We start from the raw sequence: 57,138 nt of genomic DNA, 5'->3' as shown, positions 1-57,138 counted from the left end.
GCGCGCAGAAGTTGCGCTGACCCGTTGCTCTAACACCCGCCGAACATTTATCAGCGCAACCGAGCGCGGATCGACCGCACATTACGTTGGTCAATTTCGCGGGAACTTACCTTTGGCCAAAGGCTTTGCAGGCTGTCGTTCCGCAGCTGCCGGTGCATTTGCCGTAGCTTTTGGACGTTGCGCCGTTTTTGCGGCAGGCGCCTGCATATCGACGATAATGGCCGAGAGACACCACTGCTTGTTGACCTGCTCGAAACCGATATCGAACAATACGCGTTCGGGACGGGTATCGATGTATCCGGTCATCCGCAGCATACCATTTGGCTGCACCGCTGCTGGGCGCACAAGCTTCGGATCAAAAAAAAGGATCGGCGAAAAATCGATGTTGCGATTACGCAGGTTCGCGAAAATCTCACTCAGGCGAGCGTCTGTGTTCGATGCCTGGAACTGCGGCGTGCCCAAATCACGCAACACCGAATAGTTTCCCGTGCGGTTCGCTTGGCTTAGCGCGATCAACGTCGTGCGGATCAGCATGTTAAGCTTATAGGCGTCGGGATTTGTTGTCGCGCTTTCTGCGTTAGCACTGGGCGCTATCGGCCCCAGCGCCAGAAACATGTGCAACGGATACGCAGACAACAGCATGGATAGTGTCAACGCAGCTTGATTTTTGCGCACTTCACATCCCCTGGCATTGAGAACGATCCGATACTTTTGACATGCGCGAGCTTCAGCAATCGACAAGTCTTCCAACATGAGCATCGCAGCGCCTTAGCCAAAATTCAAGGTCATCCCATCCACTCAGGCCCCTGCGTTCCGCATCGAACCGCAGACGCAGCCCGCCTGTCAGACCACTAACTTCGACAACAGCCGGATGCGGTTGACGGGCTGAGCCAACTTGAAATCCCTGCCGGCATTCGCCCACAAAGACATTAATCTGCAAACAGAATATATTCAGAGAATGTTGCCGCAATTTCCGCAGTCACCGCCTAGATCGGAGCAACTTTGAGATTACCTGGCGCGTAGGCGGGATCGAATACATCCCCGCCGAAGAACAAAACCTTCGGCAACGTCATGCAACCGCCGCACCATATCTGGTTGATAAATCCGTTCAGAGAGCTCCACGGAAAATTTACGTCATCGCGATGGAGCACCACAGCGTCAGCATCGACGATAGGTCGTTCTGCCAACCCGCTGTTCGGCGAGCATCGCTACTCAACCAGGAAACTGTGTACGATGATGCGCCTTCGCCACGGAACAATTCGTTTACGGCTTTAGCTTCCGAAGACCGAGCGCGTCATAGCAAAACCGATGACTGCCCAAATTAAATTTGAGCGCGGCACCACCGTCAGGCATGATTTGCGGCACCAAATCGGCGCTCAGATCGACACCAGGCAGCCAGCGACTGGGTATGGTCAGGACGCGAATTTCGTGGCCAAACGGCCCTATCGTGCCCTCAGGCATAGGGACCAGAACGTCGTCAGCGCCGAGGCGTGTCCCAGTTCGTTCATCCATTGGAAACGCGAGATCGATCTGGCCAGAGAAGCCCCGCTTCCAAGGCAGCAATACGTGTTGGGCGAGATAGGTATCGGCCACCTTCTGCCCGTCGCTCCGTTCACCCGCGCCGCGCCACGCAGGGTTCACCTTCTCAAGCTCGCAGGTCAGGGCTTCGAGCGCGTGAGGATGGGTTGCCTGCTCCACAAGCGTTCGGTTCATCTGCGCAATTGTCCAGGTGGGGTTGTCGCGAACCAGACGCCGGGTCGCCTCCAGCATGACCAGATCGCGATAGGGTCCATGGCCGCCCCCCATTCCGAACTGCGCCTGCGAAAGCAGCGGGGCAAGATCATCGGGGCTGAGCACCACGAGCCGTGGCGCCTCGAAACCTGCAGGCCGAGCGTTCTTGGCATGGCGGTGCAGGCGACCGATACGCTGCAGCAATACGTCGGCGGGGCACAGATCGGTGATCATGAAATCGGCACAGATGTCGAGGCTTTGCTCCAGGGTCTGTGTTCCGATCAGCACCAACCCCTTCGTGCCTCGTGCCTCCTGCATTTGTACGCCGATGATTGCATCAAGTAGCTCGCGATCCTCGCGCGCGAAGCGACCGTGGTGCAGCGTCGGCACGCCCTCACACCGAAAGAGCGCCGGATGGTTTGGCGCGAGTGCGAACAACGCTTCGGCGGTCGCGACGGCGGCGTGCTGAAGGTTGCGAATAACGAGTACCTTGGCGCCTTTCTCAGCCGCTTCTAGCGCGAGGCGCGCAATCGCCACCGGGTCGCCAATACGCGGATCGAGGTTAAGTGTAATCTGCTTTGTCCGGCCAGAGCCGTCGAAGTGTTTTGGCTCTGGATCCTGTGAAGTCGAGATCGCCGGGTAGTGAGCACTCGAGAGCTCGGCCAACGACTGGTCGTCGTTTGATGTAAGCCCGAGAAGTCTATGGCGCGCGGTGGAGCCAAGCGTTGCCGATAGCAACAGTGCGTGACCACCCGCGCTGGTGTGCTGGTCTAATAGCGATACAAGCAGCCGCTCCATGTAGACGTCTGAGGCATGTACTTCGTCCACAACGAGCAGATGCCGAAGCAGGCTGGACGAGCGCATGTGAGCGTGCCGTGCCTGGATTGCGCCGAGCAGCGCTTGATCTATAGTTCCGACCGAGATGGTGCCGGCAAGAAACCTTTTTGGGTGTTCAGCCGCCCAACGTTCCCGCCGCAAATTTGCATCAGGGCCGTCGTCCCACTGCACATCAAAATCAGGCAGCGTCTTATAGCCAACGCCATCCGATTTGGCGTAGCCCGGCACGGCCAGAATAACGCTGGGACGAGCACCGCTCGGAAAGATGCGCTGTACTGCTTCTCGGATGCGTTCTTCTATACTTTTTGCGGCCACGCGCGTCGGCAAGGCGAAGTAGAGCCCATCGACCTCGCCGCGCTCGAACAGGCGCGCGAAGCGGTAAAGCGCGGCCTCAGTCTTGCCGGAGCCGGTCTCTGCTTCAAGAATGACAACCTGCCCTTCAACATCGCCAACCGCTTTCTGAATGGGACGCGGCTCGTGCTCCGATACACTTGCGAACGACACGGCAGGTAGTGCTTTGCGCTTAGCGGCGGGATCGAAACCGTATGCGGCGAGAAGCTGCGGCGCTATCGCGCGCGCGTTTGCAATGCGCGCCATGCCGTCCGTCGCAGGTGCGATATAGAGCGGAAATGCATTGGCATCGGAGCCGATCCAATCCGCCAGCATCACAAACCCCGACACCGCATGCCAGAAGCGCGGCGCATCCGGCAGCGGCTGATCGTCGGATTTGAACGCTTCGGAAAACCAGTCATTGCGGATGGCCTGTGCCAGCGGCGCGAGCGCGGCGATCGGATCGTAGTTGGCAAGCGGGGCCCAGAGCGAGGCGACCTGGTTCTGGCCGTCACCGTCGATTAGTTGCTGCGAAATGGGGCGGCCATGATGCGCCGCCACGGCGCGGATAGCAGCTTCCCCCGCACCCCACGCTGCCAACTCCTCGAACATCAGTGTTGCGGCGAGGCGCGAGGCCAGATCCGGCTGGTAAGCTGAATAGAGCAGCCCAAGCCCCGGAAGAACATGCCCCACCGCCGGCGCCTTTGGATCGCGCCGGGCCTGGAAACCGTGATTGGCCTTGCCAAAGTCGTGCAGTGCCACGTGGGCGCAGAGCCTCGATCGCCAGATCGGGGGGAAGTTGCCTCGGTCCGCGAGCGCTGCGAGGCGACGTGTAACTAGCGGAATCTGCAACACCGCTTCGAACACCGCCGCAACATCAGCAGAGTGATCGACCAGCGACAACCACTTTCGCCCAGGAAAATCCGTCTCTGCTCTTTCGAGCTTTGCCCACAGTTTGTTTATCATTTGTTCTTGATCCCGCGCAAGTTGTACTATCCAATCTCCTCTAGTGAGCACAAGAAGATTACGTCCTGGGGGCCGCATGGATGAGAAAAGCGGAATTTTCGGCAACCTGCTTAGAAACAACGTTATCCGGGCCTGCGGTCGGGATCGCGAGATCCAGTCGGTTACTCTGCCCCAGTTACTCGCCCTTCTGATTGCCGATGAAATCGAAAGCCTGCCGGCCCTCCGGCCCCACCAGCGCTACCCGCTGCATTGCTTTCTTGCCCAGGTCGGCGCCATGGCATTGTTGGCCGCAGGCGAGAGCACACTGCCGCGTGATGCAGCCAATTGGCGCGATTTGTTGCGCGGCCTGACGCCAGATTTTCCGAATGAGGAGCCGTGGGCTCTTGTTGTGGATGACCTTTCCAAGCCGGCTTTGCTGCAACCACCCGTTCCAGAAGTCACTTGGGAAGCACTGAAGGAAACCGAGGTTACGCCCGACAGCCTCGACATGCTCGTAACCTCGAAGAACCACGACCTGAAGGCGGCTCGGCTGGAGCGCGCAGCCGCTGAGCAATGGTTGTATGCGCTGATCACACTTCAGACTTTCGAGGGGTTTCTTGGGCGCGGCAACTACGGCATTTCGCGCATGAACGGAGGGTTTGCGTCACGTGCCTTCATCGGCCTAGCCCCCGCCACGGGCGGCTGGGGCGCGCACATTGCGCGCGACATTCACAGGCTTGTTGATCACCGTGCCGAGATCATTGCGGATGACACGCTCCACAAACCAGCAGGCGGATGCCGGCTGCTGTGGCTTGAGCCTTGGGATGGCCAAACCTCTTTCGATCCTCGACAGCTCGACCCCTATTACGTCGAGATATGCCGTCGGGTGCGGTTGCGAAATGAAAACAACCGCATCGTGGCGCGGCTCGAGCGACGCGGCGCGCATCAACCAACCCAAAGCCAAACACCAGGGCAAAGACTTCACGCTGCCCACCGGCGATCCATGGACTCCGATCGAGAAGGATAGCGGCAAGCCCCTGACGCTGGACGGCTCGGGTTTTCACTATCGCCGCATCGTGAACCTGCTCGATAGCCAGAAGTTCATTCCAGCACCGCTGCAAACAGTTTTCGACGCCGACACGAAAGGCCCCATGCAGATGGTCTTTGCGGCGGTCGTACGGGGGCAAGGCGAGACACAAGGCTATCACGAGCGACGCATCGCCATCCCCGAGCGGCTGCGGCCGGCTTTCATGCGGAACGCTTCAACAGGCGACAGCGATATGGCGCGCGTTGCCAGAGACCGCGTTGATGCCGTTTCCAAAATAGCTTCAACAGCTCTGCGGCCTGCTCTCTTCGCGCTCTATCAGGCAGCTGCTGAGAACATCGACTTCAAGGATCCGAAGGCCAAAGCGAAAGCGGAAACGTTTCTCAATCAGTTCGAGAGTGCCGTTGATGAAGACTTTTTCGACCACCTGTTTGATGAGGTTTCCGAACCGACAGGTTCGGCTGCGGCCAACGAATACCGCAGGCGCTGGATTGAAGAGTGCCTCTGGCCACGCGCGCGCAACGAACTCGCCGCGGCCGAGGTCGGGTCGCCATTCAGCGGCGTGCGCTGCTATCGGGCCCGTGGTGCCGCGAAGGCTAAACTTGATGGCGCAATCGTCAAAGCATTTCCCGATCTCCTGAAACGGAAACCAGCAGCATGACAGACGAAATCATTGACGATGAAACGCAGACGTCATCGACAAGCGAAGCTGGCAAGCAGCCGCCCCTGCTCGAACGCATCGCGACCGAATTTCGCCGGCTCAACGCTGCCGCAGCCACGGGCGATCTGGCCGCCCTGCGCAGAATGAACGGCTATGCCGTTCCACCGGCAGCGTTCTACCGCATCATGTCCCGCGCCAACGCGCCTGAGATGGGGCCTGAAACCGTCCGCCGCTGGGCGCGCGTCGTCGCAATCATGGCGCAGCGGCCAGATGCATTGCGCGCGTCCGGCTTAGGGAGAACGCTCAAGGACATTGGCCTCAGTGAGCAAAGGCTCGACATGCTGCTGCATGCGCGCGGACCTGCCCTCTACGAACTTGCCCAGCGCACAGCCGTGCGCATAGCACGAAGCCACGAATATCTGCCATACCGCGATCTTTGCCTGATGGTACTGTACGAGACAGATCGCCAAACAGACGACGTTCGCATCGGCATAGCGCAATCTTATCTGCGCGCGAACAGCAATTCGTCGGCCAACGGACCAACGATCTGAACTCCTGCCTGCCCCGTATTTTTCCAACCGTTATTGGCCATGAAGGATTGACCACTCAATGAGCCCCGCGCCGCGTTTCCTGCAGATCCATTTCCTAACCTCCTATCCCGCAACGCTGCTTAATCGCGACGACAGCGGGCTGGCAAAACGCTTGCCCTTCGGAGCAAACACCAGCCGCACACGCATCTCGTCGCAATGCCTGAAACGCCATTGGCGCATGACAGACGACAACTGGTCGCTACAAAGCATCGGTGCGCCGATGGCCGTTCGGTCTCGCGAGATTCCGGAACGGAAAATCAAGCCGGCACTGGCAGACATCGGCACGGAGGAAACCCGTGAAGCCGCTATCGCGGCCATCACGCGACTGCTTTACACACCTGGCAAAAGGAGGCGCCGGCGATCAAGGACCGTCAGGCACTATTAATCGGCGATGTTGAAATTGCATACTTGATAGAGCGCCTGCGCACCATCCTCGCGGATCCGGCAGCCGACACGGCCGGAAAAGTCGATGCGGCCATCGAGGCTTGGTTCAAGAAGGGCGAACAGAACAACCTCAAGGCAATGCTCAAAGACCGTCGCGGGGTCATAGAGGCCGGTCTCGAATCCGCCCTGTTCGGACGCATGGTGACATCGGATCCTGATGCCAACACAGACGCAGCGATCCATGTTGCGCACGCTTTCACGGTGCATGCGGAGGCCGCTGAACCGGATTATTTCACCGTGGTGGACGACCTCAAAAGCGCCGAGGGTGAATCCGGCGCCGGCGGCCTGTTCGATACGGAACTGACCGCAGGTTTGTTTTACGGCTATGTCGTCGTCGATATTCCGTTGCTGGTCTCCAACCTCGGCGATGATGCTGCGCTCGCAGGCAAAGTTGTCGAGCATCTGGTCCACCTCATCGCCACCGTGTCCCCCGGCGCAAAAAAAGGCTCGACTGCTCCGTATGCTTACGCAGATCTGATGCTCATCGAGGCTGGCAATACCCAGCCGCGCACGCTTGCCAATGCCTACCGGACGCCCTGCACAGCCTTCACCGAAGCGGCCGTCGGCGCCATGGGGCAATATCTGACCAAGATAGACAGCGCTTACGGCAACCCACCAGAGCGCGCGCACCTATCCATCGATGCGGCCACACTGCCCGGATCAACTCTCAAATCGATGGATGATCTGGCTTCCTGGGCGCGTGATCTTGTTGCCGGTCAGGCTTAAGCCATGCCGCAACACCTAATTCTGCGTCTCGAAGCGCCGCTGATGGCCTTTGGCGGCACCATGATCGACGCCAACGGCCCCACACTTGATTTGCCGATCCGCTCCATGGTGACCGGGCTGATCGCCAACGCACTGGGCTGGCAGCGCGGCGAACGCGACCGGCATCAGCGCCTGCAGGACCGCCTTGTCATGGGCGCCCGGCTCGACCGTACAGGCACTGCTTTGCGCGATTTCCAAACGGTGCAACTTGGCGGCAACGACAAAGCCTGGACGACACGCGGGTTGCCCGAAGGGCGGGCTGGCGGTGCGAACACGTACAAATCTCCTCACATCCGCCAACGACATTATCGGGCCGACGCCTTTGTCACCGTAGCTCTGCGCCTCGATCCACCTGAAGAAGACCCAACACTTGCGACGATAGAGGCCGCTCTGCGCGCACCGGCCCGGCCTTTATTCATCGGTCGCAAGCCCTGCCTGCCGTCGCGGCCGGTGCTCGCTGAGCCAGCGCTTGAAGCCGACAATATTCTTGTCGCGCTGAAGCTGGCTCCACTTGCACGGCCAGATATTCCGCGCGCCCAGCTTGAGGATCGCCAGCAGAAGGTGCGTTTCGCGATTCCGCCGTCCGAATGTTCCGGCGACATGCAGCGCCAATCAAAAATGCTGGCGGATGTGCGCGATTGGGTTGCGGGCGTGCATGCCGGCGAAAGCCGCATCGAACATTTCGCTCTGCCAACAGAAGAAATTGCCGTTTCAATGTCGGCGGAGGATTTGCCATGACAAGTGCACCTCCAAGCTTGTTCATGATCGAATTCAAGCCGGACATGCAAAAGGCCACGACGTGGATGCTGGAGCAGCCGCGCAGCATTGTTCGCCCTGGCCATGATGACGGTTATGGCTGGCACGCCTTGCTCGCGGCAGCATTCGGCGATCTGGCGCCAAAGCCATTCAGGTTGATCGAGCGTACTAGGGGCACGCCGCAGCTTCTCGCCTATACTCAGCACGATCCGTCCGCCCTCGTCGAGCAGGCCCGTGTCGGCGCTTCCCCCACGGTCTACCGCGCCATTGGCATCGACGGGATCGCTTTCAAGCCGATGCCAACGAAGTTTCACGTCGGCCAACGCCTTGGCTTCGAAGTGCGTGTGCGCCCCACGGTGCGCCAAGACTATCGCGATCCAGCAACCGGAGTTGTCGATCGTCGGCGTTCGCGGGAGCGCGACGCGTTTCTTGCTGCTGTTGATGCCGCGACGCTACCTCGCGGCGAGCGCCCAGAGATCGTCCGCGAGGAGGTGTACCACCATTGGCTCGCCAACCGGCTTAATGAAGCGGCGACCATAGAACCTGGCTCCTTTCACCTTGCTCAGTTGAATCGCGCGCTGTTGCTGCGGCCCAAACAGACGGACCGCAAGTCCGATCCAACCCAACGCCGCGACCTCGTACGTATCGGTTTGCTCAAGAGCGGCACCAAGGGCGAACAGGGTGGTTCTCCTGACGCCACTCTGCAAGGCACACTCACAGTGGCAGATCCCCAGGCCTTCGTAGCTCTGCTCGGGCGCGGCATAGGGCGCCACCGTGCCTTCGGCTTCGGCATGCTGCTGCTGCGTCCGGTCATACGGAGGTGAGGACATGCTTGTTGGCCGCCTCGGTCTCGATAAGGCCCGTGTTCCGCACGCCGACCGCCATGGCGTCATCTATCTCGACCGCGGGCGGCTGGAAGCCTAAACGCGGGCTTTGACCGGTGTTCTTTGACAAGTGAAGCAATATCAGTCTCTTCCTATAGAGAGGCTCCTCCGCCCACGCGGAGATCGACCTCATGTGGCACATGATGTAAGTGCGGCCCGGCCGGCTCCTCCGCCCACGCGGAGATCGACCCGAGGACATGGAAGCCTCAAAGCGCGACGGGTTGGCTCCTCTGCCCACGCGGAGATCGACCCGTCACGCGGTAGGGTAACGGCAGTCCGGTTTCGGCTCCTCCGCCCACGCGGAGATCGACCTGCACGTGGCGTAGCGCTCGTCCTCGCGCCAAGGGCTCCTCCGCCCACGCGGAGATCGACCCCGGGAAGGCCGGCCATCGCGGTACTGACCTGAGGCTCCTCCGCCCACGCGGAGATCGACCCCAGCCGTCGATCGTGAGCTGCGACCCGGCCTTGGCTCCTCCGCCTACGCGGAGATCGACCCGTGCCCGAGCCGCGCGTGTACCGCTCGCTATTGGCTCCTCCGCCCAACGCGGAGATCGACCCTCGAAGCGCTGCTGAAGCGCGTGGAGAAGGCCGGCTCCTCCGCCTACGCGGAGATCGACCCGTCCCCGGTGTCCTGTCATCGAACGGAGGGCGGGCTCCTCCGCCCACGCGGAGATCGACCCGGCGCGCCGGTTACCCGTCCGCCGACAATCTCGGCTCCTCCGCCACGCGGAGTTCGACCTTTCGTCCCTTGTCGCCGGACGCCTAGCGCTACGGCCCTCCGCCTACGCGGAGATCGACCCCCGTCCGTTGCTGCGTCGGCCGAAAATGTTCTGGCTCCTCCGCCCACGCGGAGATCGACCCGGTTTTGTCAGTCTGGGCCGGTCGTCATCGGAGGCTCCTCCGCCCACGCGGAGATCGACCCGCCCAGCGCCCGCGCCTGCCCTATCGAGAGCGGGCTCCTCCGCCCACGCGGAGATCGACCCCAGCCGTCGATCGTGAGCTGCGACCCGGCCTTGGCTCCTCCGCCCACGCGGAGAGCGACCTTACTGTCGCAGAACGCAAGGTGTTATCCCGCCGGCTCCTCCGCCTACGCGGAGATCGACCCGTCCCCGGTGTCCTGTCATCGAACGGAGGGCGGGCTCCTCCGCCCACGCGGAGATCGGCAGGAAGACGGAAGTGACGCCGAAGAGCCGATAAAGGCGGCTTCGGGCTTATCGTGCGGCCAGTCACGTGACCGCGAATTCCAGCCTCCGCAAGCCAGCCTCCCTGCGGCTAAGCCGGCCAGCGAGGGCGGATATGGTAGAGTTGGGAAAGCGGAATTATGTGCGATTCTATCGCTTAAATTCAATGATTTAGACGGTAAATGGTGGAGGGGGCTGGATTCGAACCAGCGTAGGCGAAGCCAACGGATTTACAGTCCGTCCCCTTTAGCCACTCGGGCACCCCTCCTGACCATTCCAGTTCAAACCGCCAGGCGGCTCGAAATGAAAGTGCCCCGCGCGAAGGGCGGCAGGGCGAGGGGGTTTATCGGCATCAGGCCCTTGGATGTCAAATGGAAAAGCGGCAGGATGCGCATCCTTTGTCGCGAGTTACGCTCCAGCCCCCTTTTCAGGCATATTTTCTTCCAATGAAGCAGCCATCCTACCGCCCCAAGGGCGGCAAACGACCGTTCCAGCGTCGCGGTGACCAACGCCCACGCGCAACAACCGGCCAGGATCGCCCCTCGGCGGCCGAGGATGGCCGCGTCTGGCTGTTCGGCGTCCACGCCGTCGAAGCGGCACTACATAATCCCAAGCGGCCGGTCCGCCGCCTGCTCATGACGGAGAATGCCGAACACCGGCTGGCTGAGGCTGTGACCGCCAGAGCCGCATCGCCGGAGCGGGTTACCCGCGCGATCTTGATCGACTACTGGGCGCGGACACGGTGCATCAGGGCGTGCTGCTGGAAACAGAGCCGCTGCCCGATCTTTCGCTGCAGGATCTGCTGGAACAGGCAGATAACGGGCCGTTGCTGGTGCTGGATCAGGTTACCGACCCCCACAATGTCGGTGCCATCCTGCGCTCAGCGGCGGTGTTTGGTGCCGGGGGCCTCGTGATGACGCGGCGCCACAGTGCGCCGCTGGATGGCACGCTGGCAAAATCCGCTTCAGGTGCGCTTGAGCTGGTGCCAGTGGCTCTCGTACAGAATCTCGCCCGCACCATTGATGAATTGAACGAACAAGGCTGTCTGACGCTCGGCCTCGAAGGCACGTCAGACGCAAACATCGAAGATGAGACTTTTGCGGGCCGCGTAGCGCTGGTTCTCGGCGCCGAAGGCAAAGGCCTGCGCGAACTGACACGGCAGAGCTGCGAACGGCTGGTGAAGATCAGCACCTCCGGCCCGATCGCCAGCCTCAACGTATCCAATGCAGCCGCAATAGCCCTGCACCACGCGGCTTGGAAGCGCTCCCAGAGCTGATCCGGCAGCACTGGCAGGCATCTACGAAAAGCCAAAGGGCGGCCGGATGATTGATCCAGCCGCCCCTTGCAGAGCCTAAAACTCAACACCGCAACAGCTTCGCACCGGGTTATCATTCACGCCGTTGCTGGAGTTGACTGCACACCGTGAGGGGGACGGCGCCAGGCTCCTACTTCAGATAACCGCCATCGCAACAGTCAGCCGCCGGAGCCACTGGCGGGCGCAGCGACATAGACCGGAACACGGGCGCGGCGGGGTGCCCAGCATCGGCGAGCATACTGGCCATAGGGACGGTAGTACCGGCTGTAATATCCGCGCGGCATGTAGGCATACGCACCTGGATAGGGCGCCAGGGTTGCCCACTGATAGACGTTGGAATAGCGCGGATAATAGATGAAGTGGCTGACCGGTTGGGGGCCACAAAACCGCCCGGAGCACGGCAACGTCCGTGAGCTTCGGCAGGGACGGCAGCGGCGATGCCAAACGTGGTGGCAACGCTGACAGCCGCCAGCAAGTGGGTGAAACGCATGCGCATTACCTCAACTGACATTCAACGCGCGGAGAAAACGCTTCCGCAAAACTCACGCAACTGATGGGGAGCATGGCAAAACAAGGATAATGAAGCGCTAACCGCCGCATCGGAGCGGGGCGAATGTGCCGATGTGACACGAAAAAGTTTTACCCCCGGCGCTAGCCGGTCAGGGGCACACCAAAGGGTGGCAGCAACGCAGGTCATTGCTCGGAAGCAATTTGACCGCAGGTAAAATGGACCTGATTTGCGCCGGGAGCCTCTGGCGCCTTCAACGGACGCGCGCTATAAGGCAGCCCCGTTGATCGGGCCGGCTTAGCACAGTGGTAGTGCAGCGGTTTTGTAAACCGAAGGTCGGGGGTTCAAATCCCTCAGCCGGCACCATTCCAAGATCAAATATTTTATTGATTGTCAGGGGCTTGCGTCAGAGCTTCTGAACAAGAACCGCGCGGGCATCGCCTGCCTCGTCGTGGTGCCAGACCGGCTCGGCAAACACCTTCGCGCGCTTCAGTAGCGCCGCGATCTGCCTGTCCTGACCAAGACCGAATTCGAAGCCGAGCCAACCGCCCGACCGCAGGAAAGCGGGTGCTTCCTTGATGATGCGCATGTGCAGCGAGACGCCGTAGGGACCGCCGTCAAAGGCCTCGCGCGGCTCGTTTTCCAGCAGCTCAGCGCGATCGCCTTCCAGCAGCCTAGATGTTGAAATATAAGGGGGATTGGCGACGATCAGATCAACCGCACCGACGAGTTCAGCGTCAGCAAGGGGGCCAAAAAGATCGCCCTGCAGCACCGCGATGCGCTGGATCAGGTCGTGACGGCGGACGTTATGGCGCGACGTTGCGACGGCGTCGTCGGTGAGATCGCAGGCCCAGATCCGGGCATTCTGGTGATGGCGCGCCAGCGCAATGGCGATGTTTCCGGCGCCGCAGCACATGTCGATGCAAAGCGGAGCGCATTGATATTGCGTGATTTTTTCAATTACCGCGCGGGCCAAGAGTTCGGTCTCTGCGCGCGGGCGCAGCACGCATCCGGTGAGATCCAGATCGATGCCGAGGAAGTTGACGGTCTCATTTACCTCGGTCGAGATCGGCGCATAAAACTGCATAATTAACTCCCCGCCCCGCAACGTTAAGAAATGCGTTAATAGCCATATTCAATGTGCGGCAATGTCTGTTTTACGCGTTCAATGCAAACCGCGTTAAATTTTAGGTAATTATGATTTATGCGCAGCCGCAGAGAGCGGCCCTGCCAGATCCGCGCGGCGGGGACCGGTGCCCGATGTGGGTAGGTGGATCCGACCATCGCCGTGAACGGCGTGGCAGGCTGCATACGGGCTGGACCACAAGACCGAGCAGATCACCGAGCAGAGTAGCAGGTCGACCTGATCAAGGTTGGACGGATCTGCTTATCGATTTAGGGGCACGATGAGGCATCCGATTGCACGACGATCACAGTTCGTGCGCCCGAGCAGGCCACGCTACGGCAGTTGGATGCTGATCAGAAGTGGCAGTGCCGTGGCCACCGTTGCACTTGCGGCAAACAGTTCGGCATTTGCGGGCACGCGCGATGATTGATGAACCACGATATCGACTCTCGGTCCGCGTAAGCCACAGCGAAAAGAGCGCTTCCGAACTGGAGAACCTTCTCCCGCTTAAGCTATCGATCCGACAGTCCGTTGGCGCGCCGCGGATGACACCTAAAGGCACGCCATTGGAAGGCAACTTCCCGAAAAGTGTCTGCCTGTTTCATTTGGATGTGGCTCCGATGTCCGCACTCGAAACGGCCTTACTCAGTCTGGCGGAGCACCTCCAGGCGCCTGCGATCGCGCGTTCCGGTGTCAACGTTGAAATCATCATCGGAGTGTTCAGCGCCGATGACACCGCATTCTCTATTCCGCCAGCACTTCTTCATGCCGCTTCCTCAGCAGGCGCCCGCATAGATATTTTCGTCTATCCAAACCGCGACGAATGATGCTGCGATTTTCACCCGCGCTCCACGCGACCGCACAAGCGACGGGAGATTGAAGTCCGGGGGCGGATCAGGTCGGCTGCGGCGGGCGGATCAGATAGACGTCCATGATCCAGCCCTTGCGCGCACGACAAGCCTGCCGCTCCTCAAGAATGCGGTCGAGCACCGTATCGATGGGACCGGCGAGCGTGACTTCATCGGCGGTGCCGAGATAGGCGCCCCAGAAGATTTCACCGCCACGGCCGCGAAGCGAAGCGAGCCCGTCGCCACCATCCAGAAACACGACGACGTTGCCCTGCCCTTCCGGGAAACGTTCAGCCAGTTTGCGGCCGGTGGTGAACAACACTGGCTCGCCGATGGCGTTGAGCGCGATGCGATGGCGCGCGGTGAGGATCTGAATGCTGCTGATGCCGGGAATGACAGTGTGTTCGAACTGAACCGCACCATCGGCCCTTACGCCATCGATGATGCGCAGAATACTATCGTAAAGCGATGGATCGCCCCACGACAGGAACGCGCCGGTTTCGCCGCGCGCTTTAAGCGTTGCGATCTCATCGGCTACCCGCGCCGCGCGGGCGGCGTGCCAGACGGCGACGGCCTGCTTGTACGGTAACGCCGGATCTCGCTCCGGCACCGAGATTTCAACGAAGCGATAGGGCTTCTCGGTGCAATAGCGCGCGCATATCTGTTTGCGCAGCTCCGACAGCTCGGCCTTTTCCTCGCCTTTGTCAAAGATGAGGAAAACATCGGTGGCGCGCAGGGCGTCAATCGCCTGCACAGTGAGCAGATCGGCGCCCCCTGCTCCGATGCCGATGACGAAAATGTCGGTCATTTGTGTTCTACGGTTTCCAGTTGCGGCGCGCGCGCCAGCGTGAGCAGCGCGTCGATGTCGAGATAACGTTCAAGATGCTCGGCGAGCTGGTCGAGCGTGGCTTCGACCGTAGCCTCATAGTTCATGCGATCGTCGTGCGCCGCCATGCCCAGACGCTCAAGCCAGAACCGGCGCTGTGCGTCATCGGCGAAAAGACCGTGCACGTAGCAGCCTTCGACTGAACCATCGGCATTGGCAGCACCATCGGCGCGACCATCGTCGAAGCGCAACAGCGCGCGCGCACAATCCGCTCCATCGGTACGGCCGACATGCATTTCATAGCCGTTGAAGCGCGGACCGCTGACATGGCTGCCCGCGACTTCGATCAACTGCTTGTCGCCCGTAAGCACGGTTTCGACATCGAGCAGCGCCAGACCTTCACAGGTTTGCGCAGGACCTTCGGTGCCGAGCGGATCGGACACGGTGCGCCCGAGCATCTGATAGCCGCCGCAAATGCCGAGCACCCGGCCGCCGCGGCGCAAATGCGCCTTGAGATCGATGTCCCACCCCGTTGCGCGCAGCGCGGTGAGGTCGGCGATTGTTGCTTTCGATCCGGGCAGAATGACGAGGTTTACATCCGGTGGAATGATTTCGCCGGGCCGGATGAACATGAGATCGACGGACGGCTCCAACCGCAGCGGATCGAAGTCGTCGAAGTTGGACACGCGCGGATAAGCCAGCACGGCGATGCGGATCTTTGCATCGGGCTTGGCTTCCCGCTCCGACAGGCCCAGAGCATCTTCGGCCGGAAGATTGCGCGCGCCATCGAAGAACGGCACCAGGCCCAGCGCGCGCCAGCCGGTGCGCTGCGCGATTGATGCCATGCCATCGTCAAACAGCGATGGATCGCCGCGAAAACGATTGACGATGAAGCCTGCGATCATGCTGGCGTCAGCGGCTGGCAGCACCACCTGCGTGCCGACAATGCTGGCGATGACGCCGCCGCGCTCGATATCGCCGATCAGGACAACGGGCACGCCAGCCGCCTGCGCGAAACCCATGTTGGCGATGTCGTTGCGGCGCAGATTGATTTCCGACGCCGAGCCCGCGCCTTCGACAAGCACGATGTCGGCGTCATCACAGAGGCGACCGAAGCTTTCCAGCACCGCGCCCATCAGCGAGCGCTTGAGTTGCTGATAGTCGGCTGCCTTGCTGTTGCCAACGACGCGCCCCTGCACCACGACCTGCGCGCCGACTTCGCTCTGCGGCTTCAGCAGCACCGGGTTCATGTGCACGGTTGTGGCGACACCGCAGGCGCGGGCCTGCAACGCCTGCGCGCGGCCGATCTCGCCGCCATCGACGGTGACGGCGGCGTTGTTGGACATATTCTGCGGCTTGAACGGGCGGACGCGCAGACCGCGACGGGTCAATGCGCGCGCAATGCCTGCGACCAGCATCGACTTGCCGACGTCCGAGCCGGTGCCCTGAAACATGAGGGCCCTGGCGGCCATCAGTATTCGATGCCTTCCTGTGCCTTCACGCCGGCATCGAAGTGATGCTTGACCGGAGTCATCTCGGTGACGAGGTCTGCGGCTTCGATCAGCTCGGGCTTGGCGTTGCGGCCGGTGACGACGATGTGCAGATCCGGCCGCCGTGCGGTGAGCGCTGCCACCACCTTGGCGATGTCGAGATGGTCATAGCGCAGCGCGATGTTGAGCTCATCGAGAATGAGCAAGCGCAGCTCCGGATCGGCCATCAGCTCCTCGGCCTTGGCCCAGGCCCGCACCGCCGCCGCCACATCGCGCCCGCGGTCCTGCGTTTCCCAGGTGAAGCCTTCGCCCAGCGCGTGCCAGGAGACCTGCCCCGGAAAACGATCGATGGCATGGCGCTCGCCGGTGTCCCACGCGCCCTTGCCGAACTGCACAACGCCGGTTTCGAAGCCGCGCCCGAGCGCGCGCATCAAAAGGCCAAATGCCGCTGTTGATTTGCCCTTGCCCTTGCCGGTGTGGACGATCAGCAGCCCTTTTTCGATGGTCTTGCCGGCGACCTCGGCATCCTGAGCGGCCTTACGGTTCGCCATTTTTGACTTGTGGCGTTCGGGATCGTCGATTTTTGCGGCCATGGCTGCAACTACTCCATAGTGCGTCAGAAGGCATGCGGGGCTCCGCTTGAGCGACAGGTTTGCCATTGACGGGGCTTCGCGCGTAGTCTTATCAGACCATGAGACGGTTCCCCACAAGGGGATTTGAAAGGGAATGCGGTGTCGTCACACGTGACCAATCCGCAGCTGCCCCCGCAACTGTAATCGGCGAGCACGCGGCATTCGCACCACTGGGAAACCGGGAAGGTAGTCGCAAGCGGTGAACCGAGAGCCAGGAGACCTGCCGTCAACTGCAACTCAAGTGGCCCCGGTGGGCGGGCTGAGGAGGCACTATGTCTACGGCAATCACCCATTCGACGTCCGTACGTGCAGACGTTCGCATCGCGGCACTGCTGGCGCTCGTGTTCGGCTTCGGCTTGGTGTTCATGACCGGCTTTGCGCACTCGTCGGTGCTGCATAACGCTGCGCATGACACGCGCCACTCGCTCAGCTTTCCCTGCCACTGAGCATAACTGAAATGATCACGCGCGTTTTCGCGGTCGGCCTGCTGGCCGGACTGTGCGCGGGGCTTATTGTGGCTCTGCTGCAGGCGTTCACCACCACACCGCTCATCATCGATGCTGAACGCTTCGAGGGTGGGCACAGCCATCAGCATGCATCGGTGCTGCATGAAGCACCGTTCGGCGGCGCGAAGCTGTATCTGGCGCATGCCACGTCCGGCGCGGACGGCGACGGGCATAGCGAGTGGGCGCCGGAGGATGGGCTGGAGCGCACCGTTTATACGGGTGTCGCCACCATCGGCACGGCAACGGGCTTCGCCTTCATTCTGATTGCGGCAATGCTGTTGGGCGGCGAACGGATCACGGCAGAACACAGCGCTCGGCTGGGGCGCGGCGGCATTCGCGGCAGCGGGTCTGGCCCCCGCGATGGGGCTTGCGCCGGAACTGCCCGGCATGATGGCGGAAGACCTGTTCGCCCGGCAGCAATGGTGGGTGATGACAGCCGCGATGAGTGCGGTTGGCCTGTGGCTGCTGCTGCGCGGCGAGACCGGCTGGCTGCGGCTGCTGGCAATTCCGGTGCTGCTGGCGCCACATCTGTGGGGCGCGCCGCATCCCGCTATCGAGGCTGGCGCAAGTGCTGTTCCCGCTGAACTGGCAGCGCGCTTTGCGGCGATGTCGCTGGCGGTGCAGGCCGTGCTGTGGGCGCTGACGGGTTTTCTGGTCGGCACGTTCTGGCAACGCATCGGTGCAGCTTCGGAGGCTGAAGCCGATGGGCGCTAATGTGGATGTGTTCGTGTGCGTGACATGCGCCGCGGATCAGCGCTGGACCAAGGAAAACCCGCATCCGGGCGCTGGATTTGCCGATGCGCTGAGCGCGCGGCTGGCTGACATCAAGGCCGAGAACATCACCGTCCGTCAGGTGGAATGCCTGGCTGTGTGTAAGCGTCCGCATACGGTTGCGTTGGCCGCCGATGGCAAGTGGACCTACATCATCGGCGACCTGAAGGCCGAAGATCACCTGGAAGACATCGCGAACGCCGCGGTTGCGTTTCAGCAATCGGACAACGGCCTCGTGCCCTGGAAGGAACGGCCGCTGTGCTTCCGCCAGGGTGTGATTTCGCGCACCCCTCCCCTTGGATTTGAACACCCCGCAACGGAGCCAGCATGACCGACATTGCCAAGGTACCCTGCACGATCATCACCGGTTTTCTGGGCGCCGGAAAAACGACGCTGGTACGCCACGTGCTGCAGAATGCGGGCGGGCGGCGGCTGGCCGTGATCGTCAACGAGTTCGGCGACGTCGGCATTGATGGCGAGATCCTGAAGGGTTGCGGCATCGAGAGCTGCAAGGAGGAAAGCATCGTCGAGCTTTCCAACGGTTGCATCTGCTGCACGGTGGCGGACGATTTCGTACCGGCGCTGGAAGGCCTGCTGGCACTGGCCGAGCCGCCGGAGCACATCCTGATCGAAACATCGGGGCTGGCGCTGCCTAAGCCGCTGGTGCAGGCGTTCAACTGGCCCGCTATCGCCTCGCGCGTGACCGTTGACGGCGTGGTGACGGTGGTGGACGGCGCGGCCGTTGCGGCCGGACGCTTCGCGGATGATCCGGAAGCGCTGAAGGCACAGCAGCAGGAAGACGCTTCGCTCGATCACGACAACCCGCTTGAGGAAGTCTACGAGGATCAGCTGCTGTGCGCCGATCTCATCGTGCTCAACAAGTCGGATCTGCTGAGCGAAGATGAGCGCCAGCGCGTCATCGGCGAAATCAACGCCGCCATCCTGCGCGCTGTGAAGGTGGTGACGGCGGAAAGCGCGAAGCTGGACGCCGATGTGCTGCTGGGCATCAAGGCGGCGGCCGAGAACGACCTCGCCGGCAGGCCCTCGCACCACGACGCCGAGGAAGAGCACGACCACGACGATTTCGACACGTTCATCATCGACCTGCCGACGGTTAACGATCCGGCCGACATCGTGGCGCGAATCAAGCAGGCGACGGCGGATCATGATATTCTGCGCACGAAGGGCTTCGTCGAAGTTACCGGCAAGCCGATGCGGCTGCTGATTCAGGGTGTCGGTCAGCGTCTGCAGCAGCAGTTTGACCGTCCGTGGAAACCCGGCGAAAGCCGTCAGGGCCGTCTGGTGGTGATCGGCCAACACGGACTTGACCAGGACGCCATCGTTCGCGCTGTCACCGGGGCCTGAGCGCTCCAGCTCCACAGCGCCGTTACCGGAGCCTGAAACAGTAAAGTGCATCTGCTCGCCACCCAGTCCGCGTCTCTGGACGAGGCCGACATTGCTGTCGATCTCGGCCAGACGGCTGGCGACATGGTGGTGCTGTCGTTCAGCGACAGCGATCTCTCGGCGCTGACCGCAGCGTGGAAAGACGAGCGCGATGCACTGCCGAGCCTGCGGCTGGCGAGCCTGAAGCGGCTGCGCCATCCGATGTCGGTCGATCTTTACATCGACCAGGTGGTGACGGGCAGCCGCATCGTCATCGTACGCAGCCTCGGTGGGCTCGATTACTGGCGCTACGGCTTCGAGCAATTGGCCGAAGTGTGCCGCCGCAAAGGCGTGCATCTGGTAGCGCTGCCGGGCGATGATCGTCCCGATGCGCGGCTTGAAGCGCTGTCGACAGTTACCGCTGAGCAAGCCGCATTGTTCGATGCCTGCTTCCGCCACGGCGGCAAGGAAAACGTCGGCCACGCGCTGCGCCTTGCGGCTGCGATTGTGCGCAACGAAGCGCTTGAAGCGGTGCCGCCGAAGCCATTTGGCGCCGCCATTTTCATCAACGCTGACGGTTCGATTGCCAGCGATACTCAGCTTGCCGACTATGCCGCGCGTGATGGCGCCAGCGCGCTGGTGGTGTTCTACCGCTCAAGCCTGCTGGCCAGCGACACCGCGCCAATAGAAGCGCTGATGGCGCAATTGGCCGCAACGCACGGGATCGACTGTCTCGGCGTTGCGCTGACCAGCATGAAAGACCCCGAGGCCGAAAGCGCGCTGACGACGCTGATGGCACAGCGGCGGCCATCGATCATCATCAACGCCACAGCCTTCTCCGCCCGGCGCGCCGACGACACGACGGTGCTCGACGCCGCCGATTGTCCGGTGTTACAGGTGGCGCTTTCAGGCACGAGCGAAGAAGCCTGGCAGGAATCCGATCGTGGCTTGAGCGCCAGTGATCTGGCGATGAACGTGGTGCTGCCGGAGCTGGACGGGCGCCTGTTCACGCGCGCGATTTCATTCAAGGCCGAAGCGGAGCTCGACCCCGATCTGCAATATGGCGGTGTGCATCACCGGCCGGTTGCAGACCGCGTTGCATTCGTTGCGGCGCTGGCCGCGAACTGGGTGCAACTTGCCTTGCAGCCACGGGATGAGCGCCGCGTTGCCGTCATGCTATCGGACTATCCGGCGCGCGGCGGGCGCACGGGCTATGCCTGCGGCCTCGATACGGCGGCAAGCGCGCGCGAGATCGTGGCACTACTGCGCGGCGCAGGATATTGCACCGGCGCGGATGCGTGGCCCGATGGCAAACTGATCGATTGCCTGACCTCGCCACAGCCCGCTGACTGCATCACCCTCTCGCTTGATCAGTATCGCGCGCATATTGCGAGCATGCCTGCATCCGTTGGTGCGGCACTGTGCGAAGCGTGGGGCGATCCGGCCGACGATCCTGCCTGCATCGACGGCACATTCCGTTTTCCGTGTGTGAGGCAGGGCAATGTAACGATTGTGCTGCAGCCCGATCGCGGATCGCGCGGTGATCGAAAACAAGGGTATCACGATACATCCTGCCCGCCGCGCCACAGCTATGTTGCGCATTACACTGCGCTGCGGCTAACGGAAAACATCGACGCGCTGCTGCATCTGGGCACGCACGGCACGCTGGAATGGCTGCCAGGCAAGGCGCTGGCGTTGTCGAACAAATGTTTCCCGGATGCGATATTAGGTCCGCTGCCGGTGGTCTATCCGTTCATCGTCAACAACCCCGGCGAAGCTGTGCAGGCGAAACGGCGCATCGCCGCCGTGACGGTGGGGCATCTGACGCCGCCGCTGAGCAGCGCGGGGCTTTATGGCGGGCTGGCGGAACTGGAAGGCCTGCTGGAGGAATACGCCGAAGCCGATGGCTTCGATAGGCGACGCATCAAGCTTATCGAAGCCGAGATTATCGACCGTGCGTGGCGTTCCGGATTGGCGGCAGATTGCGGCGTGACGCGCGATGATGCTCCGCAGGTGGCGGTGGCAAAACTCGATGCGCAGCTTTGCGACATCAAGGATCTGGCGATCCGCGACCGGCTGCACATTTTTGGCCGCGAGCCGGACACGGATGTCATTGACGCGCTGACCGAGACGACATTCGACAGCCTGGATGCGAGCGCGGCGAGACCGCTGCACGGGCGCATTCGCGGGCTGCTGAGCGCCTGCGCTGCATCGGAACGCATGGCGCTGCTGGCGGCGCTGGACGGACGACGCGTTGCGCCGGGCGCTGCCGGTGCACCAACACGCGGACGGCTCGACGTGCTGCCGACCGGCCGCAACCTGACGACGATTGATCCGCGTGCTGTGCCCACGCGCACGGCGGCGGTGATCGGCACGCGTGCGGCTGAAGAAGTTGTGCGGCGGCATCTGCAGGACAAGGGCGAATATCCGCGCGCGGTAATGCTTGATCTGTGGGCTTCCGCTTCGCTGCGCACCGGCGGCGATGATATTGCGCAGGCGCTGAGCTATCTGGGCGTGCGATCGACATGGGACCACGCATCGAACCGCGTGACCGGCATCGAGATCATGCCAATGGCGAAGCTGGAGCGGCCGCGCATCGACGTGACGCTGCGCATTTCCGGCCTGTTCCGCGACATCTTCCAGGCGCAGATCGCATTGCTGGATATGGCGGTGGCGCGCGTGGCGGCGCTTGATGAAGAAGACGAGTTCAATCCGCTGGCCGCAGCACGGCGGCGCGGCGAAAGCCTGGCGCGCATTTTCGGCGGCGGCGCGAATGTCTATGGCGCGGGCACAACCGATGTGGCGCTCGATACCGACTGGACATCGCGCCAGCAACTTGCGGAAGCCTATCTGGCCGCGTCGTCGCACGCCTATGGCGCACATGAGGGCGGCACCGAGGCACGCGAACAATTCATGGCACGCATTGCCGCCATCGACGCGCTGGTACATCCGCAGGATGACCGCGAGCGCGATTTGCTGGACGGCGACGGCGTAGCGGATTTCGTCGGCGGGTTTGCGGCGGCGGCCGAGCTGGTGGGGCACGCACCGCAGCTCTACCACATCGATACCAGCAAGCCGGGCGCGCCGATTGCCCGCACAATTCCGGAAGAAATTGCGCGCGTGGTGCGTGGCCGCCTGACCAATCCGCGCTGGATCGCGGGCATGCTGGAGCACGGCCATCGCGGTGTCAGCGAGATGGCGCAGGCGGTCGATGCGCTCTATGCGTTCGCGGCGACGGGCAGCGGCGTGCCTTCGCATCTGTTCGAGGCCGTGCATGATGCGATCATCGCCGACGACGCGGTGCGGCATGCGGTGGTGCAGGCCAATCCCGCAGCGGCCGAAGCAATAACCAACCGGCTGCTGGATGCGATCCGGCGCGGGCTATGGGTGCCGCGGCGCAACGCCGTGCATGGCGAACTGGAGCTGCTGCGCGCGGGCGATCCGCATGCAGCGGAGCTGCAGTGATGGGCGCACCGACCCCAGCCTCATTCACGGTGCGGGGATGGTGCCCGAGCAGTTATCGCCCAATGGAAACCGGCGATGGATTGCTGTTGCGCTTGCCCGCGCGCGTGGGCGGCTTTCGCGCCGATGATATGACGGCAATCGCTGACATCGCTGAACGGCACGGCAACGGGCTGATCGATCTGACGCGGCGCGCGAACATCCAGCTGCGCGGCGTGACGGCGGAAAGCCTGCCCCACGCGCAGCAGGACCTGCGCGACGCTGAACTTATTCCGGCGGATGCCTCAGCGGTAGCGCCGAGCATTATGGTCGGCCCACTGACGGGTTGCGGTACCGGCGAGTTAATCGACGCTGACAGGTTGCATGGGCGTCTACTTGATGCGCTGTCGCGCCCTCCCGAGCTGCACGCGCTACCGGCCAAATTCTCGTTCAACATTGATTGCGGCGGCGAAGTCGCCGCTCTCGATGGCGAGCGGGCGGATATTCATCTGCGCGCGGTATCCGGTGCATCGGGCGCAAGCATTGCGGTGGGGCTTGATGCACCGGGCGCGATTGCCTGGTTCGGACCGGTCGGGATTGATGCCGCACCGGCCGTCGCGGTGGCGCTGGCGGCGGGTTTTCTGGCGTCCCGGCAGTCCGATCAGCGTCGCATGCGGGATCTGTCGGCGACATCAATTGCGAAACTTGCAGATGCCTGCGGGCTGACACCGCTGGCGCTGCCCCAGCGGTCAATCAGCCGGCCGCAACTGGGCGTGATGAGCGACGGGCGGGGGCGTATCATCGCCGCAGGTGTGGCGGCTCCGTTCGGGCGGCTTTCGGCGGCCATGCTGCGGCGTCTGGCCTCCTGCGCCACCGACGCGGGCGTTGCATCGCTGCGCCTTTCACCCTGGCGGTCGCTGTTCGGCAAGGTTGCTGATCCGATTGCAGCCGCGCGCTTTGTGGCCGGGGCGACGGACGCGGGCTTCATTTGCGATGGCAACGACCCGCTTCTTGCGATAGATGCTTGCCCAGGCGCACCGCAATGCAGCTCCGCCACGGTTGATACGCATGCCATCGCGCGCGCCGTTGCGGATCACATGGCGGTGCTTGGCTTGCGTTCATGCCACGTTTCCGGCTGTGTAAAGGGATGCGCCCGTTCCGCTGCCGCCGATCTGACGCTGGTGGGGAATGCAGGCGCCCTTTCCATCATCCGCGCTGGCACCGCGCGTGATATGCCAATCACGGTAATTCACCTGGACGAGCTGCCCGCCTTCTGCCAACGGCCGGTGCACGCTTAAGTTTGAAGCAATAACATGACCCAAACCTACGATTACATCCGCGACGGCGCTGAAATCTACCGCAACTCCTTCGCCATCATTCGCAGCGAAGCGGATCTGACGCGCTTCAACGGTCGGGCGGAAAAGGTTGCGGTGCGCATCATCCATGCTTCGGGCATGGTCGAGATTGCACAGGACATCGTGCAGTCGGACGATTTCGCCGACACCGCGGCGGAAGCTTTGAAGAATGGCGCGCCGATTTTCTGCGATGCGCAGATGGTAGCGCACGGCGTGACACGCGCGCGCCTGCCGGCCAACAACGACGTTATCTGCACGCTGAACGATCCGTCAGTGCCGGAACTGGCAGCCAAGCTGAGTAACACCCGTTCAGCGGCAGCGGTTGAGCTTTGGCGGCCACGGCTCGCGGGCGCGGTTGTTGCCATCGGCAACGCGCCGACGGCGCTGTTTCATCTGCTGGACATGATTGCCAACGGCGGCCCCCGCCCCGCAGCTATCATCGGCGCGCCGGTTGGTTTCGTTGGCGCGGCGGAATCGAAGGATGCGCTGGCCGCGTTCGGCGAGGTACCGTTTCTGATCGTGCGCGGACGCAAGGGCGGCAGCGCGATGGCCGCCGCAGCGGTGAACGCATTGGCGAGCGAAAAAGAATGACAACGCTGGAAAGCATCGCAGGCGGCGCAACGGCTGGCACGCTCTACGGCGTTGGCGTGGGGCCCGGCGACGTGCGCTACATGACGTTGCGTGCTGCCGGACTGGTGAGCACGGTTGATACGGTTGCGTTCTTTGCCAAGCGCGGCCAAGAAGGCAACGCCCGGCGCATCGTTGCTCCGCTGATGGCTGATGGACGCAACGAGCTGCGGCTTGAATATCCGGTGACGGATGAAATTCCCGCAAGCGATCCGGCCTATCGCAGCGCCATTGCCGGCTTCTATGCCACGAGCGCCGATGCACTGGCGGCTGAATTGCAGGCGGGCCGCTCCGTCGGACTGCTGGCCGAAGGCGATCCGTTTTTCTACGGCTCGTTCATGCATATGTGGCGGCGCCTGAGCGAGCGCTTCCCGGTTGAGGTCGTGCCCGGTGTCACCGGCATGTCCGGCTGCTGGACGCGCGCGAACACACCCATCACATGGGGCGATGACGTGCTGACGGTTATGCCGGGCACGCTGACGGAAGATGCACTGGTTGAGCGTCTATCGCGATCCGATGCATCCGTGATTATGAAGATCGGCCGCAACTTCGCCAAGGTGAAGCGCGCCGTTGAGGCCGCAGGATTGACGGGCCGCGCGGTCTACGTGGAACGCGGCACTATGCAAGCCGAACGCGTGATGCCATTGGCCGAGCAAAGCGGCGAAATCGGCCCCTATTTCGCGATGGTGCTGATACCCGGCGAGGGACGCAGGCTATGAGCGGCAAGCTGACCATTGTCGGCATCGGACCGGGCGCGCCGGAACTGACAACGCCGGCGGTATCGGCCGCCCTCGCCGACGCAACGGATCTGATCGGCTATGAAACCTATATCAACCGCGTGCCGGAAGTGGCCGGTCAGCGGCGCCACGCTACGGACAACCGCGTTGAGGTGGAACGGGCTCGCCATGCGCTGACGCTGGCCGCCGAAGGACACCGTGTGGCTGTCGTATCGGGTGGCGATCCGGGCGTGTTCGCTATGGCCGCTGCGGTGTTCGAAGCGATCGAGACCGGCGAAACGCATTGGCGCAACCTCGAGATCCGCGTTGAACCGGGCGTCACCGCGATGCTGGCCGCAGCAGCCCACGCCGGTGCGCCGCTGGGCGGTGATTTCTGCACGATCTCGCTGTCGGACAATCTGAAGTCATGGGCCACAATAGAGCGCCGGTTGCACGCTGCGGCGACCGCTGACTTTGCGATTGCGCTTTACAATGCTGCTTCGCGCGCGCGGCCGCATCAGCTTGCGCAGGCGATCGCGCTGCTGGCGCAATGGAAAGCGCCGGAAACGGTTGTGCTGTTCGTACGCGCAGCGGGCACTGCTGACGCGAAGCTGCACATCACCACGCTGGCTGACGCTGCATCCTATGCCGCCGACATGCGCACCATGGTGATTATCGGCGCCAGCACGACGCGGTTGATCGCGCGCGAAAACGCGCCGCCGTTTGTCTATACGCCGCGCTCGGAGGATTTTTCTCCGTGAGCCTCGGGGCGCAACAGGTCTTCCAGCCACGCGAACGCGGCATCGATGTCGGCGCACTCGGGCGCCTGCGGAACGGCCGGCCGCGCGACCATCACCACCGGAATACCAAGTTGACGCGCGGCGGCAATTTTGGGGTATGCCGCAACCCCGCCCGCGTTCTTGCTGACCACGACATTGATGCGATTGTGTTGCAGCAGCGCCAGTTCATCGACAAGCGCAAATGGCCCGCGCTGCAGAATGATCTCAGACTGGGGCGGCAGCCCGTCAGCATCCGGTGCATCAACAGCACGAACCAGATAGCTGTGCTGGGGCGCAGCGATGAACGCCGCCACCTCCTTGCGACCGATGGCAAGAAAGACGTGCTGCGATTGCTGTTCCAACGCAGCAACGGCCGCAGCCATATCCGCAACGATGCGCCAATCGTCACCCGGTTGCGGTTGCCATTCAGCGCGTTGCAATCTCAGCAGCGGAACGTAGGTCATCGCCGCAGCTTCAACGGCATTGCGCGACATCTGCGCCGCGAATGGATGCGTTGCATCGATCAGCGCACTGACGCGCTCATCTACCAGCCAGCGCGCCAGGCCATCCACGCCGCCGAAGCCGCCAATGCGACAGGTTATGGCCGGCAACAGCGGCTTCTGCGTGCGGCCCGCCAGCGCATACAGGGCATCGAAACGGTCATCGCCCGCAAGACGCTGGGCCAGCTGAAAAGCTTCCGTCGTGCCGCCGAGAATGAGAACGCGCATGACACCCCGTGATGATGCTTCGCCGCCTGACGCAACTTTGCCCCTGCCCTCACCGCTGGCACCGTGGCTGTCGATCATCGGCCTTGGCGAGGACGGGATCGATGGCCTGAGCCCAACGGCACGGCACCTCATATCGGATGCCGATATCGTGTTCGGCGGCGAGCGCCATCTTAAGTTGGCGCAACCGCTGATCAAGGGAAAGTCGCACCCCTGGCCGCGCCCGATCGAGGATGCTTATCCCGTCATAGTGAAATATCGCGGCCGTCCCGTTGTAGTGCTGGCGTCGGGCGATCCATTCAATTTCGGCATCGGCAAGCAGCTTGCCGCGATTGTTCCGACGGCGGAAATGATTTGTCTGCCGCAACCGTCGGCGTTTTCGCTGGCGGCCGGGCGCATGGGCTGGGCGCTGCAGGATGTCACCACCGTTTCACTGCATGGTCGCGCGCTCGAAGGCATCATCCGCCATCTGCACAACGGCGCGCGCATTCTCGCGCTGTCGTGGGACGGCACAACGCCTGAAAAACTGAGCCTGCTTCTGCGCGCGCGCGGAATGGAGGCATCACGCGTGACCGTGCTTGAGCGCATGGGCGGCGCGCACGAACGCATGACAACTGCAAGCGCGATGCAAGGCTTTGCCGCGCACAGCTTTGATGGGCTCAACACCATAGCACTGGAAGTTGCTGGCAATGGTGCCGCGCCGTGGCCGACGCTTGCGGCCGGACGTGACGATGCGCTGTTTGAAAACGACGGCCAGCTGACAAAACGCGAAGTGCGCGCCGTTACGCTGTCATCGCTGGCGCCGCGCGAGGGCGAACTGCTGTGGGATATTGGCGTTGGTGCGGGCTCTATTGCCATCGAGTGGCTGCTTACTGGCCGTAACATGCGTGCTATCGGCATTGAAACCGATGACGCGCGCGCATTGACGGCTGCACGCAACGCCGCCGCGTTCGGCGTGCTAGAACTGCAAATCATCAACGGCTCCGCACCCGCAGCGCTCACGGGACTGGAAGCGCCTGACGCGGTGTTTATCGGTGGCGGGCTCGGCGATGGCGTGCTCGATCCGGCGTGGCAGGCGTTGAAGCCGGGCGGGCGCATGGTCGTCAACGCGGTGACGCTGGAAGGCGAAACGGCGCTGTTCGCGGCGTTGCAGCGCCATGGTGGCGAGCTGACACGGATAGATGTTTCGCGCGCCTCGAAGCTGGGTAACCTCACCGCATGGCGTACGGCTATTCCGGTGACGCAATGGCGGGCTGTAAAGCCATGCTGATCGTTGCCGGAATAGGATGCCGTCGCGGCGCGACAGGCGACGTCGTGGTGGAAGTGATCGACATGGCATTGCGCGCCAACGGACTGACACGCACACAGCTTGCACTGCTGGCGGTGCCGGAAGAGAAAATGCACGAAGCTGGCATTCATGCCGCCGCGCGCGATGTGGGGGTTGCCGTTGCTCCGGTGACGCAACAGGAGATGGAACGCGTGAGCGCAGGTGCGCTGACGGCTTCGGCGCGCGTGCAGGATTTAAAGGGCGTGCCATCCGTGGCTGAGACAGCGGCATTGGCGGCAGCGGGCGACGGCGCACGCCTGCTTGCCCCGCGCAGCGCCAACACGATGGCAACATGCGCGATCGCGACGGGAGACGGGCGATGACGGTTCACTTTATCGGCGCGGGACCGGGCGCCGCCGATCTCATCACTGTGCGTGGTCGCGACCTGATCGCGCAATCGCCCGTGTGTCTCTATGCGGGATCGTTGGTGCCGCGCGCGCTGCTGCAATACTGCCCGCAGGACGCTCGCATCGTCGACACCGCGCCGCTGGCGCTGGATGACATCATCGACATCATGCGCGAGGAAACGGCGGCGGGACGCGACATCGCGCGGCTGCATTCCGGCGATCTTGCGATATGGAGCGCGCTTGGCGAGCAACTGCGCCGACTGGATGACGCTGGCATTGCCTATACGGTGACACCCGGCGTGCCCGCATTCTCAGCCGCTGCTGCCGTATTGCGCCGCGAACTGACATTGCCCGGCGTGGCGCAAACCGTTGTGCTGACCCGCACGCCGGGGCGCGCATCGACTATGCCGCCGCGCGAAACGCTGGGCGCCTATGCGGCGACGGGCGCAACGCTTGCCGTGCACCTTTCCATCCACGTGCTGGATGAGGTGGTGGATCAGCTTGTGCCGCACTATGGCGCCGATTGCCCGATGGCGGTTGTGTATCGCGCGACATGGCCGGATGAACGCATCGTGCGTTCGACGCTGAGCGGCATAACCGCGGCGCTTGCGAGCGGCGGACCGGTGGAACGCACGGCGTTAATTCTGGTCGGCCCGGCACTCGGCAGCGACGATTTTCCCAATAGCGCGCTTTATTCGAAGGACTATGAGCGGCGCTTTCGCAGGGGCCTGCATGACTGATCTATCGTATCCCGAGTTCAATGCCGGCGAAGTCTGGCTGGTTGGCGCCGGCCCCGGCGATCCACGCCTGCTGACGCTGTTTGCCGTACACGCGATCCGCTCCGGCGATGTCGTGGTGCACGATGACCTGATCGACCGCCGCATACTGGATTTCGCAGCCCCCGACGCGACAATCGTTTCAGCCGGAAAGCGTGGCGGCAAGCCGTCGCCGCATCAGTCGGACATCAACGGACGGCTGATCGAGCTGGCGCGCGAAGGCCGCAAGGTTGTGCGGCTGAAGGGCGGCGATCCGTTCGTGTTCGGGCGGGGCGGTGAGGAAGCGCAGGCCCTGGCAGCGGCAGGGATCAGCTTCCGGATCATTCCCGGTTTGACATCCGGACTGACGGCAGCCGCGCTGAATGGCATTCCGGCGACGACGCGACTGACCAATCACGCGGTTATTTTGGCGACGGGACATCGCGCACTGGATGAAGCGGCCGAGCGCGACTGGGCGGCGATGGCGCGCACCGGGCAGCCGATCATTTTCTATATGGCGATGTCCAATTTGGAGCGCATCGCCAGCGTGATGATAGCGGCAGGGCTTGCAGCCGACACACCGGTGACGATCATCGCATCGGCGACCTACGAGAGCGAGCGGGCGCTGGATACGACATTGGCAAGTGCTGTGACGGACGCTCGTGACAACGGCATCGGGGCGCCTGCTATCATCATCATCGGCGGCAACGCGGCGTTACGGCCGGTGCTGCTGCCACACCTGTTGCGGAGTGCGCCATGACAGCGACGCCATCAACGCCACGCGGATTGATCATCGCTGCGGCGGCATCCGGCAGCGGCAAGTCAACGCTGACGATGGGGCTGCTGCGTGCACTACATCAGCGCGGCGTCGGCGTGCAGCCGTTCAAGTGCGGCCCGGATTACATCGACCCCGCGTTTCACACCGCCGCGTGCGGGCGCACAAGCTACAACCTCGATGTATGGGCGATGCGACCCGCGTTCATCGAGCAGACGATCATGCGCGCGGGCAGCGACGCCGACCTCTGTATCGCGGAAGGCGTGATGGGACTGTTCGACGGCGCGAAAGGCCCCGGCAAGACCGGCACCGGATCGACGGCGGATTTCGCGCTGCTGTCCGGTTGGCCGGTGGTGCTGGTGCTGGATGTCGCCGCGCAGGCTGAAACCGCCGCCGCCGTGACGCTTGGCATGCACACCTATCGCAAGGGGCTGCCGATTGCGGGTGTAATCCTGAACCGCGTCGGCGGACCGGGACACATCGCGATGGTGGCCGAGGCAATCGCCAACCTCGATATTCCTGTGATCGGCGCCATCCTGCGCACGGGCGATGCGCAGCTTGGCTCGCGACATCTGGGGCTGGTGCAGGCGCAGGAGCTGGCCGATCTCGACGCGCGTATCGATGCCATCGCGCGGGCGATCAACGACGGGCTGGATCTCGATCGGCTGACGGCGCTGGCGAAACCGCTGAACGTGCCGGACTATCGCAAACAGAAGCCGCTGCAGCCATTGCCGCCACCGGGCCAGCGCATTGCCGTTGCGAAAGATCGCGCGTTTTCGTTCCTCTATCCGCACCTGCTGGATGCGTGGCGCGCAGCGGGCGCTGAGATCATTCCGTTCTCGCCGCTTGCCGATGAAGCGCCCGATGAAACGTGCGACGCAATCTGGCTGCCGGGCGGATATCCGGAATTGCACGCCGGACTGTTGGCGCAAGCAGCAACTTTCCGCGCAGGTATGCACCGTACCGCTGCGCGCGGCGCAGCAGTTCATGGCGAGTGCGGCGGCTACATGGTGCTGGGCGAAGGGCTTGAAGATGCGGATGGCCAGCGCTTCGCCATGCTGGGATTGCTGGGGCTTGAAACGTCATTCAAGAAGCGGCGACTGAACCTTGGTTATCGCCGCGTGGATCTTCTGGACGCTGACGGAACCCCTGTGCCGGGCGCGCGATTTACCGGTCATGAGTTCCATTACACCACGGTGATCGCGAACCCCGATGCACCCTATGCCGTGATCCATGACGCCTCCGGGCAGCGCACGCCAGATCAAGGCGCGCGCCGCGGCAACGTCACCGGCTCATTTTTCCATGTGCTGGACCGAGCGGATTGAGGGGCGCGTAATTTGGGCAGCGCAGCGCCCCAAACCGCGATCAAAAGCGAACGATCAGACCACCGGAAAACGCATTGTTCTGCGCGTTCTGCTGGAAACGGCCATCGTAGGCCACGAACCCGCCGATCATCTCGTCAAAGCGCACCACGTCGATCTGCGCACCAACGCGCAACACATCGCGACCGATGTCGCTGGCCCGCGTGGTGAAAGCGCTGCCCAGAAACTCATAGCTGACCGGCAAAGCAACATCGCCGCCGACGCGGGCGTAACCGATGTCAACCGACGGCGTAATGTTGAACGCCTGCCAGACAAGTCCATTGGCAGCGATGCGCGTGCCAATACCGCCCTCAAACTGATCGTGCGTTGCGCTGTTGATCGCGAGCGAGAACATGTCCGCTCCTGTTTCCAGCGCGGCACCGTTGCGTTGATGCAGCCAGGTTGCATAGGCGTATGGCATCCAAGCATAGGCACCGTTGTCGAACAGGTAGCCAGTGCTGAGGCGACCTGCGAATCCGCGCGAACTGTTCGACGATCCTCCCGCAAGGCCGGCGTTACCCAGAACGGTGTTGTTGAGACCGGCGATGCTGCCGCGGTTGTAGCTGTTGTCGAACCAGTTGCCACCGACGATGCCGTCAATAAACCAGCGGTTTTCGGTCCAGGTGCCGTACCCGAAGCCGTGCCAGCCATCGGCCGAGCTGTCGTCGTTGCTGCCGCGCGTATCAAGCCGCGAATGCGTGTAGGCGATGGCGACACCGCCGGAGAAATTGGAGCTTCCCGCGAAGTCATAACCGCCGATGACGCCACCAAGCGATGCGCTGGCTTTGGAACCGGCACTGCTGACGCGGGAATAACCGCCGAGACCCTGCGCCCACATGGCCGGGCCGGAGTTGGCGCCCAACGCAACAGCATCGCTGTTGCTGATGTCGGTGCGCGGTGGCGCCATGCCCAGCGCCATCGGCGGCGTTGGTGCGGGCGTCATCAGCTGCGCGACGGTTACACCTGCGCTGCCGGAACCGCCCGCCTGCGCCATGATGCGCTGCGCGTTACGATTCCACAGCGTCACCATCGACGTATCGACAGCGGCAAAACGGGAGAACGCGGAATTGGCGAACAGCGCGCCGCTGTCGCCCGCCGCATCATAAACGCTGACAAGATTGCCAACATTCAGCAAGCCCCAGCCAAACTCAGCGTCGACGCCGGGCGCACCGATATCAGTTGCTGTGCGCAGAACAAGCGCGGTGAGTTCAGCACCGGTGGCATTCGGGAACATCTGCTTGGCCAGCGCCACAGCGCCCGTGACATGCGGAGTGGCCATCGAAGTGCCGCCCATAGTGCCATAGGTATCGACGGGCACCGTGGAGTAGATGGAAGCGCCGGGCGCAGCCATACAGAACATTGCTGTGACGCCGCAACTGTTGACGCCCCAGTTCTGCATGTTCTGGTCAACTGCAGTGACAATGATCCAGCCAGGAACCATCTCCGGAAACAGATACGGCAGGCCGGCATAGAGATCGGGATTGGCTAGGCCTGCGTTGCCAGCGGCCCAGATCTGCGCGCCGCCGTTCCGAACCGTTTCATACAGCGAGCTGATCAGCGGCTGCCCGATGGTTGAAATAGCATCGGCGCGCGTGACAGTGGTGATGTCGCGCTCGTTCGTAAGCCCCCACGAGTTGTTGAAGATGGTGACGCCGGCATTCATCGCATTGCGATATGCGACCGCGAGATTGTCGTCGGTATCAAAAGCCCAGATAGGCGCAAGCAGGACATCCGGCGCCACGCCTTCCATGCCCACACCATTGCGCGCGGCACCGATGATGCCCGCAACGTGCGTGCCGTGGGCATTCGGGCCGAGGTGATTGGGATTGTATTCGAAGGGATAGATGCGGCCGGCAAACTCCGGATGGGTGGTCTGGAAGATGCCGTCGACGACGCCAACGGCGACCCCCTGCCCTGTGATACCGCGCTCTAGCGCGTATTGCGCGTTGATCGCCGCCAATCCCCACTGCGCGTTGAATTCCGCATCCATGACCGACTGGGCGCTGGCTGGAGCCGAAAAGGAGGCGGCACCTAGCAATGCCGCCATCGCCAGCGGGAAGGAATGCTTGTTTCGCATTGGGATGTCTCAGAAAAATTGATTTTGACAAGCGCGCGTTATTCGCCGGGACACACGGAAAATGCCGACCGACGTTGCAAGCTGTTTGTGATTCGCAAAAATCGTACAAGGCTCCATTGATGAGCCTGTGCATCCGCCGCTGACACACAGCAGCGGGGATTGGAAATGCGTGCGCAACTAAATCGCAGATCGGGCTTTTTAAAACCGGCGCGCTGTCGGCAATCGAACAGATTGCCGACAGCGGCGTCCGCAGCCCGACGACGGGGGGCCGGGCTTCTTGGCCAAGGCGAGGCGTTCCGTCACCACCGAAAAGGCAGTGAGTTGGAAGCAACCTGAACATCCGGCAAATCCGGTTCCGGCCAAACGCCGGTACAAGGTTGCAGCCTGCTGCGTGTCTCATCCGAACCAGACGAATCGGCCCGGAACAAACTCGCCTTTGAGTTGAGATTATAGATTCCTGGAGCCTAAAGGTCGCAATTGATGCCGGGGAGCGCGCGCACGACAACGAGTGTGCAATTCGAGCAACTGTCATCCAACGTATAGGGTTTGCAGCACAACGCCTGCAGCGTTGGCAATATGCATGGCTTGCGCGCGAGTTAGGCGATTGCGGCGCATTTTGCAGACGGACGCCGTTTATTCACACTCTGTGGATCATGACACTGGACAAACGCGCGTTCGGCCGATCAGACGCCGCTTGCGTTCAGTTTTGCCGTACCGCTGACCCACCGACTTGCGGGCACGAAGAAGCGCCAGGGGGCATCGGCGTTGCGTGTGATGCCGATCCGCACGGACGCAGTGATTGCCGTGGGCGCTCCATCCGATGACAGCCAGAGACCATTTGCGGGCGCATAGACAGCGCCATCGAGGGTAAAATCAACATCGAATGCCTGAGCGAGACAGCCGGGGCCACGCGCAAGCCGGCGTACGTCGTCAATGCCACGACGTGCACGCATGATCGCAAGGCCGGACAACGGCTCGACAGCGCGCACCAGTACGCCCGCGCCGACATCCTCAGCTTCGCTGGAAATGTTGAGCATCATCGAGGTGCCGTAGGCGCGATAAACATAGATGTGGCCGTGGGGCAGAAACAGCGATGCATTGCGCAACGTGCGGCCGCTGCGGGCATGGCAGGCGTCATCGCCGGGCGGATAGGCTTCGGTCTCGACGATACGGCCGACGCGCACCCCCTCACCGCAGCGGCGAACCAACAGCTTGCCAATGAGAAAACGGGCCAGCGGGATCGTTGCGGACGGCAGATCGGCGCGCGCGAGCGGCGCGAAACTGTCGAACGGCGGGGTGAAGCTGCGGGCATGCTGATCCATGCCGCAGAAAATAGACGACGGCGGACGGCGTGAAAACCGCAGCTAGCGCTTTGTCGCTGTCTTGCGGGCAGGCGCGCTACGGGTGGTAGCGCTTTTCTTCGGCGGCGACTTTGCAGCTTTCTTTGCCGGGGCCGCCCGTTTGGTTGCGGCAGCAGCCGCTTTGCGGGGCGCTTTCGCGGCGGTGCCCGAAACTATTGCTGTAGCTGTAGCTGCCGCAGACGTGCTCCGCTTGCGGGCAACCGGCGCTTTTCTTGCAGCCTTTACGTGTGCCTCCGGAGCGCGCTGGCGGGCCTCAACGACGGAATGCCAGACCGCATCGGCGTCGAATGCTTTTTTCGATCCGCCGAGCATGAACGGTGCGGGCGCCTTGCCGGTGCCGTTGGCGATCTGCTCCATCGTGCGACCCGAAGCAATCGAGCGATCTTCTCTCAGCGCCGCATCGCCGTCGTCGTTCGCCCAATCGTCGCGATGTTTGATCAGCAGCCAGTTGTTGCGCTTGCCGCCATAGCGGTCACCCTTCATGCGGACCAGCACGTAGCTGCCCTTGAGCTTTTCTCCGGCAAGCACGAATTTCAGCTCGCCCTTCGCCAGCGCCTTGTCGATGTCCTCGTCGCCCTCCGGCAGCCAGTAGCCGCGATCCCACACCATGACCGTGCCGCCGCCATACTCGCCCTTCGGGATCGTGCCCTCGAAATCGCCATAGTCGAGCGGGTGGTCTTCAACCTCGACGGCGAGGCGCTTGTCCTTAGGGTTCAGCGACGGCCCCTTGGTGACGGCCCACGACTTGAACACGCCATCGTGCTCCAGCCGCAAATCGTAATGCAGGCGCGTGGCGTCGTGCTTCTGGATGACGAAGCGCGGATATGGCGCTGTCCGCACCTTGCGGCTGCCGCTCGGCTCTTCGGTTTTTTCAAAGTCGCGCTTGGAACGATAATCGGCAAGGCTGGTGGGCATTGCTTGGTTCTCCGGCGGTCTCTTACGGTGAAGTGTCCCGGCATTTGTTGAACGGCTTCACACTGCCGACGCGCAATGCTTGGCCATGGTGAACGGTTTCGATACCGGAACGATAGCATTTGCCGCACACGTTCCACCGTCGGCGTTGGCCCGCTTTGTGACCTAGGTCACAGTCAGCTTGCTCCCACGCAAGGTAATGGCTTCCTTCTCAACGTAACGAGATAAAAAATAGCTTGGAGCCGCGATATGACCGACGACTGGATCGCCCTGACGCGTGACCTGAGCGCGAACCTGCGTGAGATGCGTGGCGGCGCGCCGGAGGTGATGAAGGCGTTTGGCGGCATTGCGCAGGCGGCGCTGAAGACCGGCGCGCTCGACACCAAGACGAAGGAGCTGATTGCGCTGGCCATCGGCGTTTCGTCCCGCTGCGACGACTGCATCGCGTTTCACACCAAGGCGGCCGTTGAGCAAGGCGCAACCAAGGAAGAAATCCTCGAAACGCTCGGCATGGCGATCTATATGGGAGCTGGGCCAGCGGTTATGTACGCGGCACATGCTGTCGATGCCTTCCGCCAGTTCTCCGAGGCCCGGCAGGCAAAGTCCGAGACCTCAGGTGGCTGAACCATGACCGTTACGATCTATCACAATCCGGCGTGCAGCACGTCGCGCAAGACACTGGCGCTGATACGCGAGAAGGGCATTGAACCGGATGTGATCGAATATCTGAAAACGCCGCCCAGCAGCGCCGAGCTGAAGCGTCTCATCAAGAAGATGGGGCTTAAGGCGCGCGATGTGATCCGCCGCAAGGAGGCGCTATACGGCGAGTTGGACCTCGATGATGCTGCGTTGAGCGACGATGAATTGATCGCAGCGATGGTGGCACATCCCCGGCTTATCGAGCGGCCGATTGTCGTTTCGGACAAGGGCGTGCGGCTAGGCCGGCCGCCGGAGACGGTGCTGGAAATACTGTAGGCACTGACGCTTCAATCACAGAGGTGCAGCCGCTAGTGCTGCCTCTCGATTGCGGCATGGACCGCAAAATCGTCGCCATCGGAGTGTTGGCCCGCATCCCGCGTAGATGCGGGATGCAAGCATTTTAAAACGCGTTCGGAACGCGCAGATTTACGGTGCGCGTGATAAAAGCGCTCAGGCGTAACCCCAGCCGGTTACTTCCAGCACCTGCCCGGTGATGCCAATCGACTGATCGCCGCTGAGGAACGCAACCGCGTCGGCGATCTCGTCGCGCTTGGCCCAGTTGCTCGTATCCTTCGGCTGCATCATCGCAACGTTAGATCCGGTATCGACGAGCCCCGGCGCTACAGCGTTGACGCGAATATGCGCATCCTTGCCCTCAAGCGCGAACGTACGCGTCAACGCAACGACACCGGCCTTGGCAACGTTGTAGGGCAGCATGTTGGCCTGCGCGTTGCCAGCGCGGGCGAAATTGATGATGGAACCGCCGCCGCTCTTCGCCATGTGCGGGAACGCCGCGCGCGTGACGAGAAACGCACTCAACACGTTGTTGTTCACTTCCCGCGTCCACTCATTCACCTCAACCTCGGCGGAGGGTTTGTAGACGGAGAGGCCGCCAGCAATGTTGACGACGATGTCGATGCGGCCCAGCGCCGAAAGTGTCTCGTCAACAAGACGCTTGACCTGCGCCTCATCGGTGAGCGAGGCGACGACGGGAATGACGTTGGCGCCTTCGGCCTTTAACTCGGCCGCGCGCGCCACAACATTAGCCTCGGTGCGCGCGCAGATGGCGAGCGATGCACCCCGGGCGGCCAAGGCGCGGGCGACGGCCTGACCGACCTGACCTTCGTTGCTGACGCCGGTGACAATGGCCACCTTGCCGTGCAGATTGGCTGACATTTGCTCTTTTCCTGTCTTGGACTATCGGGAACGGCAACGAGCTATACATTGAGGTGGTGTCACCGTCACCGCCCGATCAAGGAGCGAAGTTTGCAAATGAGCCACCTTCCCGCTGATGACCCCGTACCTGGCGATGCTCACAGCTGCGACGCCATCGAGCACATCATCGTACCGCGAGCCCATGATCTTGGCGGCTTTTCGGTGCGGCGCGCCCTGCCCTCGGCGGCGCGGCAGATGGTGGGGCCATTCATATTCTTCGACCAGATGGGACCGGCGGAATTTCTGATCGGCAACGGCATCGATGTGCGACCGCATCCGCACATTGGCCTCGCAACGGTGACATATCTGTTTGATGGCGAGATCATGCACCGGGACAGCCTTGGCACCGAAATGGTGATCCGGCCGGGCGAACTCAATCTCATGTCGGCCGGTTCGGGCATCGTGCATTCGGAGCGGACGCCGGGCGATGAGCGCGTGCGCGGGCCGCGCCTGTTCGGCATTCAGGCCTGGGCGGCGCTGCCTAAATCGCACGAGGAACGGGCACCGACGTTCGAACACTTCGACGCCACGCGGCTGCCGCGCATCAGCGGTGAAGGCAAAACTGTGCGCCTGGTGATGGGGCAGATGTTTGGACAGACATCGCCAGCGGAATTCCCGCATCCGGCATTCTACGCCGAAGCCGTATTGGCGCCGGGTGCCCTGCTGCCGCTCGATCCCGACTATGACGAGCGCGCGATATTTATCGTGTCCGGCGAAATCGATATCGCGGGCGACGTATTCGGCCCTGGCCGACTGTTGATATTCCGGCCGGGCGATCGCATCTCGGTGCTCGCCATATCGCAGGCACGGCTGATCGTTCTGGGCGGTGAACCAATGGACGGCCCACGCCACATCTGGTGGAATTTCGTATCGTCGTCGAAGGATCGCATCGACGCGGCGAAAGCAGACTGGAAGGCGAAGCGGTTTGCGCCCGTGCCGGGTGATATGGAGGAATTCATTCCGCTGCCGGATAAGCCTTAGCAGCCTGCTGATGCAGACGCGATTGTCAGGCTGAACGCTCGACCGCAGCGAAATGATAACCGGCATGCGCACTCAACGCTGCATCGCGGGCAAGCTGTAGCGCGCCGCTCAGCGCATCGCCTTGCGGCTCCACCAGCAACGCACGCGTCTGCGCCGATAGCCACGGCTCTATCAACCGTGCAAGCCCGCCGGAAAGCGCCAGTCGGGGCACACCCAACGCATTGAGGCGAGCGGCTATGGCGTCGATGTGCTGGCCAGCCGCGCGCAGGATTTCGTGCGCGACCGGATCATTGCGATTTGCGTGTTCAATGACGAGCGGAGCGAACGTCGCGTAATCGCGCGGATGCGCCTGCGCCATCCAGCGGACAACCGCATGCGGATCGCCATCGAAGCGGCCCAGAATCTGCTTCAACAGATCGCTCCACGGCGCGCGGCCGTCATAGGCCCACAACATGCGGCGGACCGCTTCACCGCCAAGCCATGCCCCGCTGCCCTCATCCGAAATCGGGTAGCCCCAGCCGCCGACGCGATAATCCTGTCCGGCGGCAAAGCCCCAGCCGATGCTGCCGGTGCCGATGATGATGATGCCGCCGCTTTTGCCACCGTGGGCGCCGATGCAGGCCGCGTGCGCGTCGGTGGTCAGCACGGTGCGGGCAAACGGAAAGTTGCATGTGCGCGCAGCGGCCAGACAACTCGGCTCGCTGGCGCCCGCTAAAGCCAGACAGGCCATGACGTTAACATCGTCGCCCAAGGCAAGATCGGCAGCATCGAAGCTGGCCTCAACGGCGCGCATAACTGCCGCAACGCTTTCCTTCAGTCCAATGCGGATATTGGCCGGACCGGCGGTGCCTTCACCCAGGACGTTAAGATCGAGATCGGTCAATCGGGCCCGGCAACCGGTTCCGCCACCATCGACACCAAGCAGTAACGTCGTTTGGCCCATTGGATGCCACTTTCCGTCCACCTACGTTATGTAGGTATGACCAGTATAGACGTCGACGACTGTGGCCCGGAGCGTTTGCTGCCTGACATGAATACGGAACAGTTAAGCCCGCGCTACACGAACATTGATATCTGGCAGCCCGGCGACATTCTGGACGCAATGATCGATGGTCAGTTGGCGTCGGTTGCAGCGGTGCGCGAAGCCCGTGGCGCCATCGAGCAGGCGGCGCTGGCGATTGAGGCGCGCCTGCGCAACGGTGGCCGTCTGATTTATGCCGGAGCGGGTACATCCGGCCGTCTGGCGGTTCAGGACGGCGCGGAACTGCTGCCGACCTTCAGTTGGCCGAAGGAACGCCTGCTGCTGCTGCTGGCCGGTGGCGACGTTGCGATGACACAAGCGGTCGAGGGCGCGGAAGACGACATTGACCGCGCCGAAGCATTGATCGCGGAACATGGCGTTACCGCCGGGGACGTATTGATCGGTGTAGCGGCCAGCGGCACGACGCCGTTCACGCTGGCATGTTTGCGCGCGGCCCGTGCACGCGGCGCGTTGACTGTCGGCATCGCGAACAACCCCGACACACCGCTGCTGAGCGATGCCGAACATCCGATCTATCTGGCGACGGGGCCCGAACCGATAGCCGGTTCCACGCGAATGAACGCCGGCACCGCGCAGCGAGCAACGCTTAATCTTTTGTCCACCCTGATCATGATCCGCCTGGGTCGCGTCTATCGCGGCATGATGGTGGAAGTGCAGGCTTGCAATGCCAAGCTTGCCAAGCGCCGCGAGCGGATGGTGGCGCATCTGACCGGGCAGCATGGTGCAGTGGTTTCTGAGGCGCTGGACCGTGCGGACGGCAGCGTGAAACTGGCTGTGCTGCTGCTGCAGGGTTATGATTTGGCTGAAGCGGAACTCGCCCTCACAAAGGTGGGCGGCCGATTGGGCGACGCGATCGATCACCTCGCAAAGCAATCTGCTGACCAGTCAGACGACGGCGAGCATCGCTCGACAAGAGCGCACGCTCCCCGCTGAACACGCATTGCCCCACCAACCTCCGCGAACAGATATTCACCTGGTGGTGAGAGTTTGTGGCGGGGATTCTAACCGCGCTGCGCGGGTCTGCTGCGCCTGGCGAAATCCACTCGACTACACGTTTAGCAGCCAACCATAAGGCTTTTTGTCAGGTCTGCCTCCGTGCGCATGACCAGCCATATGCGTTGTTATGAAAATCTGAGAAACACTTCATCTCTCTATGAATTAAATCGCGCCAATACGGTTTGGCGCACGTAAACGCGCTTTTCGCGTTTCGATTGTGATCCCCCGCGCAATGACTGTTCATAGCCCCTGCCCGCACTTGTGGCTTGTGTGGGATGGGGCAGCAGCTCCGATTGGGTCGGCGAGGGCACGATGTCGGAACGCACAGAGGCGGGCAACTCCATTAGCTTTGAACAACCCACGCTGTCGTTTGCAGCCGGCAACAATTTTCAATCATTTTTACGCAACGCCCTGCGCAATCGCATTGTGCGCTATCTGCTGGCAGCGTTGCTTGCCGTCGTTGTGCTGCTGTTGATTGCCTACGTGGCACTGCGCATCGCTCTGCTTAATCTTGGTCCACCACCACTAGCCAAGATCGCGCATTTCCGCCCCTCATCCGCTGATCGCAGTGCGCTGATCGCCAAGAACAGTACATCCGCGCCCAAGCCGGTTGCTATCGCGCTTGATCCCGACGAAGTGGACCAGCGGTATCTCGCCATGCTGTTCACGTTCGAGGATCGCCGCTTCTATTCTCACTACGGCATCGATCCCGTTGGCCTTGTGCGCGCGGTCCGCGATCTTGTCGTCTCACAGCGCATCATCACGGGCGGCTCGACGCTGACGATGCAGGTCGCACGCCTGCTCGACAACAAATACAAACGCACTGCATCCGTAAAAACGCAGCAGATTCTGCGCGCCATTCAGCTTGAGATGACGCTGACGAAGCGTGAAATCCTGAGCCTCTATCTCGGACTGGCGCCTTTTGGCGGACGCATCAAAGGCGTGCAGGAAGCCTCGTACAAACTTTTCGGCAAGGAGCCCAAGAGCCTCACCATCAGTGAGGCTGCACTGCTCGTTGCCCTGCCCCAGGCCCCGGAAGCCCGTCGTCTCGACAGGCATGCCAAGGCCGCCCGCCGCGCGCGCAATTTCGTGCTGAAGACGGTTGCTGCTGCAGGTGTCATCACGCCCGAAGAAGCGCGCATCGCTGCCCTTGAACCCCTTGCCGCTGAGAGTTCCCAGATGCCTCCAACGCCGCTACCGAAGCCATCACCCAACGTCGCCAGTCTCTTCGCGGGGCTAACACTCGGCATAAATTTTGTCGCTGCGCCCGCGATCGCGGCACCGATCGAGCCGCCAAAATCGAACTACTTCGTGGGCTCCGACAGGCAGATCGTGCTTGATGTGCGCAAGCAGTTGCATGAGCAGCGCGCGGACGATGCGACGCAGGAAGACCGCAACGCGCTGTGGATGTTCTACTCCGCGCGTGACAAGCCGCTGTGGACCACGCGCCAGGGATGGACGCGCGGCGCGGAAGCTGCAATCGAAGAACTGAAGCGCGCCGACGAGTGGGGGCTGGACGCGGCTGAGTTTGACATCCCGCGCCTGTCTCCTGCGATCGCCGAACAGATGGACGCCAATCAGCTGGCATCCGCAGAAGTTGGCCTTTCGCTTGCGATACTGAAGTATGCCCGCCACGCGCGCGGTGGCCGCATTGAAGACCCCGCTACGCAGCTCAGTTCGTATCTCGATCGCAAGCCGCAGCTAAAGCCGCCGTATCTGGTCATTTCGGATATCGCAGCCAGCGGCGTGCCGGACATCTTTCTGCAAAAGCTGCACCCGCAGCACGAGCAGTTCCAGCGCCTGCGTGAACAGTATCTGTCCCTGCGCAACGGCGACAAAGCCTCGACTGTAAGCATTCCCGCCAAGGGCAATGTTATGCGGCCGGGCTCAACGCATGACGACATTGCGCTGGTGCGCGAGCGTTTGGGCGTGCCGCTGCGCGGTGGCGATCCATATTTCTACGACGACGAACTTGTGCAGGCGGTGAAGCAGTATCAGGAACGCAAGGGCGTTTCACCCGCCAACGGCACGATAACCTGGCGCACCCGCCGGGCCTTCAATGAAAGCCCGAAGGTAACGCCGCAGGCGCTGCTGGCGAACATGGAAGAGTGGCGCTGGATGCCAGATGATCTTGGCGACACCCACGTCTGGGTCAACGTGCCCGATTACAAGATGCAAGTTGTGCATAATGGCAATGTTGTACACGAGGAACGCGTCGTCGTCGGCACCACCAGCACGCAGACACCGATCTTCTCGCACGACATCGAGACGATCTATTTTCACCCGCGCTGGACTGTGCCGCCATCCATAAAGATGCAAACGGTGTATCCGAGCCTGCAACGGGGCGGCGGCTATTTCTATAGCAACGGCCTGAAGCTGATCCGCAATGGCAAGGTCGTAAATCCGAGCAAGGTGAATTGGTCGCGATCCGATATTCGCAACTACGATATCTATCAGCCGCCGGGACCGGGCAATGTGCTGGGCAAGGTCAAGTTCACCTTCCCGAATAAGCATGCTGTCTACCTGCACGACACGCCCAGCAAGAGCCTGTTCAATTCATCCCAGCGCACCTTCAGCCATGGCTGCATCCGCGTGCGCAATCCGGTGACGCTGGCTGAAGTTCTGTTGAACTACGACAAGGGCTGGGATGCGGAAACGGTGCAGGCACTTCTGAAAGGCACGCCTGAGGAGAACGGCGTCCGGCTTGAGCATCACATTCCCGTCCACATCACCTACTTCACCGCAACCGTCGATGAGAATGGCGACGTGCACACGGCGAAGGATGTGTATGGCCATGAAAAGCGGATCTCGCTGGCTCTGGCTGGCAAGTGGAAGGATATCGAAAAGGGCCGCGATCACCTGGCGCCAGCGACGGTTGCCCGCTCGTCGGATCGGCCTTCCAGCGCCAGTTCAAACTCAAGCTCGCGGCAGGCTTCGTCAGGCAACCGGGCCACGTCCAAGCGGCGCACAGCTTCGCGCGGAGCCAGCTCAAACCGCAGTCGCAGCAGTGGCGGCGGCGGCGGTTACACCACACGGGTGAGCGGCAGCAGCGGATCTGCAAACGATGTGTTCCGCAGCAGCTTCGGCCGCTGACATAGCAAGAATGCGCCTCGCCTCCTCGGCGGAAGAGGCGAGGCACTGCTCGGGCAAGGACAACAGCAACGGACGTTCATTCGCACACGGACCTAACGCCAAGCTTACGTTGCAAGATCCATGGCCGCTTACTGAGTTTCCGGCTACGCCGTTTGGAAAGCGAGGTTTGAAATGCGCATTAGCGATATCGTTTCGGCTGGTACGGCCAGCATTGCGCTGCTCCTGATCGCGACGCCCGCAAGCGCGCTGACGATGCAGGAGTGCAGCGCCAAATATAAGGCTGCGCAGAAGTCCGGCGCGGCTGGCGATATGAACTGGAACCAGTTCCGATCCGCTGAGTGCGCCGCCGGCGCGACGATGGATTTGACAAAGCCGCAGGCGGCAACCAAACCGGCTAAGGAGCCGAAAAAGGCCGCAGCAAAGACGCCACCTGCCAAGGGCAAGGAGGCGAAGGCCGCTAAAGATGCTAGCAAGGACGCTCTCAAGTCAGCGAAGAGTGGCGAAGCAAAGAAGGCACCAAAAAGCGCCAAGGCCGATACCGCTGGACCAAGCATGGCTGAGTGCAGCGCCCGCTATCGCGCCGCCAAACAGGACGGCACCTTGGGCGACATGACCTGGAACGCTTTCCGCGCCGAAGGCTGCGTTGCCGGAGCGAATGGCGCAGCAGTCCAGAAGCAAGCCGTGCGCACGCCCGCTGCGCGCGACACTGAAACCACGAAGTCCAAAGCGAAAGCGGCCAGCACCGGGCCCGACAGCGTCAAGGTCAGCGAGCAGGAATGCAGCGCGCGCTATCAAGCTGCAAAAGCCGCCGACGCACTTGGCGGCATGACATGGAACAGCTTCCGTTCGGCGGGCTGCCCCGCAACAGTGACCGGCCGCGCTGGCAGCATGATGCCGACCGCAGCAGGAATATTCCCCACATCCATACCGCGGAAGTACGCCCATCTGCCCGCCGGGCGGGCGCGCATGCTGACGTGCCGTGACCAGTATGTGGCGAACAAGGCCGCGGGCATGGATGAATCCAAGTGGAGCCTTGCCGGCGGCGGCTTCTACAGCGAATGCAACCGCCGGCTGAGCGAGCACTGAACCTGCCACGGCGCACCCGCGTTTATGCAGACGTCTGAACACCTGTAATGGAGTAAAGATCATGGGATTTCTTGACGACACGTTGCGGCAGCTACAGCAGAACGGCGATGTTCCACAGCCCCTCATCGTCGTCTTCCGGGAGCTTCTGGGCGGCAACCCTGCCGATGCCAACGCACAGGCTCAGGCCCCGCAACCCGTGCCACAGCAGAACGCACCACAGGCGCAGCCGAGCCCGCTGCCCATTCCAGGCAACATCCCTGCTCCGCCTGCCGGTAACGCTGCATCGCAAGGCGATATTCCGGATCTAAATGCCGGACTGGGTGCACTGCTCGAACAGTTGCAGGCATCCGGCCTCGATGATGTCGTACGCTCATGGCTGGGCGCAGGCGAAAACAAACCCGTGCAACCCGATCACCTTGGCAATGCGCTTGGGCAGGATAAGGTTGGGCAGATGGCCGACAAGGCCGGATATAGCCAGGATGACCTGCTATCTCAGCTGGCAAAAGCGCTGCCGGGTTTGATTGATAATCTGACCAAGGGCGGAGGTGGTGAGGCACCATCCCCGCAGGACATCAGCCAGCGGCTGCGCGGACGCTAGAACGCGACGGCATTTGCAGCCTTGCGGGCGCGGAGCAGCTGTCTGAAGCTTGCTGCTAAGGAACAAATCGGGCGCGGCGGTCAACATCCGGCGCGCCCGATCCCGTTATGACTATGGCGCGATCAGATGTTCGAAGCGCTTGTCGGTCAGCGTCTTCAGAAACGCCACCATCGCATCAATGCGCCGGTTATCCATTGCGCGCCCGCGCTCCAGATCATCCGTTGAAATGTTCTCAGCCGTTTCAGGATCTCCCCACGGCTTGCCGGTCTCGGGGTTGATCTGACGCGCAGCGCTGCGATTGTTGAACTTGTCGTAGAATAGCACCACGGTGCGCAGATCCTCAAACACACCGTTGTGCATGTAGGGCGCGGTGACGGCCACGTTACGCAACGTCGGCACCTTGAACTTGCCGCGATGCGCAGAGATGGAAGCAGCATCGCCGCCTGCAGCCGCAAGATGTGCATTGGCAGCGAGACCAACATCCGGGCCGCGCTCTGTCGCGGCAACCAGCGCCGGGTTTGCCGGCACGCCGATGTTGTGAAATTCGAAGTTGCTGAACAGCTCCTTCTCGGTGCCGCCGAACATATTGCCCTTGTGGCACTCGCTGCAGCTTGTGAACTGCTCGGAGAAAAACAGCACCCGCCCCAATTCTTCCTGGTCAGTCAGTTTCACCTCGCCGCGTAGGGAGCGATCATATCTGGAATCGAAGGTTGAGAACTCGGGCGTGCTCTCGAACCTGGCGATCGCCGCCGTCATCGCCGAATAGCCCTGCTCCACGTCATCCAAAACGCCGGGCGCGAACAGCGCGTTGAAGGCGGCGACATAACGCGGATTTTCCTTCAGCCGCTCAACCACGCTGGCTTTATCGGGCATGCCCATTTCGAGCGGATTGAGGGGCGGGCCGCCAGCCTGCTCCGCCAGAGTCTTGGCGCGGCCATCGAGGAAGAAGCCACCGATCGGCTCGCCGGCGGCGTTGATATGAAACTCCGGCATGTGCGCCGCGTAAGTGACGGTTGGGGCGTTGCGTTCACCCAGAGACTTTGAATCACCGCCGAGCGACACCGCGCCGCCTACCTCTGGCGCCATGCGCGGATCGGTGAACGCGAGGTTCGGCGAGTGGCAGCTTGTGCAGGCCTGCGATCTGTTCAGGGAAAGATTGACGTCGCCAAACAGTTCGCTGCCCAACGCCTCAACGGAGGTGATGGGCGGACCTGGCGTTTGCGACTGGACCGAACCGCTCAACAGATAACCGAACAGCGAAGCCAGCATGGCAACCGCCGTCATCGCGAGCACAGGGTGGGCGAAACGCATCCGCCACCCGCCGCGCAATAGTCCGACGATTTTGCTGACTTCGATCAATGGCACGGCCGGTGTTGCCCCGTTTCCCAGCGCCTGAACTCTGCGTGGCGGGGGCCATACAGCCTTCCGCCACCGCAGCATGTCATAACGCCTTGGCGGCAACAATTCACGCGCCGAAGCATCGCAGGGCGCATCGCAGAACCGAGGGACACGGCAGTTGGCGCGCCCTTATTCAGCCGCCTTGAAGGTTACCAGCACGGTTTGCTTGGGTGCGCCGCTGATCTGAATCGTCACCGGACCTTCGCCTAACTCAAACCGCACGCTCTTGTGAATCACATCGCATTCACGGCGGCCGGTGAACCCATTCGAGCGAATGAGCTGACCATTCTGGGCAGCATCCAGCCATCCGTTGGTTGACAGCGAAACCTGATAGATGCCGGGCTTAACACCGGCCGGCAGCGTGAACCAGCCCGAGAACGTGCCCGCGCCAATGGCCTGCGGCTTCACACCGGCGGCCACCGGCATCTTCACGTCCTTGGCCGGCTCAAGCTCAAGTGTAATCGCACGCGTCGGCTGCGGATCGATCTCAGCGCCGCTCTTGATCTGCAGATGATCGTCAGCCTTCAGCCAACCCACCTCGGTATCGACCGGCCACTTGAAGCCCTTGCAGCCTTCATCGGCCATCGCGGGGCTTGCGATCACAACGCCGGCGAGCAGCGCAGACAGGGCGAGCATGGAAACGGTGGGCTTGTTGGTGTTGCGCATTGTCAATCTCCGCAAGGTATGCGCCGGGGGAGCGCAGAGGAACGTTTAACATGCCAAAGCACTGAAAGCCTTTGCGGGTCAATCAGCACCTTGTGAACAAAGAAGGTGCCGACGCATGGACGGGGTGTCATGCGCCGGCACCTGGGTTGAGGCGGGATCGATCAGTATCTTGCGCGCACGTTGGCGAAGAACTGGCGACCCGGCTCCGGGAAACCTTCAACCAGCATGTAGTTCTGGTCGGTGAGGTTGCGACCGCCAACGGAGGCCGAGAAGATCTCGTTGACGCGGTATTCAACGTTGAGGTTCACGAGAGCGTAGGAGCCGATCTGAATGAACTGATTGGCGTCAGCGCCCTGGCTTGCCAGGCTCCAACGATCGCTTGCCAGTTCCAGACTAGGCGTGATGGTCAGGTTCGACATCGCATCCCAGGCCAGATAGACGAAACCCTCGTGCTCCGGTGTGCTCTCAGACTTCAGGCCCGGACGCAACGGATCGCGGATTTCGCGGCGCAGATAGGTGTAGTTGCCGCCAACGCGCAGGCCAGGCATCAGGTCATAGTCGACCGCCAGTTCGATGCCCTTGTGCGTGCCGTCACCGACGTTCTGGTTCTGCGTCACCTGCACCGTGCTGCCGTTGGTGTCCAGATAGCTTCTGACCAGAACCGACTGAATCGCATTGTCGATCTCGCTGTAGAAAACCGCACCGGACAAACGCAGGCGACGATTGAACGTGTCGCTCCAGCCCAGTTCGTAGTTGCGGGCTTCTTCGGCGTCGAGATCCGGATTGGGCTCAGCGGTGCCGAAGCGTGTCGAGAAGCGCTCGAAGATATTCGGGAACCGCGTGCGGTTAGAAACGCTGGCGTGCACCTTACCGGTGTCGCTGTAGCGAGCGATCACGGCAGACTGCCAGTTCCACGCTTCACCCTCACCCGTCGGATAGCTTTCGACGAGACGCGTCGTGCTGTTGAATTTCTCGGCCTTCAACAGGCGTGCGTGATCCTTGCTGACGCCGCCGACGATGTCGAGCCAGGACGTGGCGTGGAACGTGTTTTCAAGCGCGTAGTACCAGTTGCGCTCCTCGGTTTCCTGCTTCGGTTCGATATAGCCGCTGGAATGATCCGGGCGATTGTGATCGTACTCGCTGTGGTTATCGAGGCGATAGTGCACCGAGCCCTTAAGCGTGTTCATCGGAATGAGCTGCGTGCCCACTTCGACCATGCCGCCATAAGCGAAATCGTCATACCAGCTGTTGAATCCGCGTCCAAGCGACTGCGTCGTATACGTTGCGTCGTCGAACGACCGCAGATTGTTGTTGAGCTGGTTGTAATAGACGTTGGACTTCACATAGGACGCCTCACCAATCTTGGTGTGCGAGAAACCAGCCAAGCTGGTGATATCCCACGTCGGCCACTTCCAGAAGCGGTTGCCACCTTCGATATGTAGCGGCGCGCTCTTGGAACCAGCCTGCGATGTGTAGCTGATGGCGTATTCGTCGGTTGCGTTCGGCGTGTAGCCGACCTTGGCATTGATGCGCCAATCCTCAGTCTCCGAATTATCGCGCAGACCGCCATTCTCGAACGGCGTCGGCGTGAAATCGTTCGACAGATTCCAGTGGTCCTGACTGACGATGGTGCCGCTGATCTGCGCATAGCCTTCCGACTTGCGCGTACCCATCATGCCGTAGCTGTTGACGGCGTTGCGGCCTTCCAGATCACCGTCAAACACGACGCCAACGCGCGCTTCAGCCTCAAATGCCTTCGTCGGCTTGCGGCTGACAAGGTTGATCGCACCGCCCATGCCGCCCGGACCGTTGAGCACGGAAACGTAGCCCTTTTCGATCTGGATTTCGGCCAGATCGGGCGTCAGGAAGCGGTTCATGTCGAGACGGTTGTCGGCTGGCAGATAGATGCGCACGCCGTCCATCGTCAGCGGCACGCGCCAACGGTCGAAGCCGCGTACGAAGATGTCGCGTTCGTTGCGCGAGCCGCCAAGGTTGCTCATCGATACGCCCGGCGCCATGGCGACGGCCTGATCGAGCGTGAGCTTGTTGAAGGTCCAGATGGCTTCGCTGCCAACGGTTGAACCGCCGATCATGCTGTTCTGGCCGAGCGTGAAGACGGACGGCGGCGCGGCCGTGTCCTCAAGGCCGATGCCTTCGTCCATGCCATCGGACGTAGCTACTGCACTGCCCGAACCGCTTGATTGTGTTTTCTTAGGCTTGCGCTTGACGATCGGCTGCGATGGCGCCGTCACGTCCAATGGCGGAAGCGGTGTCGCTTCCGAAGCCGAAATATCACCTGCCGCCGTGACCGGCGCTTCCTGTGCGATAGCATCGGACAACAGGACACCCATCGCGGCGCTACATAGCGCCGCGTACGCAACTTTACGCACGATTACCCCCCACAAACTCGGTACTAGATAGTGGCTTCGCTATATCCTACGCGATACAGCACATACTCGCTGTATCCCACGGGATATTTCGCTTAGCAAGATTCCAAACTGCCAAGATGGGCATTGCCATCAATGTGCAAATTTGGTGTGGCTAATGAGCTACGATGAGAGTGCGGGGCAGCAATCCAGCGGTGGCTGATTTGCCATAATTGTCGGTGCTTTGCACCGCCCCGCTATGCATCGCGTCGCGATATACGCTGCAGGGCAGCATTCACCGATTAATGTGCAACGCCCATCTTGAGCACGCGGAGATTGCGGGCATGGTCCCGCAGGCTGCTCACTTGCCGTAGTAGTCGCGGAACCACGCCACGAAACGGGCAATGCCATCATGGAAGTCGGTTTGCGGGCGATAGTCCGTCAACCGCTGCAGCAGCTCTGCATTCGCCCATGTCGCGGTCACGTCGCCCATCTGCATCGGCATGTAATTACGGATGGCAGTCTTGCCGAGGCACGCTTCGATGGCCTCCACAAAATCGAGCAGGCGCACCTTGTCGGAATTGCCGATATTGACCACGCGATACGGCGCCACCGGCGAAAGGCTATCGCCCGGCTCGATCGCATCCTTCGTTTCCGGCCGCTGCGGAACGGCATCGATGAGAAGCCGGATGCCGCGCACCAGATCTTCGACGTAGGTGAAGTCGCGATAAAGATCGCCGTTATTATAGATGTCGATGGGGCGGCCATCGAGAATGGCATCTACGAACTTGAAGAGAGCCATATCCGGCCGGCCCCATGGCCCATAGACGGTGAAGAAGCGGAACATCGTCGTCGGCAGGTCCCACAGATGCGCGTAGGAATGGGCCATGCTCTCATTGGCCTTCTTCGTCGCGGCATAGATGGTGAGTTGCGTATCCGCCTTTTCGGTTTCCGCGAACGGCATCTCGTCGTTGGCTCCATACACCGACGAAGTCGACGCCATCAGCAGATGCTGAACCTTCAGCCGCCGCGCCGCCTCCATCACGTTGAAGGTGCCGACTATGTTTGAATCGATGTACGCGCGCGGATTTTCGAGGCTGTAGCGCACGCCCGCCTGGGCGGCGAGATGCACGATCACATCCGGCTGGAACGCGTCGGCGACAGCATCGAACAGCGCCTGATCCTCAAGCATGCCTTCGGTCGCCGAGAAATTGGGCGTCTGCAACAGCATGGCATGACGGCGCTGCTTGAGGGCGACATCGTAATAGTCGGTCATGCCGTCATAACCTTGAACGACAAAACCTTCCGCCAGCAGCAACCGCGCCAGATGGAAGCCGATGAAGCCCGCCGTTCCAGTAATCAGAACCCGGCGCATCGGCCTCTTGTCGTCATCCATGATCGCTCCCCTCGTATTCAACAAATCGTCCGGGCAACTGGCCCGCTGCGCGCGCCGAAACATATCGGGCGCTTAATGCGCCGTCACCGGGGGAAAAGCGCCCGCGCGCAACCTAATGAAAATCAGTTACGCCAGTCATGGTGCGGCGAGGAGCCGGCGCGAGATAAGGATATGGCGATGAAAATATTGCTTCTCCTCTTCGGCGCCCCTAACATCGCCGCATTGATCGATCTTCTTATTTTGCAGGCCTTTTTTTCAGGCCCATGAGACCAATCCATTGCTGGCATTGCAATACCCAAGCCACCGCATCCGGTGTTTTCTCAGCGCGGAAAGATATTGTGAAAATTTACATGCATGGACCATCACTTGAGGCGCCCTCAGCAGCATCCGGCCCTATAAGGGACACGGGGCGAGCCATCCATCCAGTCACCGCCCAGACAATAACCGTGGCGGATGCTGCGTCCACCAGCCAACCGTCGCTGTGCAGGCTCGTCCGGTTTCTGCGTGCCTTTGATGTTCGCGTGAAAGCGTCTCTTTGCGATTGCACCGATTAGTCAGGAACCGACAGAGCCTTGTTCTTCACCGCACCGGGACAATCGTCCTTCCGCAAACGGTACGCCGGCCCGGCAACCCTTTCATTGATCGCCTGCCTCGCCGCGCTTGCGGTGCTCTCGTGGCTGCCTGCGGCACAGCTTCAGCGCACAGGCCTGGGTGCGAGCCTTGAGCATTTTATCGCCTATGCCGGCACCGCGTTCTGGGTCGGATTTTTACGATCAAACCGCCACATCCTGGCCGACCTCGCATTGCTGATCGGCTATGCCGCGTTACTTGAAGTTGGTCAGGGAATGGCCGCCGGCCGTTCGGCGAGTGTCGACGATTTTCTGTATAGCGCCGCGGGTGCGATTGCGGGCCGCCTCGCCATCCCTGTCCTGCGCTGGTGCTATTATCGGATCATCGCGCGGCGCAACGCAGCCAACGCTTTGCGTCCCTGACACGCGTGCGGGCGCGGCGCTTCCGGCTTGCACAGCATCGATGCTACGCAAGCCGGTTAGGTTTCACGACGGTTGTGGGAACCGTTGAGCCTCAATGCTTGTGGTCGTGGTCGCCGTGATTGTGATGATCGTGGCTATCCTCATGCGCATCGGCGTTGCCATCGGGTGCTGCTTTCTGCGCCTTCAGCGCCACCTCGACATCGCCCGCATGTTCGAACTTCAGCTTGACCTTGACGGTATCGCCGTCCTTCACCGGCTGCTTCATACCGATAAGCATGAGGTGCAACCCGCCCGGCTTCAGTTCGATGCTGTTGCCGCCGCTGACCTCCAGCCGATCAACTTTCTTCATGCTGGCGACACCGGCATCGTTGATCGTCGTCTCGTGCAATTCGACGCGCTCCGCGGCATCAGAACTGGCGCCGATCACAGCGTCGGTTTCCTTAGCAGCGTTTGTGATCTTGCCATAGCCGACACCCATGCCACCGGCCGCAGCAACGGGACGGGTCCACGCTTGCGTTACAGTGATGTCAGACGATGCGGCGGCAGCAGCGTGGTTGTGATGGTGGTGATCATGTCCACCACCCGCCACGAGACGCAGCACCGGCGCGGGATATTCGAGGCTGTGCGGGTCCTGTCCGGGCGCGGCCACCTGCTCCCAGCGCAGTTCGCCATCGGCGCACTTCTGCGTCACCGGAAACACCAGCGTTCCGTCGGCAGGCAGCTCAGCGGCGATGAAGCTCGACAGCACGAACTGATCGAAGTGCTCATCGGCCAGTTCGCCGCCGCTCCACGTGACGCGCTTCACGCCTTCGCTTTTTGTATCGCCATGATAGAAGCCGTAGCTGCGCGCATAGGGGCCTTTTTCCAGCGACAGTTTCCAGCCCGCCTTCGGCATCGGCTTAACGGCGATGACGCCTTCCGGAATGTCGATGATGACTTCGTTCGTCGCCTGCCCCTTGCAACCGTGCGGCACGCTGAACACAGCCTTATAGCCCGCACCGGTTGGCGCTTCACCGCGTTCAAGCGAGACGTGCGCAGATGCTCCACCTGCCACTGCCAGCGTCAGCACACCCGCCAGAGCTGCAATTTTACCTGTATTGGTATTCGTCATTGGTCATTCTCCGAGGTGCAGCACCAAAGTGTAGCCGCTGCTAATGGCTGTGGTGTTGGCCGCTGTGTTTGTCTGCGGGCGCAGAGTGGCCGTGGTGATCATCTTCCGCAACGTGCACCACACCTTCAAATGTTGAAAACAACCGCGCCCGCTCCGCTGGCAACTTGCTTTCCGCTTCGTTAAGGCGATCCGCCAGCGCTTTCGCATCGGCATCCGCAATGCCGGTGGCAATGAGCGTGCTGGCGTGGCGCAGCGGTTCACCGCTGCACAACACCACTTTCCATTTGCCGCCGTCGTTTCGACGCAGCAAGGCGCGGCCACCGCGATCACCCTGCGTCCAGCTTGCGAGCGCGCTGCCATCGACGATGACAACCGGATCGACGACGAGACGGTTATCCGGCTTGTCCCACGTCTGGGCCAGCAGTGTGCGGATGTCGCTTGCATCATCCGCGGCTGCAGACGCGATCGACATGCCACCGAAGAGGAACGCAACGGCTGCGATGCGCAACAGAAAACGCCCGCAGCGCTGTGCTGTTTCCAGGTTCATGGCATCACCATTTGAACTGCACGCCGGCATAGAACGCGCGACCAGTACCCGGTTCAAACACCGCCGCATCCAGGCCGCCGAGGTTGGCGGACGTGCTTGCACTGGCGATGTAAGCTTCATCGGAAAGGTTGCGGCCTTCAATGTAGGCGCTGATCGGACCGCCATTGTCGAAGCCGACCTTCGCACCCCAAATGGCGTACGAAGCGGTTTTGACCGTGTTGGCACTGTCAACGTAATAGGCTTCCGGCACCCACTCGATGTTCGGACCGAAGTAAAAGCCCGTGGGATGCTTGTAGAGCAGCTCCGCGCGCAGGAAGTGACGCGGTGCGCCCGGCAGTTCGTTGTCGCCCCACGTTGCGTCGCCGTCGTAGCGGAAGTCGTTGAACGTATAGGCAGTGTTGAGCCACAGCTCATCGGCGTCGCGGCCTTCGGTCAGCACACCGCGCGCGATGGCCAGCCCGAAACCAAGCTCGACGCCCTGATGGATGGTGCTGTCGGCGTTGGCGACCTGGCATGTCGATCCGAACAAATTCTGCGACGTGAAGCAAAGCAGCTCGTTATCGATGTTGGCGCGATAGAGCGCCAGATCCCACGTGTAATCGGCGGTGCCACCGCGCGTGCCGATTTCGTAGGTGGTGGCGCGCTGCGCACGGATATCGGTGAACGCCACACCTAGCGCGGCCGAACTTTCGCCGAAACTTGGCACCTCGGCTGAACGGGAGACGTTGGCGAACACCTGCGCGTTCGGCGTCACATCCCACAACACGCCAACCTTGGGGCTCCATAGATTGAATTCAGTCTGGCTCGTTTGTCCGTTGAGGCGATTATCCCGATCGCGCGTGGCGTGCAGGAACTGCACACCACCGACAAGCGCCACATCGCTCAGCACATACAGCGCGTTCTCGGCATAGACCGAAAGGTTCTCGGACGTATCTTCAGAGCTGGAAACCAGATTGCCCTTGCGGCCAGCGACGTTGCCATAATGCTTGTTGTCGAGCGTGCCGTTGTGCAGGTTCACGCCACCGATGAAGCGATTGCGCATTCCCGCAATGCGGCTTTCGTCCGCGATGCGCGCGAAGGCGCCATAGTCCTGATAGCGGTAATCAAGCCACTGGTAGATCGGATGCATCAGATGCCGGTCGACACCGAAGGCGCCGAACTCCAGCAGCGTGCCCGGAGCCAAACGCACGGCGGTCTTGTTGGCGATGCGCACAGTGTCGATGTTGCGCTTCTGATCGAGCGCGATGTTGCCAGGGTTGGCGGCACCGGGCGTGGTCAACGCCGCCTGTCGCGTCAAGCTGCCGGGGATGTCCTGGCGGACGTGGTTGGCGTTGATGTAGAAGCGCGTCTCGACGTTCTCCGACAAACGGTAGCCGACGTTCATGCTGCCACGATAGCTCTCCCCGCCGGAGTGATCGCGGAAGCCGTCCGTTTCCATCCATGTGCCAGCGATGAAGTAGTCAGCCGCGCCAGCAACGCCGCCGGAGCTGACCGACAGCTTGTGGAAGCCGTAACTGCCGAAGTCCGTGCGCACCTTGGCGGCGTCGGCGTCATAGCCGGTGGGCATCACGAAGTTGATGGCACCGCCGAGCGCATTGGCACCGAAGCGCAGCCCGTTGCCGCCCTTGAAGACTTCCGTGTAGCGGTAGGCGGTGGGGTCGATTTCCTGGAAGTCGCCGTAGCCGTCAGCAGTGTTGATCGGGATGCCATCCATGTAGAGCTGGATGGAGCGCAGATGGAAGTTGCGCGACAGGCCGGAGCCACGGATCGACAGGCGCGAGTCATCGCCCCACTTGGGTTGCACGAACACGCCGGGCACATAATCGAGCACGTCCTTGACCGTGCTGGCCGGTGTCGAGGTCTGATAGGCGCTGCCGGGAACCAGCGCCACGCCCCCCGGCGTCTGCTGGATCGCCGTTTGCGCTTCGGCTGTGTTTGGCACCGTGAGGCTGCCGGCACGCACCGTGACGCCAACGCCGGTATTGGCTGACGGCGCTGCCGCTTCGGACGGCACAACCGGCGCGCTGGACGGCGCGGCGACCTTCTTGGATACGGCCTTTTTCTTGGCCTTCTTGGCGGGCGCTGCGGTCTGCTCGACCACCACCGGCGGCAACGCCACCTCGCCACCATCTGCTGTCTGCGCGACCCCTGCTCCGGTGAGCGGACCGCACAGCGCGGCTACAGCCGTGGCACATGCCACCGGCAGCCTGGAACTCCGATACATTACTCAATTCCCCCAACGCATTACTGGAAGCCGTGCGTGCGGGCGCAGGCATTTGCCACGCACTTCGGCGACGCATTACTTCAGCGCTGGCACAACGGAACCGACGGACTGCAAAAGGCAGCAGGCGGCGACCCGAAACCGAGCGCATTCGTGGTCAGGCCGGGAGAGGTGGTCCGCGACTGCGGTAAACGGGATGGGTGGACGATGCCAGATCGTCATGCAGGAACGTCGGCATCGGCGCGGCGTGCGGCATGACGGGAAGCGTCACGGCAGAGCGCGGTGCCAAGGCCAACTGCAGCGCGCTTACGCCCTTGCAGATCGGGCATTCCGTTTGCGGTGCTGCCGGATCGGTGCCGTCGGTGGCACAGATGACGCCTTCAAGCTGCGCCTCAGCCAATAGGGCGTGAGAGACATGCTGAAGCTGCGCGTTGAATTGTGAGGTGAGATGGCCGGGGATCACAAATGCGTACAGAGCTACGCCCAGCAGCGCCAAGGCTGCGGCCACTCTGTTACGGATACGCGATACACCCCACATCATGGCCGCGAATGTATCCGCGAAATGCCGCATCCTCAAGCGTCATGCGTGTATTTTTAAG

The 57,138-nt window shown here is 62.0% G+C and carries 47 protein-coding genes, 2 tRNA genes, 4 pseudogenes, 1 CRISPR repeat array and 1 riboswitch; of the genes and pseudogenes, 32 read left to right on the top strand and 21 right to left on the bottom strand.

The window, feature by feature from the left end:
* Positions 1–90: 90 nt before the first annotated feature.
* Both QEZ49_RS02670 and cas3 read right to left on the bottom strand, forming a co-directional pair.
* Positions 91–759 (bottom strand): hypothetical protein, encoded by a 669-nt coding sequence (locus QEZ49_RS02670; protein ID WP_280383965.1) that lies wholly within the window; start codon positions 757–759, stop codon positions 91–93.
* A gap of 504 nt (positions 760–1,263) precedes the next feature.
* On the bottom strand, positions 1,264–3,864 hold the full coding sequence (cas3, locus tag QEZ49_RS02665; RefSeq protein WP_280383963.1) for a CRISPR-associated helicase Cas3': 2,601 nt from the start codon (positions 3,862–3,864) through the stop codon (positions 1,264–1,266).
* A 76-nt stretch (positions 3,865–3,940) separates the two neighbouring features.
* Here cas3 and QEZ49_RS02660 point away from each other — a divergent pair, with 76 nt between their 5' ends.
* The 5 genes and pseudogenes from QEZ49_RS02660 to QEZ49_RS02640 all read left to right on the top strand — a co-directional run bounded on the left by QEZ49_RS02660 (position 3,941) and on the right by QEZ49_RS02640 (position 8,928).
* Positions 3,941–4,870, top strand: coding sequence for a hypothetical protein (locus QEZ49_RS02660; protein ID WP_280383961.1), 930 nt, complete (start codon positions 3,941–3,943; stop codon positions 4,868–4,870).
* A gap of 675 nt (positions 4,871–5,545) precedes the next feature.
* Positions 5,546–6,100, top strand: coding sequence for a type I-E CRISPR-associated protein Cse2/CasB (gene casB, locus QEZ49_RS02655; RefSeq protein ID WP_280383960.1), 555 nt, complete (start codon positions 5,546–5,548; stop codon positions 6,098–6,100).
* Positions 6,101–6,484: 384 nt separating this feature from the next.
* Positions 6,485–7,309, top strand: a pseudogene (gene cas7e / locus QEZ49_RS02650) (type I-E CRISPR-associated protein Cas7/Cse4/CasC); the annotation flags it as partial.
* Between the two features lie 3 nt (positions 7,310–7,312).
* Positions 7,313–8,086, top strand: coding sequence for a type I-E CRISPR-associated protein Cas5/CasD (cas5e, locus tag QEZ49_RS02645; RefSeq protein ID WP_280383958.1), 774 nt, complete (start codon positions 7,313–7,315; stop codon positions 8,084–8,086).
* On the top strand, positions 8,083–8,928 hold the full coding sequence (locus QEZ49_RS02640) for a type I-E CRISPR-associated protein Cas6/Cse3/CasE (RefSeq protein ID WP_280383956.1): 846 nt from the start codon (positions 8,083–8,085) through the stop codon (positions 8,926–8,928). The genes cas5e and QEZ49_RS02640 overlap by 4 nt, the downstream gene beginning before the upstream one ends.
* Before the next feature lie 161 nt (positions 8,929–9,089).
* A CRISPR array of direct repeats spans positions 9,090–10,153; the repeat unit is 28 nt; unit sequence GGCTCCTCCGCCCACGCGGAGATCGACC.
* 199 nt (positions 10,154–10,352) lie between these two features.
* Here the strand turns inward: QEZ49_RS02640 and QEZ49_RS02635 are convergent.
* Positions 10,353–10,437 (bottom strand) — tRNA-Tyr (locus QEZ49_RS02635).
* A 103-nt stretch (positions 10,438–10,540) separates the two neighbouring features.
* Here QEZ49_RS02635 and QEZ49_RS02630 point away from each other — a divergent pair.
* The 3 genes and pseudogenes from QEZ49_RS02630 to QEZ49_RS02620 all read left to right on the top strand — a co-directional run.
* Positions 10,541–10,828: pseudogene (locus QEZ49_RS02630) on the top strand (hypothetical protein); the annotation flags it as partial.
* 95 nt (positions 10,829–10,923) lie between these two features.
* Positions 10,924–11,445, top strand: a complete 522-nt coding sequence (locus tag QEZ49_RS02625; RefSeq protein WP_280383954.1) for an RNA methyltransferase — start codon at positions 10,924–10,926, stop codon at positions 11,443–11,445.
* Between the two features lie 838 nt (positions 11,446–12,283).
* A tRNA-Thr gene (locus QEZ49_RS02620) sits at positions 12,284–12,358 on the top strand.
* Between the two features lie 40 nt (positions 12,359–12,398).
* On the opposite strand, the gene QEZ49_RS02615 is transcribed toward QEZ49_RS02620, so the two are convergent.
* Positions 12,399–13,079, bottom strand: coding sequence for a HemK/PrmC family methyltransferase (locus tag QEZ49_RS02615; protein ID WP_280383952.1), 681 nt, complete (start codon positions 13,077–13,079; stop codon positions 12,399–12,401).
* A 584-nt stretch (positions 13,080–13,663) separates the two neighbouring features.
* On the opposite strand from QEZ49_RS02615, the gene QEZ49_RS02610 reads away from it, so the two are divergent.
* The gene (locus tag QEZ49_RS02610) at positions 13,664–13,945 is read left to right on the top strand and encodes a hypothetical protein (RefSeq protein ID WP_280383950.1); all 282 of its coding nucleotides are present in this window, start codon (positions 13,664–13,666) and stop codon (positions 13,943–13,945) included.
* A 67-nt stretch (positions 13,946–14,012) separates the two neighbouring features.
* On the opposite strand, the gene cobF is transcribed toward QEZ49_RS02610, so the two are convergent.
* From cobF to cobO, 3 genes are read right to left on the bottom strand one after another with little or no spacing between them, the layout of a single operon-like run.
* Positions 14,013–14,774, bottom strand: coding sequence for a precorrin-6A synthase (deacetylating) (gene cobF, locus QEZ49_RS02605; RefSeq protein WP_280383949.1), 762 nt, complete (start codon positions 14,772–14,774; stop codon positions 14,013–14,015).
* Positions 14,771–16,264 carry a cobyric acid synthase gene (locus QEZ49_RS02600; protein WP_280383947.1) on the bottom strand — a complete coding sequence of 498 codons (1,494 nt, stop codon included), beginning with the start codon at positions 16,262–16,264 and terminating at the stop codon, positions 14,771–14,773. Before QEZ49_RS02600 ends, cobF begins: the two co-directional genes overlap by 4 nt.
* Positions 16,264–16,875: a cob(I)yrinic acid a,c-diamide adenosyltransferase gene (gene cobO, locus QEZ49_RS02595; protein WP_280383946.1), complete on the bottom strand. Its 612-nt coding sequence runs from the start codon at positions 16,873–16,875 to the stop codon at positions 16,264–16,266. The genes QEZ49_RS02600 and cobO overlap by 1 nt, the downstream gene beginning before the upstream one ends.
* A gap of 87 nt (positions 16,876–16,962) precedes the next feature.
* Positions 16,963–17,157: riboswitch (cobalamin riboswitch) on the top strand.
* A 29-nt stretch (positions 17,158–17,186) separates the two neighbouring features.
* Between cobO and QEZ49_RS02590 the strand changes: the two genes are divergently transcribed.
* The 10 genes and pseudogenes from QEZ49_RS02590 (at position 17,187) to cobJ (ending at position 26,474) form a co-directional block, all read left to right on the top strand.
* Positions 17,187–17,360: a CbtB domain-containing protein gene (locus QEZ49_RS02590; protein WP_068463551.1), complete on the top strand. Its 174-nt coding sequence runs from the start codon at positions 17,187–17,189 to the stop codon at positions 17,358–17,360.
* An 11-nt stretch (positions 17,361–17,371) separates the two neighbouring features.
* Positions 17,372–17,680: pseudogene (locus QEZ49_RS02585) on the top strand (CbtA family protein); the annotation flags it as partial.
* Between the two features lie 4 nt (positions 17,681–17,684).
* Positions 17,685–18,134, top strand: a complete 450-nt coding sequence (locus tag QEZ49_RS02580; RefSeq protein ID WP_280383943.1) for a CbtA family protein — start codon at positions 17,685–17,687, stop codon at positions 18,132–18,134.
* A complete protein-coding gene (locus tag QEZ49_RS02575) occupies positions 18,124–18,522 on the top strand; it encodes a DUF1636 domain-containing protein (RefSeq protein ID WP_280383941.1) in 399 nt (132 codons plus the stop codon). Before QEZ49_RS02580 ends, QEZ49_RS02575 begins: the two co-directional genes overlap by 11 nt.
* A complete protein-coding gene (cobW, locus tag QEZ49_RS02570) occupies positions 18,519–19,556 on the top strand; it encodes a cobalamin biosynthesis protein CobW (RefSeq protein WP_280383939.1) in 1,038 nt (345 codons plus the stop codon). The genes QEZ49_RS02575 and cobW overlap by 4 nt, the downstream gene beginning before the upstream one ends.
* Positions 19,557–19,601: 45 nt before the next feature.
* Positions 19,602–23,039: a cobaltochelatase subunit CobN gene (gene cobN / locus QEZ49_RS02565; protein ID WP_280383937.1), complete on the top strand. Its 3,438-nt coding sequence runs from the start codon at positions 19,602–19,604 to the stop codon at positions 23,037–23,039.
* Complete coding sequence (gene cobG, locus QEZ49_RS02560; protein WP_280383936.1) at positions 23,039–24,313, top strand: precorrin-3B synthase; 1,275 nt, start codon at positions 23,039–23,041, stop codon at positions 24,311–24,313. The genes cobN and cobG overlap by 1 nt, the downstream gene beginning before the upstream one ends.
* A 15-nt stretch (positions 24,314–24,328) precedes the next feature.
* Positions 24,329–24,961: a precorrin-8X methylmutase gene (locus tag QEZ49_RS02555; RefSeq protein ID WP_280383934.1), complete on the top strand. Its 633-nt coding sequence runs from the start codon at positions 24,329–24,331 to the stop codon at positions 24,959–24,961.
* Positions 24,958–25,716, top strand: a complete 759-nt coding sequence (locus QEZ49_RS02550; protein ID WP_280383932.1) for a precorrin-2 C(20)-methyltransferase — start codon at positions 24,958–24,960, stop codon at positions 25,714–25,716. The genes QEZ49_RS02555 and QEZ49_RS02550 overlap by 4 nt, the downstream gene beginning before the upstream one ends.
* Positions 25,713–26,474: a precorrin-3B C(17)-methyltransferase gene (cobJ, locus tag QEZ49_RS02545; RefSeq protein ID WP_280383930.1), complete on the top strand. Its 762-nt coding sequence runs from the start codon at positions 25,713–25,715 to the stop codon at positions 26,472–26,474. Before QEZ49_RS02550 ends, cobJ begins: the two co-directional genes overlap by 4 nt.
* Here cobJ and QEZ49_RS02540 read toward each other — a convergent pair.
* The gene (locus QEZ49_RS02540; RefSeq protein ID WP_280383928.1) at positions 26,441–27,220 is read right to left on the bottom strand and encodes a cobalt-precorrin-6A reductase; all 780 of its coding nucleotides are present in this window, start codon (positions 27,218–27,220) and stop codon (positions 26,441–26,443) included. The two genes, cobJ and QEZ49_RS02540, sit on opposite strands and share 34 nt — an antisense overlap.
* Between QEZ49_RS02540 and cbiE the strand changes: the two genes are divergently transcribed.
* The 5 genes from cbiE to QEZ49_RS02515 are packed head-to-tail and all read left to right on the top strand — an operon-like array spanning position 27,219 to position 31,746.
* Positions 27,219–28,487, top strand: a complete 1,269-nt coding sequence (gene cbiE, locus QEZ49_RS02535) for a precorrin-6y C5,15-methyltransferase (decarboxylating) subunit CbiE (protein WP_280383926.1) — start codon at positions 27,219–27,221, stop codon at positions 28,485–28,487. The two genes, QEZ49_RS02540 and cbiE, sit on opposite strands and share 2 nt — an antisense overlap.
* On the top strand, positions 28,463–28,867 hold the full coding sequence (locus QEZ49_RS02530; RefSeq protein WP_280383924.1) for a cobalamin biosynthesis protein: 405 nt from the start codon (positions 28,463–28,465) through the stop codon (positions 28,865–28,867). Before cbiE ends, QEZ49_RS02530 begins: the two co-directional genes overlap by 25 nt.
* On the top strand, positions 28,864–29,631 hold the full coding sequence (gene cobM, locus QEZ49_RS02525) for a precorrin-4 C(11)-methyltransferase (RefSeq protein ID WP_280383922.1): 768 nt from the start codon (positions 28,864–28,866) through the stop codon (positions 29,629–29,631). The genes QEZ49_RS02530 and cobM overlap by 4 nt, the downstream gene beginning before the upstream one ends.
* A complete protein-coding gene (gene cobA / locus QEZ49_RS02520; protein WP_280383920.1) occupies positions 29,624–30,406 on the top strand; it encodes a uroporphyrinogen-III C-methyltransferase in 783 nt (260 codons plus the stop codon). Before cobM ends, cobA begins: the two co-directional genes overlap by 8 nt.
* On the top strand, positions 30,403–31,746 hold the full coding sequence (locus tag QEZ49_RS02515; RefSeq protein WP_280383918.1) for a cobyrinate a,c-diamide synthase: 1,344 nt from the start codon (positions 30,403–30,405) through the stop codon (positions 31,744–31,746). The genes cobA and QEZ49_RS02515 overlap by 4 nt, the downstream gene beginning before the upstream one ends.
* A 40-nt stretch (positions 31,747–31,786) precedes the next feature.
* Here QEZ49_RS02515 and QEZ49_RS02510 read toward each other — a convergent pair whose 3' ends face one another.
* From QEZ49_RS02510 to QEZ49_RS02500, 3 genes and pseudogenes are all read right to left on the bottom strand, one after another.
* A complete protein-coding gene (locus QEZ49_RS02510) occupies positions 31,787–33,859 on the bottom strand; it encodes a S8 family serine peptidase (RefSeq protein ID WP_280383915.1) in 2,073 nt (690 codons plus the stop codon).
* 683 nt (positions 33,860–34,542) lie between these two features.
* Positions 34,543–35,181 carry a DNA-3-methyladenine glycosylase gene (locus QEZ49_RS02505; protein ID WP_280383913.1) on the bottom strand — a complete coding sequence of 213 codons (639 nt, stop codon included), beginning with the start codon at positions 35,179–35,181 and terminating at the stop codon, positions 34,543–34,545.
* Positions 35,182–35,481: 300 nt separating this feature from the next.
* Positions 35,482–36,135, bottom strand: a pseudogene (locus QEZ49_RS02500) (DNA polymerase ligase N-terminal domain-containing protein); the annotation flags it as partial.
* 246 nt (positions 36,136–36,381) lie between these two features.
* On the opposite strand from QEZ49_RS02500, the gene QEZ49_RS02495 reads away from it, so the two are divergent.
* Positions 36,382–36,756: a carboxymuconolactone decarboxylase family protein gene (locus QEZ49_RS02495; RefSeq protein WP_280383911.1), complete on the top strand. Its 375-nt coding sequence runs from the start codon at positions 36,382–36,384 to the stop codon at positions 36,754–36,756.
* A 3-nt stretch (positions 36,757–36,759) separates the two neighbouring features.
* Complete coding sequence (gene arsC, locus QEZ49_RS02490; protein ID WP_280383908.1) at positions 36,760–37,107, top strand: arsenate reductase (glutaredoxin); 348 nt, start codon at positions 36,760–36,762, stop codon at positions 37,105–37,107.
* 174 nt (positions 37,108–37,281) lie between these two features.
* On the opposite strand, the gene QEZ49_RS02485 is transcribed toward arsC, so the two are convergent.
* Complete coding sequence (locus tag QEZ49_RS02485; protein ID WP_280383906.1) at positions 37,282–38,007, bottom strand: SDR family NAD(P)-dependent oxidoreductase; 726 nt, start codon at positions 38,005–38,007, stop codon at positions 37,282–37,284.
* Positions 38,008–38,103: 96 nt separating this feature from the next.
* On the opposite strand from QEZ49_RS02485, the gene QEZ49_RS02480 reads away from it, so the two are divergent.
* Positions 38,104–39,027, top strand: a complete 924-nt coding sequence (locus QEZ49_RS02480) for a pirin family protein (protein ID WP_280383904.1) — start codon at positions 38,104–38,106, stop codon at positions 39,025–39,027.
* A 25-nt stretch (positions 39,028–39,052) separates the two neighbouring features.
* Here QEZ49_RS02480 and QEZ49_RS02475 read toward each other — a convergent pair whose 3' ends face one another.
* Positions 39,053–39,970, bottom strand: coding sequence for a BadF/BadG/BcrA/BcrD ATPase family protein (locus tag QEZ49_RS02475; protein ID WP_280383902.1), 918 nt, complete (start codon positions 39,968–39,970; stop codon positions 39,053–39,055).
* A 36-nt stretch (positions 39,971–40,006) separates the two neighbouring features.
* On the opposite strand from QEZ49_RS02475, the gene QEZ49_RS02470 reads away from it, so the two are divergent.
* The 4 genes from QEZ49_RS02470 to QEZ49_RS02455 all read left to right on the top strand — a co-directional run bounded on the left by QEZ49_RS02470 (position 40,007) and on the right by QEZ49_RS02455 (position 45,842).
* On the top strand, positions 40,007–41,002 hold the full coding sequence (locus QEZ49_RS02470) for an N-acetylmuramic acid 6-phosphate etherase (RefSeq protein ID WP_280383900.1): 996 nt from the start codon (positions 40,007–40,009) through the stop codon (positions 41,000–41,002).
* Between the two features lie 375 nt (positions 41,003–41,377).
* Positions 41,378–44,158: a transglycosylase domain-containing protein gene (locus QEZ49_RS02465; protein ID WP_280383899.1), complete on the top strand. Its 2,781-nt coding sequence runs from the start codon at positions 41,378–41,380 to the stop codon at positions 44,156–44,158.
* Between the two features lie 171 nt (positions 44,159–44,329).
* A complete protein-coding gene (locus QEZ49_RS02460) occupies positions 44,330–45,244 on the top strand; it encodes a hypothetical protein (RefSeq protein ID WP_280383898.1) in 915 nt (304 codons plus the stop codon).
* A gap of 61 nt (positions 45,245–45,305) precedes the next feature.
* A complete protein-coding gene (locus QEZ49_RS02455) occupies positions 45,306–45,842 on the top strand; it encodes a YidB family protein (RefSeq protein ID WP_280383896.1) in 537 nt (178 codons plus the stop codon).
* A gap of 111 nt (positions 45,843–45,953) precedes the next feature.
* Here the strand turns inward: QEZ49_RS02455 and QEZ49_RS02450 are convergent, their stop codons facing one another.
* From QEZ49_RS02450 to QEZ49_RS02435, 4 genes are all read right to left on the bottom strand, one after another.
* Complete coding sequence (locus tag QEZ49_RS02450; RefSeq protein WP_280383894.1) at positions 45,954–47,153, bottom strand: cytochrome c peroxidase; 1,200 nt, start codon at positions 47,151–47,153, stop codon at positions 45,954–45,956.
* A 216-nt stretch (positions 47,154–47,369) separates the two neighbouring features.
* Entirely contained in the window at positions 47,370–47,906 is a 537-nt protein-coding gene (locus QEZ49_RS02445; protein ID WP_280383892.1) for a hypothetical protein, read from the bottom strand.
* 161 nt (positions 47,907–48,067) lie between these two features.
* Positions 48,068–50,296 carry a TonB-dependent receptor gene (locus QEZ49_RS02440; protein WP_280383890.1) on the bottom strand — a complete coding sequence of 743 codons (2,229 nt, stop codon included), beginning with the start codon at positions 50,294–50,296 and terminating at the stop codon, positions 48,068–48,070.
* Positions 50,297–50,633: 337 nt separating this feature from the next.
* On the bottom strand, positions 50,634–51,668 hold the full coding sequence (locus tag QEZ49_RS02435) for an NAD-dependent epimerase/dehydratase family protein (RefSeq protein WP_280383888.1): 1,035 nt from the start codon (positions 51,666–51,668) through the stop codon (positions 50,634–50,636).
* Positions 51,669–52,240: 572 nt separating this feature from the next.
* Between QEZ49_RS02435 and QEZ49_RS02430 the strand changes: the two genes are divergently transcribed.
* Positions 52,241–52,660, top strand: a complete 420-nt coding sequence (locus QEZ49_RS02430) for a hypothetical protein (protein WP_280383886.1) — start codon at positions 52,241–52,243, stop codon at positions 52,658–52,660.
* 91 nt (positions 52,661–52,751) lie between these two features.
* Here QEZ49_RS02430 and QEZ49_RS02425 read toward each other — a convergent pair whose 3' ends face one another.
* The 4 genes from QEZ49_RS02425 to QEZ49_RS02410 all read right to left on the bottom strand — a co-directional run bounded on the left by QEZ49_RS02425 (position 52,752) and on the right by QEZ49_RS02410 (position 57,110).
* Positions 52,752–53,771 (bottom strand): DUF1775 domain-containing protein, encoded by a 1,020-nt coding sequence (locus QEZ49_RS02425; RefSeq protein ID WP_280383884.1) that lies wholly within the window; start codon positions 53,769–53,771, stop codon positions 52,752–52,754.
* A 40-nt stretch (positions 53,772–53,811) separates the two neighbouring features.
* Positions 53,812–54,318 (bottom strand): copper uptake system-associated protein, encoded by a 507-nt coding sequence (locus QEZ49_RS02420; protein WP_280383882.1) that lies wholly within the window; start codon positions 54,316–54,318, stop codon positions 53,812–53,814.
* Between the two features lie 4 nt (positions 54,319–54,322).
* On the bottom strand, positions 54,323–56,542 hold the full coding sequence (locus QEZ49_RS02415) for a TonB-dependent receptor (protein WP_280383880.1): 2,220 nt from the start codon (positions 56,540–56,542) through the stop codon (positions 54,323–54,325).
* Between the two features lie 154 nt (positions 56,543–56,696).
* Positions 56,697–57,110: a hypothetical protein gene (locus QEZ49_RS02410; RefSeq protein ID WP_280383878.1), complete on the bottom strand. Its 414-nt coding sequence runs from the start codon at positions 57,108–57,110 to the stop codon at positions 56,697–56,699.
* Positions 57,111–57,138: the final 28 nt, after the last annotated feature.

The organism is Hyphomicrobium sp. D-2 (genome assembly GCF_029872155.1).
Lineage (GTDB): Bacteria > Pseudomonadota > Alphaproteobacteria > Rhizobiales > Hyphomicrobiaceae > Hyphomicrobium_A.
The sequence above is the reverse complement of the archived record's forward strand: the minus strand, read 5'-3'. Positions and strand labels throughout refer to the sequence as shown.

What these genes read in the sequence shown, in the direction of transcription:
- cas3 (WP_280383963.1), bottom strand. Translation starts at nt 3,864, where the DNA reads ATGATAAACAAACTGTGGGCAAAGCTCGAAAGAGCAGAGACGGATTTT.
- QEZ49_RS02475 (WP_280383902.1), bottom strand. Translation starts at nt 39,970, where the DNA reads ATGGGCCAAACGACGTTACTGCTTGGTGTCGATGGTGGCGGAACCGGT.
- QEZ49_RS02435 (WP_280383888.1), bottom strand. Translation starts at nt 51,668, where the DNA reads ATGGATGACGACAAGAGGCCGATGCGCCGGGTTCTGATTACTGGAACG.
- QEZ49_RS02555 (WP_280383934.1), top strand. Translation starts at nt 24,329, where the DNA reads ATGACCCAAACCTACGATTACATCCGCGACGGCGCTGAAATCTACCGC.
- QEZ49_RS02575 (WP_280383941.1), top strand. Translation starts at nt 18,124, where the DNA reads ATGGGCGCTAATGTGGATGTGTTCGTGTGCGTGACATGCGCCGCGGAT.
- QEZ49_RS02455 (WP_280383896.1), top strand. Translation starts at nt 45,306, where the DNA reads ATGGGATTTCTTGACGACACGTTGCGGCAGCTACAGCAGAACGGCGAT.
- cobW (WP_280383939.1), top strand. Translation starts at nt 18,519, where the DNA reads ATGACCGACATTGCCAAGGTACCCTGCACGATCATCACCGGTTTTCTG.
- QEZ49_RS02670 (WP_280383965.1), bottom strand. Translation starts at nt 759, where the DNA reads ATGCTCATGTTGGAAGACTTGTCGATTGCTGAAGCTCGCGCATGTCAA.
- QEZ49_RS02480 (WP_280383904.1), top strand. Translation starts at nt 38,104, where the DNA reads ATGAGCCACCTTCCCGCTGATGACCCCGTACCTGGCGATGCTCACAGC.
- QEZ49_RS02420 (WP_280383882.1), bottom strand. Translation starts at nt 54,318, where the DNA reads ATGAACCTGGAAACAGCACAGCGCTGCGGGCGTTTTCTGTTGCGCATC.
- cobJ (WP_280383930.1), top strand. Translation starts at nt 25,713, where the DNA reads ATGAGCGGCAAGCTGACCATTGTCGGCATCGGACCGGGCGCGCCGGAA.
- QEZ49_RS02470 (WP_280383900.1), top strand. Translation starts at nt 40,007, where the DNA reads ATGACCAGTATAGACGTCGACGACTGTGGCCCGGAGCGTTTGCTGCCT.
- cobO (WP_280383946.1), bottom strand. Translation starts at nt 16,875, where the DNA reads ATGGCCGCAAAAATCGACGATCCCGAACGCCACAAGTCAAAAATGGCG.
- QEZ49_RS02530 (WP_280383924.1), top strand. Translation starts at nt 28,463, where the DNA reads ATGGCGGGCTGTAAAGCCATGCTGATCGTTGCCGGAATAGGATGCCGT.
- cbiE (WP_280383926.1), top strand. Translation starts at nt 27,219, where the DNA reads ATGACACCCCGTGATGATGCTTCGCCGCCTGACGCAACTTTGCCCCTG.
- QEZ49_RS02465 (WP_280383899.1), top strand. Translation starts at nt 41,378, where the DNA reads ATGTCGGAACGCACAGAGGCGGGCAACTCCATTAGCTTTGAACAACCC.
- QEZ49_RS02510 (WP_280383915.1), bottom strand. Translation starts at nt 33,859, where the DNA reads ATGCGAAACAAGCATTCCTTCCCGCTGGCGATGGCGGCATTGCTAGGT.
- QEZ49_RS02590 (WP_068463551.1), top strand. Translation starts at nt 17,187, where the DNA reads ATGTCTACGGCAATCACCCATTCGACGTCCGTACGTGCAGACGTTCGC.
- casB (WP_280383960.1), top strand. Translation starts at nt 5,546, where the DNA reads ATGACAGACGAAATCATTGACGATGAAACGCAGACGTCATCGACAAGC.
- cobF (WP_280383949.1), bottom strand. Translation starts at nt 14,774, where the DNA reads ATGACCGACATTTTCGTCATCGGCATCGGAGCAGGGGGCGCCGATCTG.
- QEZ49_RS02515 (WP_280383918.1), top strand. Translation starts at nt 30,403, where the DNA reads ATGACAGCGACGCCATCAACGCCACGCGGATTGATCATCGCTGCGGCG.
- cas5e (WP_280383958.1), top strand. Translation starts at nt 7,313, where the DNA reads ATGCCGCAACACCTAATTCTGCGTCTCGAAGCGCCGCTGATGGCCTTT.
- QEZ49_RS02550 (WP_280383932.1), top strand. Translation starts at nt 24,958, where the DNA reads ATGACAACGCTGGAAAGCATCGCAGGCGGCGCAACGGCTGGCACGCTC.
- QEZ49_RS02615 (WP_280383952.1), bottom strand. Translation starts at nt 13,079, where the DNA reads ATGCAGTTTTATGCGCCGATCTCGACCGAGGTAAATGAGACCGTCAAC.
- QEZ49_RS02425 (WP_280383884.1), bottom strand. Translation starts at nt 53,771, where the DNA reads ATGACGAATACCAATACAGGTAAAATTGCAGCTCTGGCGGGTGTGCTG.
- QEZ49_RS02505 (WP_280383913.1), bottom strand. Translation starts at nt 35,181, where the DNA reads ATGGATCAGCATGCCCGCAGCTTCACCCCGCCGTTCGACAGTTTCGCG.
- QEZ49_RS02660 (WP_280383961.1), top strand. Translation starts at nt 3,941, where the DNA reads ATGGATGAGAAAAGCGGAATTTTCGGCAACCTGCTTAGAAACAACGTT.
- QEZ49_RS02460 (WP_280383898.1), top strand. Translation starts at nt 44,330, where the DNA reads ATGCGCATTAGCGATATCGTTTCGGCTGGTACGGCCAGCATTGCGCTG.
- cobG (WP_280383936.1), top strand. Translation starts at nt 23,039, where the DNA reads ATGGGCGCACCGACCCCAGCCTCATTCACGGTGCGGGGATGGTGCCCG.
- QEZ49_RS02450 (WP_280383894.1), bottom strand. Translation starts at nt 47,153, where the DNA reads ATGCGTTTCGCCCACCCTGTGCTCGCGATGACGGCGGTTGCCATGCTG.
- cobA (WP_280383920.1), top strand. Translation starts at nt 29,624, where the DNA reads ATGACTGATCTATCGTATCCCGAGTTCAATGCCGGCGAAGTCTGGCTG.
- QEZ49_RS02410 (WP_280383878.1), bottom strand. Translation starts at nt 57,110, where the DNA reads ATGCGGCATTTCGCGGATACATTCGCGGCCATGATGTGGGGTGTATCG.
- arsC (WP_280383908.1), top strand. Translation starts at nt 36,760, where the DNA reads ATGACCGTTACGATCTATCACAATCCGGCGTGCAGCACGTCGCGCAAG.
- QEZ49_RS02640 (WP_280383956.1), top strand. Translation starts at nt 8,083, where the DNA reads ATGACAAGTGCACCTCCAAGCTTGTTCATGATCGAATTCAAGCCGGAC.
- QEZ49_RS02600 (WP_280383947.1), bottom strand. Translation starts at nt 16,264, where the DNA reads ATGGCCGCCAGGGCCCTCATGTTTCAGGGCACCGGCTCGGACGTCGGC.
- QEZ49_RS02610 (WP_280383950.1), top strand. Translation starts at nt 13,664, where the DNA reads ATGACACCTAAAGGCACGCCATTGGAAGGCAACTTCCCGAAAAGTGTC.
- QEZ49_RS02485 (WP_280383906.1), bottom strand. Translation starts at nt 38,007, where the DNA reads ATGTCAGCCAATCTGCACGGCAAGGTGGCCATTGTCACCGGCGTCAGC.
- cobM (WP_280383922.1), top strand. Translation starts at nt 28,864, where the DNA reads ATGACGGTTCACTTTATCGGCGCGGGACCGGGCGCCGCCGATCTCATC.
- QEZ49_RS02495 (WP_280383911.1), top strand. Translation starts at nt 36,382, where the DNA reads ATGACCGACGACTGGATCGCCCTGACGCGTGACCTGAGCGCGAACCTG.
- QEZ49_RS02540 (WP_280383928.1), bottom strand. Translation starts at nt 27,220, where the DNA reads ATGCGCGTTCTCATTCTCGGCGGCACGACGGAAGCTTTTCAGCTGGCC.
- QEZ49_RS02415 (WP_280383880.1), bottom strand. Translation starts at nt 56,542, where the DNA reads ATGTATCGGAGTTCCAGGCTGCCGGTGGCATGTGCCACGGCTGTAGCC.
- QEZ49_RS02445 (WP_280383892.1), bottom strand. Translation starts at nt 47,906, where the DNA reads ATGCGCAACACCAACAAGCCCACCGTTTCCATGCTCGCCCTGTCTGCG.